This is a genomic window from Sphingomonas echinoides (assembly GCF_029623395.1).
GTDB classification, from domain to species: Bacteria; Pseudomonadota; Alphaproteobacteria; order Sphingomonadales; family Sphingomonadaceae; genus Sphingomonas; species Sphingomonas echinoides_A.
The window spans coordinates 1-42,004 of sequence record NZ_JAPYKK010000038.1 but is presented as its reverse complement, the minus strand read 5'-3'; the positions used below and the strand labels follow the sequence as shown (position 1 = coordinate 42,004).

Below are 42,004 nucleotides of genomic sequence, written 5' to 3'. Positions count from 1 at the left end.
GCGATCAAGCGGAATTCCGATGCGATTCTTGACGCAGTCGTGGCGCAGGACATCGGCAAATTGCCCGACAATACCGCAGCGGAGTCGATCGCGCGGATTACCGGCGTTCAGGTCAACCGGTACAGCGACGAAGTGAGTCAGGTGATCGTGCGTGGTCTTCCCGACGTTGCCACCACGTTCAACGGGCGCGATATCTTCACCGCCGAACTGCGACGGTCGCAGCTGCAGGATTTCCCGGCTGGCGCGCTCGCTGGCCTCGAAGTGTACAAGTCGGGGACGGCGGATCTGCTGGAACCGGGGCTTGCCGGCCTGATCAACGTCCGCTCGCGGCGTCCGTTCGATTTCACCGAGAAGTTCGTCGTCGCCGGCGGAATCCGCGGCACTTACAACGACCAGAGCAAGAAGTACGACCCGCTTGGCAATATCCTGGTCAGTGCGCGCACCGACACGGGGATCGGCGAGATCGGCCTGCTGGTGAATGCATCCTACGCGCAGTCGCAATACCGGAACGCCGTGCGCTTCGCGAGCGGGAATGTGCCGACCACGCTCCCCGATAACGTGACGGTGAGCCCGGGTTCGGTCGGACGCGCCTTCCGCATTCCCGAACGCGTCGGTGTGTTTAACGACAGCGGCAAGCGCTGGCGCCCGGCGTTCAACGCCAGCGCGCAGTGGAAGCCAGCGGCGAACCTCGAATTTTACTCCGACTTCCTGTACCAGGGGTACCGCGGTCGCGGTGCCAACGATTTGTATGAAGCCTCACTGCTCAACAACAGCGCGGCGCTGTCCAACGTTGTCCTGCGCGAGGGGCACCCGGACCAAGTCCAGACGCTGACCAAGACGGGGGGCGAACGCGGTCAGGCGTATCGCAGTACCAACGTCAACAATACCGATACGTATCAGGGCGCCGGTGGCTTCAAGTGGAACACGGGCCGCGCGCGTATTTCGAGCGATCTCGCGTACACGACCAGCCATTACGACTCGAACGAATACAGCTTCGACATGGCACAAACCACGGCGCCGACGATGGACGTGAACTTCTTCGTCAACGGCGGCTCTGCCTTCAGCCTTCCTGGTTACGCCGCCGACAACCCGGCCAATTACAAGTGGCGCGGCTATTACGAAAGCGTCTACCGGGTGAAGGGATCCGGCTGGCAGTGGCGCGGCGATATTGATCTGGACACCGGGGTGTCGCTGCTGCCGAAGCTGCAATTCGGCGTGCGCTTCACCGATCGTAACGCGTCGCTGCGGCGCGGTAATCGCTACGCGTACACGGAAAACCTGAACATTCCGCTGGCCGGCACGCCCGCTGGCGCGCTCGAGCTGACGGCGGATGCGTTTCGCGGAAACACCCAGGGCTGGACAAGTTGGTTGATGCCGAGCCGTTCCGGGATCGAAGGCAATGCGCCGGCGCTACGGCAGTTTTCGCTGCAACAGCTCCAGACCCTCGTCGCGGCCAATCCTAACGACGGCGGGTATCGGGACTCGCTTCGCCTGTTCTCCACGCCGAATGTCCAGCTCGATCCATTGCAGGCATTCCTTGCAAAGGAGCAGACGTACGCGTTCTATGGTCAGACTAAATATGAGTTCAACCTCGGTTCTGTCGCGGTCGACGGCTTGATCGGCGCTCGCGTCGTCAACACGGTTGGCCGGTACAGCGGCCAGGGAACGGTGCCGGTCGTGGTCAACGGGGTGGTTCAGCTCGACGCCAGTGGTAACCCCGTCACCGCGGCTCAAGCGATCACGACCAAAGCCAATTATGTCGATATCCTGCCGAATGTGAGCTTGCGGTTCCGACCGAACGACAAGTTGCAGATCCGTTTCGCCTTTACCGAAACCCGCACCAAGCCGGAATTCGGCGCACTCAATCCCGCCGTGACGCTGACCCCGAACGTTGCGCCGAGGGTGAACCCCGATGGGACACCCGTCACGATCCTGAACGATCCGCGCTTCCCCGCCAATTTGCAGGGACGCCCGAATTATTACGGCAGTGGCGGCAACCCCAACCTCGTTCCGCTGACGTCGAAGAACTATGACGCCACGATCGAATATTACTTCTCCAAGAACGCGTCGCTGACCGCCTCGTTCTTCTACCGCGACCTGTTCGGCTTCCTGTCGAGCTACACACAGCGATTCCAGGATCCGTTGTACGGCCTGATCGAGGTCAACGCCCAGGCGAATGCCGGTGCGGGCAAGATCAAGGGCATCGAGGTTGGGGGCCAGACGTTCCTCGATTTCCTGCCCGGCATCTTCGGTGGATTCGGCGTCCAGGGGAACGTTACGTATCTCGACGGAAAGCAGCGCTTCCCCGTGGATCTAAGCCCCGCCAACACGACGCCGCCGCTCGTTGGAATCCCGGGGCTTTCCAAGTGGAGCTACAATGCTGCGCTGTTCTACGAGAAGGACGATATCTCGACTCGCCTGTCATATAACGGGCGGTCGCGGTTCCTGAACGGAAACCAGATCGTCGATGGCGCCTATTTCGGGGAGGGAACGGAGAACGTCACCCGTATCGATTTCTCGTTCAACTATACGGTGGTGAAGGCGCTGACGCTCACGTTCGACGCTTCCAATCTTCTGGCGCGTCCGTTTCGGAATTATGCGCAATATGGCGCGAACCGCTCCTACCCGCGCGATGTACGCGACGAAGGGCGCTATTATGGCCTGGGCGCGCGGTTCCGCTTCTGAGTATGCTTGATGCGGCGGAGGGTCGACGATCCTCCGCCGCGATTGGCCGGTCGATCCGGATAGGGAGTCCAACAATGCGCTTCGTCATGACGTTTTTGGCTGCCGCCGGTACGCTGGCGATGCCGGCGACCGCGGAAGCGCGCGATCTCTGGACGAAACAAGCCGCGAACACGTGGTATGCGGGCCAGCCCTGGCCGGTCGGGGCGAATTACGTGCCGGCGACCGCGATCAACCAGCTCGAGATGTGGCAGGCCGAAACGTTCGATCCTGCGGTCATCGACAAGGAGCTCGGGTGGGCCGAAGGTCTCGGCATGAACACGATGCGTGTGTTCGTCCACAATCTCTTGTGGGAGGGGGACCCGGAAGGTCTGAAGCGCCGGATGGACGCGTTCCTGACGATCGCCGCGCGGCATCACATCCGCCCGATCTTCGTCCTGTTCGACAGCTGCTGGGATCCGAATCCCGTCGCCGGGCCGCAGCATCCGCCGATCCCGGGCGTCCATAATTCCGGCTGGGTGCAAGGGCCAGGCGCGGCGCGGCTCGCCGATCGGCGGGGTCATCCGAAACTCATCGCCTATGTGAAGGACGTGGTGGGCCGGTTCGCGAAGGACGACCGCGTGCTGGCGTGGGACGTGTGGAACGAGCCCAATAACGAGGGCGGCGGCAATTACGCGGCGACCCCCGACAAGAAGGCGCTGGTCGCCGAACTGATCGCGCAGGTTTTCGTCGCGGCGCGTTCGGCCGATCCGGTGCAGCCGCTGACCAGCGGACTCTGGACTGGCGAGCATTGGGACGAGGCCGGGACGCTCGACCCGGTCGAGCGCATCCAGGTCGCGAATTCGGATGTGATGAGCTTCCACGACTATAGCTGGCCGGAAAAGTTCGCGGCACGGGCACGGCAGATGGTAAGCTATGGTCGACCCGTGTTCTGCACCGAATATATGGCGCGCGGCGCAGGCTCGACGTTCGACGGTTCGCTACCGATCGGCAAGCAGGCCAAGATCGCGATGGTCAATTGGGGCTTCGTCGACGGGAAGACTCAGACCCGACTGCCGTGGGACAGCTGGAAGAAGCCTTACACCTTCGACGAGCCGACCGTGTGGTTCCACGAAGTGTTGCGTAGCGACGGGACGCCGTATCGCGCCGCCGAGGCTACGCAGCTTCGCGCGCTGACGGGGCGCGGGCAAAAATAAGCGTTACCGGGCCGCCCAGCGGATCGCGTTGCTGAGCAGCCGGCGATAGTTGGGGTCGTCGTAATTCTCGGGCGAATGGCCGAGCGCGGAATAGACGACGCGGCCTTTGGTCGTGGGATTGATCCAGACGACCGGGTGCGCGCCCATCATGAGCTTGGCGCCGGGCCGGTACGACGCTTCGTCGATCCGCGCGAGCACGGTCATGCCGGCGGCCGCGGGGTTGGCATTGAACGAATACCATTCGTCGACCGGCGCCCAGGGCAGCTTTACGCCCGCCATGATCGGATGGCGGGGTTGGTCCACGACGATCCGCGCGGGCTGGAACTGGTCTGGGCCGCCTGGATGGCCGATGAATTTGGTGCCGATGATCGTCTTTGTGTACCACGGTCCGGTATGGCTGTTGTCGCCTGCGGCGTGCAACGCGACGATCCCGCCACCACGCGCGACGAAGCGCTCCAGGGCGGCGCTCTGGTCGGGCGTCATGAAGTCGCCGCTCGCGCTGTTGAGCACGACGACCGAAAAATGGCTGAGCTGATCATCGTTGAAGACCGCTGCGTTCTCGGTGGCGTAGCTCTTGCGACCGAGGTCGCGCGCGATGTCGGCGAGCACGATGTTGGAATGCGGAATATGTTCGAGGTGTCGCCAGCCGTTCGTCTTGGAGACGATCAGAACCGCACGGTTCAGATCCTTGGGCAGCACCGGCGCTACCGTATCGTATGTCGCGGTCGGCAAATGCGGGTTGGGCGCGGCTTGGCCCATCGTCAGCAGCGCAACCATCGCCAGGATCTTGGACATCGTGCGCCCTCCCTCTCTCTAACCGTCCGCCGCAACCATGCGTGCCGACGCGCACGGGCTTGCCGCATATTTTGGGCAAACACCAGAACATGCTATCCGGCCCCCGTATCGCTTGCGACGCGGGGGCCGGATACTCCGGCTATTCCAGGTCGTTCTCGCTGATCACGATCGTTGCCTGATCACTGTTGCGGGCAAGCGCGACGAGGCCTGCTTCGGCGACGGTATCCTCGAAGCGATTGAACTGCTCGATCGCGTCGCCATCCGGTGCGTCGCCGCTCAGCGCCTCCAGAACGGCATATTGGACCGCAAACTGATATTCGTCGCCATCGACATCGCCGATGAACTCAACCAGTTTCTCGTCCTCATTGTCCAGGACGGACGATTGAGAGATTTCCATCTTGTCGGCAGCCATGCATTCACTCCAGTCTGTGTAAATCCACGGTGTGCGTTCGACCGCGACGGATCAAGCCGTCGGTCGAAAAACTTTGTGACCTTGGGCTTCGCGATCGATGATCTGGGCGTGCATGGCCGCTGGACTTTTTACAGCGTTCGTCCGTGGCGTCCGGCGAGATCGACGATGTAATGCCACGCTACTCGCCCCGACCGCGCGCCGCGCCGCGTCGCCCAGCCGACCGCTTCGGCGGGATCGAACGGCAGGTCGTGCGCGGTCGCATAAGCGTGCACGATCGCCAGATAGCCGTCCTGATCGACGACGTGAAACCCTAGGCTGAGCCCGAAGCGATCCGCCAGCGCGAGCCCGTCGTCGGCGGCATCGCGCGGATTGACCGCGTTGGGCTGGTCGATCAGGTCGCGCGGCACGAGATGACGGCGATTCGAGGTGACGACCAGTCGTGCATTGGCCGGCCGCGCTTCTGCGCCACCATCCAGCATCGAGCGCAGCGCGCGCCCGTCCGCTGCGGCATCGAACCCGAGATCGTCGAGGAACAGCAGGAATGCGCGCGGGACGTCCGCGATCAGGCGGAACAGCGCGGGCAGGGTATCGAGCTGCGGCGTGACGATTTCGATCAGCGCGAGGTTCCCGCCCGCGGCTTGCACCTCACGCGTTACGCTCTTGACCAGCGCGGACTTGCCCGACCCACGCGCACCCCATAGCAGCACGTCATGCGCCGCGGCGCCGTGTGCCAGACGCTCCGCCGTCGCGAGCAGCGCAGCCTTTTGCGCATCGATGCCGTGGAGCCGGTCGAGCGGCAGCGGCCGAAACGCGCGCACCGGTTCGAGCGCGACGCCGCGCCAGACATAGGCCGGGGAAGCCGAGGCGTCCGCGGAGTCCGGCTGCGGTGGGGAAAGCCGTTCGAGCGCGGCGGCGATACGGGCGAGCGGTTTGGTCATCGCTGGCGTGCTACACGCCGCGGCGGGGGATCGCCAGCCTGCGGGCACGCGTGGCTCTGCTGGATCGCCGTCAGCGCGCGCCCTCGGGCCACAACACCACCCGGATCGTCTGGAGCAGGATCAACAGGTCGAGGAAGGGCGAATAGTTCTTCGCGTAATACAGATCGTATTCGAGCTTCTGCCGCGCATCCTCGATCGACGCGCCGTACGGGTAATTGATCTGCGCCCAGCCGGTGATCCCGGGCTTCACCATGTGGCGTTCGGCGTAATAAGGTAGCTGCTGTTCGAGATCGTCGACGAATTGCGGCCGTTCCGGGCGGGGGCCGACGAAGCTCATTTCGCCTTTCAGCACCGACCAAGTCTGCGGCAGCTCGTCGATCCGCACCTTGCGGATGAGGCGACCGATTCGCGTGATGCGCGGATCGTTCTTTTCCGCCCAGACGGCGGTTCCCGCGATCTCGGCGTCCTGCCGCATCGAACGCAGTTTGATGCAGTCGAAGGCGACGTGATACAGCCCCACCCGGCGCTGCCGGTAGAAGGCGGGGCCCTTGCTCTCCAGCTTGATCGCAAGCGCGACGATCAGGATGAGCGGCAGCGTGAGCGTCAGCAGGACGAAGCTCGCGACGATGTCGAACAGGCGCTTGAACATCGACGAGAGCATGCGTCCCGAGGAGAATCCGTCGGAGAAGATCAGCCAGCTCGGGTTGACGCTCTGCAGATCGACGCGGCCGGTCTCGCGTTCGAGGAAGGTCGAGATTTCGTTGACATGCACCCCGGTCGTCTTGATTCGCAGCAGGTCCTTCAGCGGCAGCGCGTTGCGCCGTTCCTCCAGCGCGAGCACCACTTCGCTTGCGCTCAGGAGGACGACATGGTCGGCGAGGTTGTAGATCGCGTCGCGCGCGATCGCCTCGGGAATGACGCGCGCGGCTTCGCTCATCGAGACATAGCCGACGACGACGAAGCCCGACCCCGGCAATTGTGACAAGGCCTTGAGCCGTGCCGCGCGCGCGCCGGCGCCCAACACCACGATCCGGCGCTTGAACACCTGTCCGCCCAGCGTCTTGCCGAGGAGAATCCGCAGCGCGATCAGCATCACGGCGGCCAAGACCATCGAGTACAGCAGGTTGGATCGCCAGAAGGTAATGGTCGGCAGCGCGAAATAGATGACGCTCAGGAAGATCGTTCCGAGCGAAACGGCAACGAGCAGGCGCGCGGTGGCGTGGCGGAGCGACTGAAGGGCGCCGGCGCCGTACACTCCGACCGACATCATCGCGAGTACCACGCTTCCCACGAACGTGACGAGTTGCGGGATTCGCTGCGCAATCGGCACGATCGGCAACGCGAGTTGCCCCATCCGGAGGGTATACCCGACTTCGCCTGCGAATAGCAGCAGGCACACGTCGAGCAGCCCGAGCAGCAGCACGGCATTGGGGATATAATGCCTGAATAGCCTTATCATCGTCCGCGTACCCCGCCCCGCCCCATCGGCATGCCGACAGCACTATCGCCGGCGATGGAAGCTCATCTCGCAGAAAATGACAAAGAAAGGTTGAAGGCGGGATCGCGTGGGAACATCGCAGGTTATCAACCGCGCGCGCGCGCGCTACGGCAGACGCGAATTAGGAGCCCTTTGTATGTCACAGTCCACGCCGATCGTCCCCGTTATCCTGTCGGGTGGATCGGGAACGCGACTCTGGCCGATGTCGACTCCGGCAATGCCCAAGCAGATGCTCGCGCTGACGGCGGACGATACGATGCTGCAGTTGACCGCGAAGCGCGCGCAGGGGGAGGCCTTTGCGGCGCCGATCGTCGTTGCCAATGCGCGCCACGTTGAGATGGTGGAGGCACAGTTGCAGGCGGTCTCCGCAGCGCCGCAAGCCTTGATCCTGGAACCGACTGGTCGCAACACCGCGCCAGCGATCGCGCTTGCCGCGCTCGAGGTGGCGGGGGAAACGCCGTTGCTGGTGATGCCGTCGGATCACGTGATTCTCGACGTACCTGCGTTTCACGCGGCGATCCAGGCGGCATTGCCGCTGGTCGAGCAGGGGTGGCTGGTGACGTTCGGGATCGATCCGCATGCGCCCGAGACGGGTTACGGCTGGATCCGCATCGGTGAGGAGATCGCAGGCGGGGTCCACCGCGTTGCCAACTTCGTCGAAAAGCCGCCGCTTGATGCGGCCGAAGCGATGCTCGCGGCGGGTGACCACGCCTGGAACGGGGGGATCTTCCTGTTCCGCGCGGACGCATATCTCGCCGCCTTGGCGACGCACGCCCCTGAGATGCTGACGGCGTGCGAGCAGGCCATCGGAAATGCACGCAGGGAAGGAACGCGGGTATTCCCGGATGCGACGTCCTTCGCGGCGGCACCGTCCGACTCGATCGATTATGCGGTTATGGAAAAGGCCGAGCGCGTCGCGGTCGTTGCCGTGAGCATGGGATGGAGCGATCTCGGCAGCTGGGACGCGCTGCACGAGATCAGCGCGCGCGACGCCGAAGGCAATGCGCATGGCGCGCAGGGTGACGGCGAAGTCATTGCGATCGACACGAAGAATTGTTTGGTCCGCAGCGACGGTGCGCGGATCGCTTTGGTCGGGGTCGAGGATCTGATCGTGGTCGCCAGCGGCAACGACATCCTGATCCTGCCGCGCGGGCGGAGCCAGGAGGTCAAGGCACTGATCGAGGCGATGAAGCGCTGATCGGCTGACACGCCCCCGCCCCTGTGCGGCGGGGGCGTGTACTTCAGAACGCCAGCTGGACGCCGACGCGGAAGCTCTGGCGATAGCGTTCGTTTTCGATCACTTGCGTCTTGACCGCCTGATAGCGGCGCCACGGGGAATCGAGCAGATTGCTCGCCTCGACGAACAGCGTGTACGCCTTGACCGGCGAGAAGCCGATCCGCGCATCCAGCGAGTTGTTCTCCGCCGTATACTGGTCGGTCGCGGGCGAATCCCCCAGCGTGTCGAGGTACGCCGAGCGATAGGTGTAAGCGAGCCGCGCGGTCAGGCCGTATTTCTCGTAGAAGATCTGCGCGGTGCCGATGTATTTCGACTGGAGGAAGTTGGGCACCTTGTCCGCACGATTAGGGACGCCGCGCGCCGACCCGTCGGTATAGGTGACGTTGCCCGACACGCCGAGGCCATCCAGCGGCGAGGGCAGGAAGTGCAGCTGGGTCTGCAGGTTCGCCTCGACCCCGTAGAGCTCGGCGCTCTGCGCGTTGATCGGTTGGGTCACCAGCGCGTTGCTGAAGGTGACGCCGCCGAACGTCCCCGCGCGGTTGAGCCCCGCGGTGAAGATCGGATCGTCGAGATGCTTGTAGAAGGCCGCGACCGACAGGATGCCCTGGCCGGGCAGGTAATATTCCGCCGAGAGATCCCCCGCGACCGCCTTGTACGGCTTGAGCTCGGGGTTGCCGAGCGCGACCACGCCCTTGTTGATCGTCGTGTCCGATACGCTCGTATAGGGCGCTAGGTCGGCATAATTGGGCCGGCCGATCGCAGTGGTCGCCGCCGCGCGCAGCACCAGCTTGTCGGTCGCGTCGAAGCGGACGTTCAGATCCGGGAAGGCGTTGGTGTAGCGCCGCGTGTTGACGACGTTGAAGCCCTGGCTAGCCGTCGAGGCGGTGGTGAAGGACTTGCCCTTGTACGTGCCGTCGGTGTGCTCGACCCGGACGCCCGGGATGATGGTGAGCGCGTCGAGCTTGAACGTGCCCATGACGTAACCGGCGAAGACCTTTTCGCTGAGGTCGTAATCGTTGACCAGCGAGTTGGCGAGGCTGCCCGCCGCGTCGAGCGTCCGCGCGCCGGGGTTGGTGACGGTATAATAGGTCTGCGCGCGATCGTAATCGATCCGCGGACCGACCGCATAGCGACCGTCGTAGATCGTGCTGCCGTCGTTGCGCGACGCGCCGGTCGTCGAAAGATTGCCCGCGGTCAGATTATACTGCTGGAAATCGCGGTTGTTGGTCTTGTCGGTCTGCTGGAACTTGCCGCCGAGCTTGATCGTGCTGTCGCTGCCGAGCCCGATCGGGACGGTCAGGTCGGCGCGGCCCTGGTACAGATCCTCCGCAGCGCGACGCCGGTCGTAATTGACGCGGTAGCCGCTGAAGAGGGCGGGGTTGGTCGACGTTGCATTGGCGGTGTTGACGGTGAACAACGGATCGCTGCGATCGAGCGACAGGCCGGTGAGCGCGGTGCTGCCGGTGCGGAACGAATATTCCGAGCGCAACGGGTCCTTCTTGAGCGCCTTGCTGTAGGTGCCGCTGACTTCGAGCTGGGATCCGCCGAACCCGAACTTGCCGCCCAACTGGCCGGTAAAGGTCGAATCGTCCTCGTTGCGCAGCCGCAGGAAGCGCGTCCCGCGCGAACTGAACGTGCCCCCCGCCGCGACCGTCGCGGTCTGCGGGATCTCGATGCGGAACTGGTCGCGCGTTTCGTGATCCTTGAACGCCGAATAGAGCGTGCGGAGATAGACGCTGGTGGTCGCGTTCGGGCGCCAGTCGAAATTGCCGACCGCGCCGTAGCGGGTGCGCGTGAGGTTATAATCGCGGACGCGGAAATCGTCGGGGACCGCGACGCCGTTGACCGTCTTCCAGTTGGACGATCCCTGGAAATTCTCGGACTCGATCGGGCGGCGCGAATAGTTGGCCGAGAGCACGACCCCGAAGGTCTTGTCCGCACCGAAGCGCGAGCCAGCGGTGATGTCGCCCTCATAAGGGCTGCGGCTGTTGAGATTGTTGTAGCCGTTGACGAGCCGCGCGTTGGCGAACGCCTTGGTGCGGTCGAATGCGGTCAGCGTGTCGATGTCGACCTGTCCGGCGATCGCATTGGCGTCGCGATCGGGGGTGAGCGACTTGATGACGGTGACAGAGCCGATCAGCGACGACGGGATATCGTCGAGCTTGACCTGGCGTCCCTCGGGCTCGGGGGCAGGCGCAGTCTGGCCGTTGATCGTCACGTTGGCGAGGTTCGGGTTGGCGCCGCGGATGATGACGTAGCGGCCTTCGCCCTGATCGTTGGCGACCGAGATGCCGGGCAGGCGGCGGACCGCTTCGGCGACATTCTGGTCGGGCAGCTTGCCGACGTCGTTGGCGTTGAGCGTATCCTGGATGACGTTGGACGTGCGCTTCGCTTGCAGCGCGCGGCGGTCGGCGGCGCGCTGGCCGGTGACGACAATGTCGGTGCCGACGGGATCGGCATGGGGCGCGTCGAGCCGGAAGGCGACGACCGAAGGCGTATCGCTCGACACCGCGCTGCGCGTGACCGTGGGATAGCCGACGTAGCGGAAAGTCAGTTCGACCGGCCCGGCGGGGAGATCGCGAAGCACGAACATTCCGTCGTTGTCGGCGGTCGCGCTGCGGCCATTCGCCGTGACCGTAGCGCCCGGCAGCGCATCGCCGGTGGCAGGGTCGAGGACACGCCCCGCAACGTCAGCGGCGAAGGCGGGCATTGCGGTGGAGGCGAGCATGGCAGCGCACAGCGCCGCCCGAGGCGCGCAGATGCGCGCCCGGAAGTGTCCGAACATGATGAATTTTCCCCTGGACGAAGTCCGGGGGTTCCCGGTCCTTCGTGATCCCGGCGCGCTACGCGAGGTTCATGACGCGCGCGTGACGAAGCCGACGCAGGGGGTCGTTTTGCAACGGGTGTGGGATTGTGGTGCCACGCGTGGTGACGCTCCACGGTTTTCCACAAGAAAAGGGCCGGGGATTGCGCCCCGGCCCTTCCTGTTCGTCCAGCCACTGAGGGCAGGGTGCATGGTCCTGTCCGGACCCGAGGGTCTCGCGCCGAACAAAGCCGGCGCAAGGCCCCGCGGGATCAGAAGTCCATGCCGCCCATGCCGCCCATGCCGCCGCCGCCCATGGGCATCGCGGGCTTGTCTTCCGGCAGCTCGGACACGGCGGCTTCCGTCGTGATGAGCAGGCCTGCGACCGATGCTGCATTCTGCAGCGCGGTGCGGACGACCTTGGTCGGATCGATCACGCCGGCAGCGACGAGGTTCTCGTACGTGTCGGTCGCGGCGTTGAAGCCCATCGTGGTGTCGTTGCCGTCGAGCAGCTTGCCCGAGACGACGGCGCCGTCATGGCCCGCGTTGCTGGCGATCTGGCGAACCAGCGCGGTCAGCGACTTGCGGACGATGTCGATCCCGCGGGTCTGGTCTTCGTTCGCGCCGGTCAGGTTCTCGATCGCCTTGGTTGCGTACAGCAGAGCCGTACCGCCGCCGGGGACGATGCCTTCTTCGACAGCTGCGCGGGTTGCGTGCAGCGCGTCGTCGACGCGATCCTTGCGCTCCTTGACTTCGACTTCCGAAGACCCGCCGACCTTGATCACGGCAACGCCGCCAGCAAGCTTCGCGAGACGCTCCTGGAGCTTCTCCTTGTCATAGTCCGAGGTCGTGTTCTCGATCTGCTGACGGATCGCATCGGTGCGGCCCTTGATCGACTCATGGTCACCAGCGCCATCGACGATGACAGTGTTGTCCTTGTCGATCGTGACGCGCTTGGCGGTGCCGAGCATGCCGAGCGTGACCGACTCGAGCTTGATGCCGAGGTCTTCCGAGATCATCTCGCCCTTGGTCAGGATCGCGATGTCCTCGAGCATCGCCTTGCGACGATCGCCGAAGCCCGGTGCCTTGACCGCTGCGACCTTGAGGCCGCCGCGCAGCTTGTTGACGACGAGCGTGGCGAGCGCCTCACCCTCGATGTCTTCCGCGATGATCAGCAGCGGACGACCCGACTGAACGACGGCTTCCAGGATCGGGAGCATCGCCTGCAGGTTCGACAGCTTCTTCTCGTGGATCAGGATGTAGGGATCCTGAAGCTCGACCGACATCTTCTCGGGGTTGGTGATGAAGTAGGGCGAGAGGTAGCCACGGTCGAACTGCATGCCTTCGACGACGTCGAGCTCGAATTCGAGACCCTTGGCTTCCTCGACGGTGATCACGCCTTCCTTGCCGACCTTCTCCATCGCTTCCGCGATCTTCTCGCCGACTTCCTTGTCGCCGTTTGCGGAGATGATGCCGACCTGGGCGACTTCATGCGAACCCGAAACCGGCTTCGAACGCGCCTGGAGATCCTTGACGACTTCGACGACCGCGAGGTCGATACCGCGCTTGAGGTCCATCGGGTTCATGCCGGCCGCAACCGACTTCATGCCTTCACGGACGATCGCCTGGGCGAGAACCGTTGCGGTGGTCGTGCCGTCGCCAGCGATGTCGTTGGTCTTCGACGCGACTTCGCGCAGCATCTGCGCGCCCATGTTCTCGAACTTGTCCTTGAGCTCGATTTCCTTGGCGACGGTGACGCCGTCCTTGGTGATGCGCGGGGCACCGAAGCTCTTGTCGATGACGACGTTGCGGCCCTTTGGCCCCAGCGTGACCTTGACCGCGTCGGCGAGAATATCAACGCCGCGGAGAATGCGCTCGCGGGCGTCACGCCCGAATTTTACGTCCTTGGATGCCATGGTGGGCTACCCTTTCAGAAGTTGAAGATAGTGAAGGTCGTTTACGGAAAAGCTCAGGCAACGATGCCGAGAATGTCCGATTCCTTCATGATCAGAAGGTCTTCGCCGTCGATCTTGATTTCGGTGCCGGACCATTTGCCGAACAGCACCTTGTCGCCGGCCTTGACTTCGAGCGGGTGGATTTCACCGGCTTCGTTACGCGCGCCAGTGCCGGCGGCGACGACTTCGCCTTCCTGCGGCTTTTCCTTGGCGGTTTCCGGGATGATGATCCCGCCTGCGGTCTTCTCTTCTGCCTCTACGCGGCGGACGAGGACGCGGTCGTGCAACGGACGAAAGTTCATGCGCGGAGTCCCTTATCTTATGAACAGCTGTTGGCACTCGCCAGCGGTGAGTGCCAGCAAGGCGCATATGCGTACGCCACCTCCCATCGTCAATACGGGCGAACCGCGATTTACTGGCCAGCCGGTCCTATTCGCGGGTAGTCCGAGCCGAGACTGAAAAGCTGTGTTGCGAAGCTAACACGCATTTACTCCGCCCGGGGGCTGCTCTAGCTGTACCGGGTATTATTCCGCATTTGCAGGGAGCGGCGCAGGTGAAACTCGTTCGAGGCGCTTGGAAATTATTGGTCGGGATCAAGGACGCGCTGGTGCTGGTCGCCATGTTGCTGTTTTTCGGCCTGCTGTTTGGCTTGCTCGCTGCGAAACCCAATGCGGGCGCGATCAAGGATGGCGCGCTGGTGCTCAAGCTCGACGGCCCGATCGTCGAGCAGCCGACACCGGGCGACCCGTTCGCGGCACTCAGTGGCGGCGGGTCGACCCCTGAATATCGCCTGCGCGATATCGTGCGGTCGCTCGACAAGGCGGCGAAGGACGATCGCGTCAAGACGGTGGTGCTCGATCTCGACTCGTTCGCGGGCGGCTATCCCGCCGCGCTGACCGAAGTCGGCGATGCGCTCCGCCGCGTGCGCGATACCGGCAAGCCGGTGCTCGCTTATGCGACCGCCTATACCGATGGCGGCTACCGCCTTGCCGCGAACGCGAGCGAGATCTGGATGAGCCCGATGGGGGGCACGTTGTTCATGGGCCCGGGCGGCAGCCAGCTCTATTATAAGGGCCTGATCGACAAGCTCGGGGTCAACGCGCACGTCTACCGCGTCGGCAAGTACAAGTCGTTCGTCGAGCCCTACACGCGCACCGAAGCTTCGCCCGAGGCGAAGGAAGAAGTGGTCAAACTGTACCAGGTTCTGTTCCAGCAGTGGCAGGAAGTCGTCGCAAAAGCGCGACCAAAAGCCAAGTTTATGCCGTTTTTGACCACGCCTGGCGCGGTCATCACCGCGGCGCAGGGGAATATCGCCGAGGCTAATCTCAAGGCGGGAATCGTCGACAAGCTCGGCACCCGGCTCGATTTCGGCAAGCGCGTCGCGCAGCTCGCGGGCGCGCCGACCGGCAAGGCGCCGGGGACGTTCAACACGATCAAGCTCGCCAATTACGTCGCGGCGAACCCGCTGCCAACCGCCGGCGCCAAGATCGGCGTGCTGACGATCGCGGGCGACATCATCGACGGCAAGTCCAAGGCCGGCTCGGTGGGCGGCGACACGGTCGCCAAGCTGGTGCTCGACGGTCTCGCCAAGAAGGACCTGAAGGCGCTCGTCGTGCGCGTCGATTCGCCCGGTGGCTCGGCGCTCGCGTCCGAGGACATGCGCCGCGCGATCATCGAGGCGAAGGCGCAGAAGCTGCCGATCGTCGTGTCGATGGGCAATATGGCGGCGTCGGGTGGCTATTGGGTCGCAACCGCAGGCGATGTGATCTTCGCCGAGCCGACCACGATCACCGGCTCGATCGGCATCTTCGGGATCATCCCGACCTTTGAGAATACGCTCAAGAAGATCGGCCTGACGTCGGACGGCGTGCGCACCACGCCGCTGTCGGGGCAGCCCGATATCTACGGCGGTACGACGCCCGAGACCGACACGATCTTCCAGGCGGGGATCGAGAATGGGTATCGCCAGTTCATCACGCGCGTCGCCAACGCGCGCAAGATGAGCCTCGAGCGCGTCAACGAGATCGGGCAGGGGCGCGTCTGGGATGGCGGGACCGCGCGCCAGCTCGGGCTGGTCGATCGCTTCGGCGGGTTGCAGGATGCGATCGACGAAGCCGCCAAGCGCGCCGGGTTGAAGCCGGCGGATGTGCACGCCGAATATCTGGAGAAGAAGCCGGGCGCGTTCGCGATGATGATCCAGCAGGTCCTCTCGTCGGGTCGCGACGATGACGATGCTTCGGCGGGCGACGCGTTCACGCGGATGGCGGCGAATCGCCGTGCGGTGTTCGCGCGCGCCTTGGGCGACGTGAAGCGGATCGGGACGGGGGCTGCGATCCAGGCGCGCTGCCTCGAATGCGACGGGATCGGCGGAACCGCACCGCGGCCGGGCGATGCGAAGCTACTCGATCTGGTGCTCGCGCGGTTCGCGCTGTGATCGCGCCGCGGGAGTTTCCCTCGGGCGAACCGACTCGCGTTGCGGTCCGGCCCGCGACGCTCGACGATGCGGCGGCGATTGCGGAGATTTATCGCCCGTATGTCGAGCGCGGGACGGTCTCGTTCGAGACCGAAGCGCCCGACACCGCGACGATGTGCGCGCGGATGGCCAAGTCGAACGGGCTGTATCCGTGGCTGGTCGTGACCGAGGGCGAGGGCGGGCCGGTGCGGGGGTATGCCTATGCTTCGGCGTTCCGCGATCGGCCAGCGTATCGCTACACGATCGAGACGACGGTCTATCTGGAAATGGGCACGCAGGGGCGTGGCAACGGGCGGCAATTGTATGATGCGCTGATCGACACGGTGCGCGCGCAGGGGTTCACGCACGCGATCGGGGTGATCGCGCTGCCGAACGATCATTCGATCCGGTTGCATGAGTCGGTCGGGTTCAGGCGCGCGGGGTTCTTTCGCGAGGCGGGGTATAAGGACGGGCGCTGGATCGACGTTGGCTATTGGCAGTGCGAGCTCAATCCGGCGACGATTCCGCCGCTGGAACCTAAGCCGTTCAGCGAGACGGGGATGGTGTGGAGTTGGTGAGGGCGTAGGCGGCGAACTTGACTAAGCCCCTCCCCTTTAGGGGAGGGGTTGGGGTGGGGAAGTGATGGCCACGGAAGCGGAGTTGCTGGCTCGCGCGCATGAGATGCGGCGAAATCCTACCGAGCCTGAGGTGAGGCTTTGGCGGGCGCTCTCTAATTCCCAGCTCAATGGCCTCAAGTTTCGTCGTCAGCATGTTGTATTCGAAGCTCAGGCAATTCTGGACTTCTTCTGCCCGGGGATCGGGCTTGGGGTGGAGGTCGACGGCGACACGCATGATGGGCCTTCCGATGGCAAACGCGACGTCCGGTTGAGGGCGCTCGGCTTTACGATTGTCCGCTTTGGCAACCTTGACGTGATGACGAACCTCGCAGGCGTAGCTGAGATGATCGCTGCGACCGCTTCCACGCTTCCCGACCGCTGGCAGCGCACTTCCCCACCCCAACCCCTCCCCTGAAGGGGAGGGGCTATCCGCGGGCGGCGCTCTTCAAGGGGAGGGGCTTTCTACGGGGCGCGCTTCAGGCTAAGCGCTCAAGCAAATGACTGATACCCCCGCACCCGCGCGCGATTACCGCGATACCGTCTTCCTGCCGAAGACCGACTTCCCGATGAAGGCGGGCCTGCCCGCCAAGGAGCCGGGGATTCTCGCCAAGTGGCAGGCGATGGGGCTGTACGAGAAGGTCCGCGCCGCGCGCGCCGGGCGCGAGAAGTTCATCCTGCACGATGGCCCGCCTTACGCGAATGGCGACATGCATATCGGCCATGCGCTCAACCACATCCTCAAGGATACGGTGTGCCGGACGCAGACGTTGCTCGGCAAGGACGCACCCTACGTGCCCGGCTGGGACTGCCACGGCCTGCCGATCGAGTGGAAGGTTGAGGAGCAATATCGCGCCAAGAAGCGCAACAAGGACGAAGTCCCACCGCGCGAATTCCGCGCCGAGTGCCGCGCCTATGCGCAGCATTGGGTGAACGTGCAGCGCGAGCAGTTGAAGCGGCTCGGCATCAACGGCGATTGGGACCACCCCTATCTGACGATGGACTTCGCCGCCGAGGCGACGATCGTTACCGAGCTGATGAAGTTCGCAGAGAGTGGCCAGCTGTATCGCGGCGCCAAGCCGGTGATGTGGTCGCCGGTCGAGAAGACCGCGCTTGCCGAGGCCGAGGTCGAATATGAGGACGTCGTGTCGACGCAGATCGACGTCGCGTTCGAGATCGTCGATGCGCCGAATGCGCCCGAGCTGGTCGGCGCGCATGCGGTGATCTGGACGACGACGCCGTGGACGATCCCGGTCAACCAGGCACTGAGCTACGGGCCGGAGATCGAATATCTGCTGGTCCGCTTCGACGACATGGTCGAGGGGCCGCGCACGTTGCTGGTCGCGCATGAGTTGCTGGAAAGCTTCGGGGCGCGGATCGGGCATCCGGTGATCCTCAAGATCGGCGACAGCGCGGGCACCGTCACCGCGTTGCAGTCGATCAAGGGCTCGCAGCTCGAGGGTGCGACCGCGCGGCATCCAATGCACGAGCGCGGCGGGTTCTTCGCCAAGCCGCGGCCGTTCCTGCCGGGCGATTTTGTCACCACCGACGCGGGCACCGGGCTCGTCCACATGTCGCCCGACCATGGCGAGGATGATTTCCTGCTGTGCAAGCAATACGGGATCGAGCCGGTCTTCGCGGTCGATGGCGCAGGGATGTATCGCGACGATTGGGCGTGGCTTGGCGGGCAGGGCTCGGTGATCAACAAGAAGTTCGTCAGCGCGGAGGGGCCGATCTGTTCGGACCTGCGCAGCGTCGGCGCGTTGATCGCGGCGAGCGATGATTTCGCGCATAGCTATCCGCATTCGTGGCGATCGAAGGCGAAGGTGATTTTCCGCGCCACGCCGCAATGGTTTATCCCGATGGATCTTCCTAGCCCCTCCCCCTCGGGGGAGGGGTTGGGGTGGGGCAGTCCAGCAGAGCCCGGTCTCGGTGAGACACCCCCCACCCCCAACCCCTCCCCTGAAGGGGAGGGGCGAACGCTCAGGCAAACCGCGCTCGCGGCGATCGAGGCGACCACCTGGTATCCCCCCAAGGGCCAGAACCGCATCACCGCGATGGTCGCGGGTCGCCCCGACTGGGTGATCAGCCGCCAGCGCGCGTGGGGCGTGCCGATCACGCTGTTCGTCGATCGCAAGACCGGCCAGTATCTCGTCGACCCCGCGGTCAACGCGCGGATCGTCGCGGCGGTCAGCGCCGAGGGCGTCGATGCGTGGAGCGAGGAAGCGGCGCAGGACCTGCTCGGCCCCGATTATGCGGTCGCGGATTACGAGCGTGTCACCGACATTCTCGACGTGTGGTTCGACAGCGGCTGCACGCACGCGTTCGTGCTCGACAGCGGGCGTTGGCCCGACCTGCAATGGCCCGCCGACCTGTATCTCGAAGGCTCGGACCAGCATCGCGGCTGGTTCCAGTCGTCGCTGATGGAGAGCTGCGGGACGCGTGGGCGTGCGCCGTATAAGGCGGTGCTGACGCACGGGTTCACGATGGATTCCAAGGGCATGAAAATGTCCAAGAGCCTCGGCAACACGATCAACCCGCTCGACCTGATGAAGGAATCGGGCGCGGACATCCTGCGGCTGTGGGCGCTGTCGGTCGATTTCACCGAGGATCACCGGATCGGGAAGGAGATCCTGAACGGGGTTTCGGACCAGTATCGCAAGCTGCGCAACACCTTCCGCTATCTGCTCGGCGCGCTCGAAGGGTTCGACGCGGCGGAACGGCTGCCGGTCGCGGAGATGCCCGAGCTCGAACGTTATGTGCTCCAGCTGCTCGCCGAGCTCGACGCCAAGCTGCGCGCGGCGGTCGCGGTGTATGACTTCAACAGCTACGTCCGGCTGCTGACCGAGTTCGCGCAGGAGGACCTGTCGGCCTTCTACTTCGATATCCGCAAGGATTCGCTGTATTGCGACGGGGTCGACGATCCCAAGCGGCGCGGCTGCCGGACGGTGTTCGACATGCTGTTCCACGCGCTGGTGCGCTATGCCGCGCCGGTGCTGTGCTTCACCGCCGAGGAGACGTGGCAGGCGCGCTTCCCGAGCGACGACGAGTCGGTGCATCTGCTCGAATGGCCCGAGCTGCCCGCGGTCGACGGGGTCGATGCCGCGCATTGGGCGCAGGTCCGCGCACTCCGCACGCAAGTGACCGAAGCGATCGAACCGCTGCGGCGCGAGAAGATCGTGCGCTCGAGCCTCGAGGCGGAGGTCGTCGTGCCCGACGCACCGATGCCGGTGGAGGCGCTGGCCGAGCTGTTCATCGTCGCCAAGGTGACGACGGGCGAGGGCGTGGCGGTCAGCCGGACCGACTATGACAAATGCGGGCGCTGCTGGCGGCTGCTGCCCGACGTTAGCGAGGACGGCGCGCTGTGCGATCGCTGCGCGGAGGTGGTGGCGTGAAGCTCCCGCTCGCCGGGCTGACGACCGCGATCGTGCTGTTCGTGGTCGATCAGGCCGCGAAGCTTGGCGTGACCGAGGGGCTCAAGCTCAACGCGATGACCGACGCGCATTACGTCACGTCGTTCTTCAACCTGCGCTTCGTCGCCAATCAGGGTGTTTCGCTCGGGTTGCTGCATGCGGACACCGATACGATGCGCTGGCTGCTGGTCGCGATGACCGGGGTGATCGCGCTTGGCGTGCTCATCTGGATGTGGCGCGAGACCAACCGGTCGGAGCAGGCGGCGCTCGGGCTTGTGCTGGGCGGGGCGGCGGGGAATATCCTCGACCGGATCCGGCTTGGCTATGTCGTCGATTTCGCGGATCTGCATTTCGGTGGCTGGCAGCCGTTCCTCGTGTTCAACATCGCGGATGCGGCGATCTCGATCGGCGTGGTCATCTTGTTCGCGCGCGCGCTTCTGGTACGAGAGAAACCGGTGCGGGGGAGTTCGGCAACGGATGCACCAGCGAGCGGGTCCGGAACGCCACCGGGCACGAGCAATTCAGGGGCAGATCAGGGCCCAACGGAGACGTTTCATGCGTAAGTCGACGATTATTCCCGCCGCGCTGGCGCTGGTTCTGCTCGCCGGGTGCGCGCACAACAAGGTCGGTCGCAGCGGTCCCGACGAATTCACGGTCGCGCGTCAGGCGCCGCTGGTGATCCCGCCTGACTTTTCGCTGACCCCGCCCAAGCCCGGCGCGGCACGCGCAAACGACGTCAGCGCGAATGCGCAGGCGCTCGACGCGCTGTTCGGTGGCCCGGCGCAGCGCAGCGCGGGCGAAGCGGCGACGATCAGCCAGGCGGGAATCGACGATGACGATCCCGGCATCCGCTCGTCGGTCGGCGACCCGGGGACGACCGTGGTCGACAAGGGCACGACGACGCGCGACATCGTCTCCGCCCCCGAAGGCGACGGCCAGGCCGCGCGCGCGGCAACGCCGCAGTAACGTCCCGATCTAGACACGGACCATGAGGGGGGCGGTGACGCCCCCCTTTTTCGTGATTACCGACGCCGGTATCAGGAACGCGCTACCCAGGATTGTCCCGGGAAGCGCGCCGTAAACTCCTGATGACGGGTTAGAACGCCACGCCCAGCGAGGCGACCACGCCGCCCTTGCTGACGTTGCGACCGCCGCCCGACACGAAGCGGGCATCGGTGTCGACATAGGACACGCCGAGCGTCAGCACCTTATAGGTCGCCGTCGCGCCGAGCGCCCAGTCGGTATAACCCTTCTTGCCGGTCGAATCGGTCGCGAGCCAGCTCGGTCCAAAACTGTGCCCGACGTGCGCGATCAGGCCGAGCGGGGTCTTGGGAATCCCTGCCGAGAAATCCCCCGCGAGATACACGTTGTCGCGTTTGCGCAGCAGCCCCGATGCGCCTTGGTCGAGCGTCAACGCTTTCTGTTTGAACGCGTAATTGACCGTGACCTTGGATGTCAGCGGGCCGAAGGTGTGCGAGATGTCGGCATAGGGCTCGAGAAAATCCGAGCTGCTGGTGTCGCCTGCCGGATGCGTCTTGGGATAGACGTAATAGAGCGCACCGACATCGAACGTCGTCCCGCCGACGACCTTCTTGTAACCGCCGATCAGATCGATTTCCTGATGCCCGGTTCCGGCGACGGTGACGTAATTGTCGACCGACGACCCCCATACGGAGACGTAGAAACCCGATTCATGCGTGACGGTGATCGACCCCTGGACCGCCGCGTTGCGGTCGGTCTGCGAGACGCCGCGAAAGCGATAGTCGCTGACGAGCGCCGCGGTGCCGTTGATCGTGACCGCGGGCGGAGGGGCGGTTTCCTGCGCGAAGGCAGGGGTAGCGGAAGCGACGAGCACGAGCCCGCCGAGCGTTGTTCTGGAGAAGCGCATCATTTCCCTTTCGAAAATGCGACTGTCCCCGCCTGCCTTCCCCGACCCAGCATCTGTCGATGGCTGCAAGCCACCCCGCGCCGATAACCGGAGAGGGCATAGCAATGCCGTGTTCCGCCGCAGCGCACAAGCGGGATTGCCGTAGCATTGCGCGTTCGTAAGGAAATGTTGCTGCGCTGCCACAGCAACTTGGATCTTACCGCACCGCAGCGAACCGCTTCAGGCCCGCGGCGAGATCCGCGATCAGGTCTGCCGGGTCTTCCAAGCCGATCTGGAGCCGCACCATCGGCCCCGCATCGGCGCGCTGCGTGACGCTGCGATGGCGTTGTGGATCGACCGGGATCGCGAGGCTTTCGAACCCGCCCCAACTATACCCGATCCCAAAATGGTCGAGCCCGTCGATCAGTGCCGCGCGGGCGGCCTCGGTCCCGCCGTCGAGGACGAACGAGAACAGCCCGGACGATCCCGCGAAGTCGCGCAGGAACGTGGCGTGGCCGGGGCAATCGGGCAGCGCCGGGTGCAGCACCGTCGCGACTTCGGTCTGGTGTTGCAGCCAACGCGCGATCTCGAGCGCGCTTTGCTCGTGCTGGCGCAGGCGGATCGCCATGGTGCGCAAGCCCCGCGAACCGAGCCAGCAATCGTCAGGGCTGGCGACTTGCCCGAGCTGGAAACTGGTGTTGCGCAGCCGCGCGAAATGGCCGGGCGCGGCGGTGACCGAGCCGAGCATCACGTCGCTGTGGCCGACGATATATTTGGTGCACGCCAGGATCGTCAGGTCGATCCCGTGCGCGATCGCGGGGAAGAACAGCGGGGTGGCCCAGGTGTTGTCGAGCAGGGTGGTGACCCCGCGCGCCTTGGCCGCCGCTACGATCGCGGGAATGTCCTGCACCTCGAAGGTCAGGCTGCCCGGGCTTTCCAGCACGATCGCGCGGGTGGTGTCGCCGATGAACGCGGCCATGCCCGCGCCGATCAGCGGGTCATAGAAGCGCGTCGTGATCCCCATCCGCGCGAGCAGCCCGGTGGCGAGCGAACGAGTCGGATCATAGGCGGTGTCGGGGATCAGCACTTCGTCGCCGGGGGACAGGACCGACAGCAGCGCGGCGGCGATTGCTGCGACGCCCGAGGGATAGAGGAACGTGCCTTCCGCGCCGGGTTCGAGCTCGGTCAGCGCGTCGGCGAGGCTCCACTGCGTGGGCGTGCCGCGGCGACCGTAGAACAGGCGGTGATGCGTGTCGCGGGCACCCGCCGCGCGGAGGTCGGCGACCGAATCGTACAGGATCGTGGATGCGCGCCAGACGGGGGTGTTGACGACGCCTTGGGTCCATTCCTTGCGGCGGCCTGCGGTGACGACGCGGGTGGAATCGCCCTTGGGGGTGTCGGTTTTTTTCATGGCGCGAGATCCTGCTGTGCTGGGACTGCAAAGCGGGAGACGCGGAGGAAGGCAAGGGTAGAGCGTGGAATCTCTAAAGCCCCTCCCCTTCAGGGGAGGGGTTGGGGGTGGGGGAGTGCCTCGCAGAGAGTTGAGTACTGCTGGACTGCCCCACCCCAACCCCTCCCCTGAAGGGGAGGGGCTAAGACGGTTACGCCGCGCCTGTCGCCTTTGGCGTCGTGCGGTCCGCGCCCCATTCGGACCAGCTGCCGTCATAGACCGCCGCTTCCACCCCAAGAAGATGCGCGCCGAACGCCAGCGCCGACGCGGTGATGCCCGACCCGCACGTCGTCACCAGCGGTTTGGCGAGGTCGATCCCCGCGCCTTCGAACGCGCTGCGTAAGGGATCGCCGGTCTTCCACGTGCCGTCTTCGTTGAAGATCTGCCCGACCGGCAGGTTCCGCGACCCCGGGATATGCCCCGGATGCGTTGCGGGGCGCGGATCGGCTTCCTCGCCGGTGAAGCGCGCGGCCGAGCGCGCGTCGAGCACTTGTTCCGCGCCGCTGTCGACGTTCGCCTTCATCTGGTCGAGCGTGCGGACGCCCTTGTCGTCGGCCCAGACGGTGAAGTGGCGATGGCGGAGTTGTTCCTTGCCGCTCGCGGTCTCGCGGCCCTCGGCTTGCCATTTGGAAAGCCCGCCGTCGAGAATCGCGACATCGTGCGCGCCAAAGGTCCGCAGCATGAACCAGGCGCGCGCCGAGGTGTGGTAGGGGGAATTGTCGTAGAGCACGATCCGGCTGCCGTCGCCGAGCCCGAGCGACTGCATCCGGCTGGCGAACTTCTCGGGGGTGGGGAGCATCGAGGGCAGGTCGTTCGACGTGTCGGCGATCTCGGCAAGATCCAGGAACACCGCGCCGGGGATATGCGCCGCCTCATATTCGGCGGCGGCATTGCGGTCGCCGAAGCCCGCGAAATAGGTCGCGTCGACGATCCTGAGATCGTTCGCCCCGAGTTCGTTGGCGAGCCACTCCGTCGTTACCAGCGAGTCCATACCGCGTCTCCCTTGTGTGTTTTCGGGAGCCTAATACGCCTCTGCGGCGGCGTCGAGACGGTCGAGAAAGGCTTTTGCCGAGTCGCGGATCTCGCTTTGGGTCGCTTCGTCCATCTTGGCCCAGGTGCGATAGGGCATCGCCATCCGCGGGTTGCGCGCAAGCGTGTCCTCGTGGCGGATGACGAAGTCCCAGTAAAGCGCGTTGAACGGGCAGGCGTCGGGGCCGGTCCGTTGGCGGACGTCGTAGCGGCAACTCTTGCAGTAATCGGACATCTTGTTGATGTACGCGCCGCTTGCCGCATAGGGTTTGGATCCGAGCAGGCCGCCGTCGGCGAACTGGCTCATGCCAAGCGTGTTGGGCAATTCGACCCATTCGTACGCGTCGATATATATTTCGAGATACCACAAATGGACGGCATGCGGGTCCGCGCCGATCAGTAGGGCGAAGGTGCCCGTGACCATCAATCGCTGGATGTGGTGCGCGTGCGCGTTCTCCAGCGTCTGCCCGATCGATTCGGCGAGGCAGTGCATGTCGGTCTCGCCGGTCCAGTAGAAGGCGGGGAGCGCGCGCTTCGCATCCAGCGCGTTGCGGTGCGCGTAATCCGGGCCTTCGCGCCAATAGATGCCGCGGACATATTCGCGCCAACCGATGATCTGGCGGATGAATCCCTCCGCCGCGTTGATCGGCACCTTGCCCGCGCGATACCGTTCTTCGACCGCGCGGCACAGCGCCAGCGGGTCGAGCAGCCCGGCGTTGAGATACGGGGAGAGCAGTGAGTGCCACAGGCTGGGCTCGCCGGTCAGCATCGCGTCCTGATAGTCGCCGAACCCGGCGAGCGCATGGTCGAGGAACTGCTTCTGCTGGCGTTCGGCATCGTGCGCGGTCACCGCCCAGGCGAAGCTGTCGAGGCTGCCGGGATGATCCGCGAACCGCTCCGCGACGAGCGCGAGCACGTCCTGCGTGATCGCATCGGGCGGGAAGCGTAAGGGGCGCGGCATCAGCAGGTCGGCCTTGGCCGGCTTGCGATTGTCGTGGTCGAAATTCCATTGGCCGCCGACGGGGTCCTTGCCGTCCATCAGCAGCCCGGTCTTGCGGCGCATGTCTCTGTAAAAATACTCCATTCGGAGCTGCTTGCGCTCCTCCGCCCAAGTTGCGAACTCGGCGTGGGTGGCAATGAAGCGGTCGTCGCTGCGGATCTCGACCGGAATGCCGAACAGCGTTTCCCACGCGTCGAGCATCGCGCGGACGCGCCATTCGCCCGCTTCGGTGACGACGATCCGTGCAGGATCATGCCGTCCGACCGCGCGCGCGACCTCGCCGGTGAAGCTGCCGGTCGAATCGGGGTCGTCCAGCGCGACATAGTCGACCGTCCAGCCCTGTTCGCGCAGCAGTTCGGCATGGTGCCGCATCGCGGATAGGATGAACGCGATCTTCTGCTTGTGGTGGCGGACGTAGGTCGTTTCGTCGGCGACCTCCATCATCAACAGGCGCGCCGTCGCGGGATCGGCGCCCCGCAGCGACGACAGGCCGAGCGAAAGCTGGTCGCCCAGGATCGGGATCAACGTGAGGGGCGGCAGTTCCATTTCGGCGTCCGGTCTCCTATCTCTTGTGCATGACCCCATTGCATCTTGGCCAGACGAGTGCGCTGCCTGCTTCACCAGAAGCGGCGGTGCTCGATTACGTTCCCAATCCGCGCGTTGGATCCCTGTATCTCGTGCGGTTCGCGGTTCCTGAATTCACCTCGCTGTGTCCGGTCACCGGCCAGCCTGATTTCGCGCATCTGGTGATCGATTATGCGCCGGCCGAGACGATCGTCGAATCCAAATCGCTCAAATTGTTTCTCGGGGCTTTCCGCAACCATCAGGGTTTTCACGAGGATTGCACGGTCGGCATCGGCGAGCGATTGTTTGCGGAAATGCAGCCGCAATGGCTTCGGATCGGGGGATATTGGTATCCGCGCGGCGGGATCCCGATCGACGTCTTCTGGCAGTCCGGGCCACCGCCCGAGCGGCTGTGGCTGCCGCCGCAGGACGTGCCCGGATATCGCGGGCGCGGCTGACGCATGGACCGTCCTCCAGGGTGGTGCATTCGGACTGGCGCGGGATTAACATCGATTAACGCGAATCTTTTGCTGCGGCGCAACATTTCTGCAACCATATTGAAACTTGGCCGTTCGTTTCGTGACAGCTGAGGGGAATTCCCCTTTCACTCTTAGGATTACGAGCATGGTGCACTTGGCAGATGTCGTGACCCCGATCGATCACCTTGCACTGATCGGCAATTTCCTGCCTCGGAAATGCGGCCTTGCAACATATACGACGGACACGTTTACCGCATTGAAGGGTCGGTTTCCCGACCTCGACATCGATATTTACGCGATGGACGACCACCCCGGCCGGTACGAATATCCGCCCGAAGTGACGCGCAGCATCCCCGATCAGGACCGCAGCGCGTATCTCGATGCCGCGCGCGAAATCGAGGCGAGCGGGGCGCAGGCGATCTGGTTGCAACATGAATATGGCATCTTCGGCGGGGTCGCCGGGGAGCATATCCTGGCGCTGCTCGACCGCGTTTCGCTGCCGGTTATTGTCACTTTGCACACGATTCTGGAGAAGCCTGACGCCGATCAGCGTCGAGTCATGGAAGGTTTGCTGCAACGTGCGTCGCGTGTCGTCGTGATGGCGGAGCGCGGCCGGGAAATCCTCGAGCGCGTCTATGGTGCCAGCGGCCGGTCGATCGTGATGATCCCGCATGGCGTGCCGGATCGCGATTTCGTCCAGCCCGATTCGCTCAAGCCGCGCTTCGGCTGGGAAGGGCGCAAGGTCGTGCTGACCTTCGGTCTGCTCGCGCCGGGCAAGGGGATCGAAGTGATGATCGAGGCGCTGCCCAAGATCGTCGCCGCACATCCCGAGACGCTGTACACGGTGCTGGGCGCTACGCATCCGAACCTCGTCGCCTATGAGGGCGAGAAGTATCGCGACGGCCTCAAGGCGCTCGCCGAGAAGCTGGGCGTGTCGGACAACATCCAGTTCATCGATGCCTTCCTCGAGCATGACGAATTGATCGATTATCTCCAGGCCGCCGACATCTACGCGACGCCGTATCTGAACCCGGCGCAGATCACGTCGGGCACGCTCAGCTACGCCGTCGGCGTGGGTAAGGCGGTCGTTTCGACGCCGTACGTCCATGCCACCGAAATCCTTGCGGACGGGCATGGCGTGCTGGTCGACTTCAGCGATTCGGACGCGTTCGCGCGCGAAATCATCGCTTTGCTCGGCAATGACCGCAATCGCACGCGGTTGCAGGAGCGTGCCTATGCGCGCGGTCGCACGATGATCTGGCCGCGTCTCGCCGAAGTCGCGATGCGCGAGATCGCCGGGATGGTTGCTGCCAAGCCGCGTCGGTTACACGGCTCCAGCACCTCGTTCACGCCGCTGACCCCCGATTTTGCGGCGGTCGAGCGGATGAGCGACTCGACGGGGATGCTCCAGCATTCGATCTATTCGGTTCCGGATCGTCGCCACGGCTATTGCATCGACGACAATGCGCGCGCGCTGATGCTGGTCAGCCAGATGCCCGACATGGACGAGGTCCAGCGCGACAAGTGGATGACGATCTACGCATCGTTCGTCCAATATGCGTGGAACCCGGAGGCGCGACGTTTCCGTAACTTCATGAACTTCGACCGGACCTGGTGCGAAGACACTGGATCGGAAGATTCGAACGGTCGCACGCTGTGGGCGCTCGGCGTGACGGCGCGCGATGCGCAGTCATCGAAGCATCGGGACTGGGCGGTGCGGATGTTCGACATGACTGCGTCGATCACGATGGAGCTTGGCTCCCCGCGCGCGCATGGTTTTGCGATGCTCGGGGCGGCGGCGATGCTCGATGCGCATCCGGGGCATGCTTTGTCGAAGCAGATCCTTGCGCGCTACGGCGACGAGCTGTGTGCCTTGCTCGAAGTCGCGCGGCGTCCGGAGTGGGAATGGTTCGAAATCGTTCTTGCCTATGACAATGCGCGTCTGCCGGAAGCGCTGATCCGCGCCGGGATCGCGCTCGATCGCCCCGAGTTCGTCAAGTGCGGGCTGACCACGCTCGACTGGATCGTCGGCAAGCAGACCTCGCCCGAGGGCCGCTTCCGCGCGGTTGGCAGCGAAAGCTTCGGGCGGGTCTATGCCGAGCCGCTCCAGTTCGACCAGCAGCCGCTCGAAGCGCAAGCGGCGATCGATGCGTGTCATGCGGCGTATCTTGCGTCGGACGACCTCCGCTGGGTGGAAGAAGCGGGTAAGGCGTATCGCTGGTATCTCGGCGCCAATGATCTCGATTTGCCGCTGGCAACGTCCCAGGATGGCGGGTGTTTCGACGGATTGATGCCGACCGGACTCAACCGAAACCAGGGGGCAGAGTCGATCCTGGCGCTACAAATGGCGAATTGCACGATTTCGGGGCTGGCAAAGCGTACGGAAAGCGTGGCAGGACCCCATAGCGCCGTCGCGTAGCCTCGCTCGCGACGCCGCCGAAGGCGTTGAACGAGGCTATTACGTGTGATTGAGCTGTTCCAGCATGCCCTGCGGTTGCACGCAGACCCATCACGAGTGGTCGTCCGGCCATTCCACCTTGCGTGGTCGCGCAATGGCGGAAGCCGGACGGAACGCATCGTTGCGGCGGTGATGTCGCTCGACGCGGCGCAGACGCGGGCCGAACTCGAACTCGTGCTGAAGGATTTTGAGGCGCGCCACTGGCAGACACGGCGCGTCTTCATGACGCGCTACGACGAGATCGAGGACATGCTCGGGATCGACGGCAGCGAGATCGGCGACGAGAAGCGCCAGTTGATTGGCGCTTATTTCTGCCACGAGTACAGCTATGCCGCCGCCGCGCTGATGAACCCGAGCGCGGTGCCGCATTTCGACCAGTCGGGCATGCCCGCCGGATCGCAGCGCATCCTGATGTCGCTGCGTGCCGTGGGCGAGGGGCACATTTCCTCGGTTGCGTTCCGCGAGGGCATCATCACCGACGGCAACCAGCTGAAGCTTGCGCCCGAGCCGCCGTTCGCGACCGCGACCGATGCGGTCGGGATCGATGAGGAAACGCTCCCCGAGGGGCCGATCACGGTGTTCCGCCATCGCGACTCGACGCTGTCGGGCACGGTGATCTTCCCGATCACCGCCGCGCAATCGAAGGGGCTGGAGGATCTTCGCCTCGTCCACTTCACGCATGACGACGGGACGGTCGAGTGGCTCGGCACCTATACCGCGTATAACGGCTCGGTGATCCAGTCCGAACTGATGCGCACCCGCGACTTCCGCGCGTTCGATCTGGTGCCGATGACCGGCCCGGCCGCACGCAACAAGGGCATGGCGCTGTTCCCGCGCAAGGTCGGCGGGCAGTATATGATGATCGGCCGGCAGGATGGCGAGAATCTGTTCCTGCTCAAATCGGACACGCTGACGCATTGGGACGAGGGGCAGAAGCTGCTGACCCCGGCGTTCCCGTGGGAGCTGGTGCAAATCGGCAATTGCGGCCCGCCGATCGAGCTTGACGAGGGCTGGTTGCTACTGACGCATGGCGTGGGCGCGATGCGCAAATACGCGATCGGCGCGGTGCTTCTGGATAAGGCGGATCCGTCGAAAGTGATCGGCCGGACGCGCGAGCCGATCCTCGCGGCGGCGAACCAGGACCGCGAGGGGTATGTGCCCAACGTGGTCTATACGTGCGGCGCGATCCGGCATGGGGACACGCTGTTCGTGCCGTATGGCGTGGCGGACAGTTCGGTGGCGTTTGCGTTCATTCCGATCGGGTCGCTGCTGGAGGCGATGGAATAGCGGTTTTGGGTGGGGTGGCCGGTGTGGGCTGCTCCGCTCGGGGTCGACGGTGGGGAGGGGGCGGCGGCGCCAAGCCTTTTCTTCTTCATTCCCGCGGAGGCGAGCGTTCTACAAAACCGTCCGTCATCCTGAACTTGTTTCAGGATCCAGCCCTCCGCGAGTCCGGACTGTGCCTGTTGCACGGTGGATGCTGAAACAAGTTCAGCATGACGGCAACTTTTGGGGTGAGTGTGCCGATCAAATCTCCGATTGCCTTATTTGGAGGCCTCGCGACGGCGGGAATCCATTAGTACCGCCCGTCGTGTCCTGCGCCGTCAGCCAGTATGGATCCCCGCGTTCGCGAGGATGACGGGGGATGCCCCGGAACCCAGGATTACGCGTGTGGCGTTTGCTGCCCTGCACGCCTGCTTTTGCAGGAGAACGGTCGGTGGCTTTTCGTGCGCTACGCCCCACCGTTCGTTTCAAGCGTAGTCGGGAAACTTGGCACGGCGTAGGTTTCTCGACTTCGCTCGAAACGAACGGTGGTGGACGTGAGGTGTGAAATGTGCGCTCCCTGATGCATCAGGCTGAACGGCAATAGTTGGCGGAAAGCGGACCATCCGGGTACGAGAATGACAGGCTTCTGTATCCGACGTTACACGGGCCTGTTGCTGCGCGTCAGTGGACGTCACCTACGCATCGGCCCTCCGCGACCATTGTTGGCGTAGGGCCAGGCCAAATATGGGGCACCGTTGTCATGCGAACTCTAAGATCCGGGAGGGTGATCTCGTAACCGGTCATGTTGTAGTGGATAGGACCACGTCCAACGATCGAATTCGGGGTGATCGAGACTGGCATCGTCGTCGCCTCGAAATGGTTGCTACTTACTGTCATCAGGTGCGCTTTCCGGTCGATTAAAAGCGCAAATCGCTGCTGTTCGACGTCCTCGCCAACGAAGCACTGAAGGCTAACCGTGGTCGAGAGCGGGTCTGTGGGGGAAGCTAGCGCGGCAAGTATCAGAGCGAATAACATCTGCGTCTCCAATGTTTATAGCGCGGAACGATAGCTCTTCACTCAACGTAGTTCGCAGCGCCATTACTCAACATGGAATGGTAGACGCACGGACAAATAAGGCACCGCGTTTATTTTCAGCGAATGCGGCTCCTTCAGCCAGCATTGGGCGTCAGCGGAACAACCGCTTCAGGACGCTATGACCGACTTCCGGGGACCGTTACGCCGCCTGCGCAATCACCCGCCGCATCGTCGCCCGGTACAGGATTGCCACCATCGCCGCGAACAGCACCGTTCCCCCGATCAGCGCGGGCGTCGCGAACCCGGCGCCGACCACCGCGAGCGGTGAATCCGTCCCCGACCCCGCGACGACGAACGCGAACAGCACGCCGAACAGGCTTTCCCCCACGATCAGCCCGGTCGCGGTGAGCACGCCGAAGCGGCGCGCGCGTTCGGGGTTAACGGTGCGGTCGGCCCAGCGGTCGTAAAACCAGCCGACCACCGCGCCGATCACCGTCGGCAGGATCACGCTCATCGGCAGGTAGATGCCGATGCCGATCGCCAAGGGGGGCAACCGCAACAGCTTCGCGCGCCCGAGCAGCATGTCGACGACGATCGCGACCACCCCTGCGGCGATCCCCCAGTTGAGCATCGTCCAATTGAGGTTGCCCCCCAGCACGCCCTGCGCAAGCGTTGAGATCAGCCCCGCCTGCGGGGCGGCGAGCGCGTTCGGCCCCGCGCCGGGCGCGCCGACGAAGCCGAACGCGCTGTTGAGCACGTTGAGCACCGGCGGCACTACCAGCGACCCGAACACCACGCCGATGATCAGCGCGACCTGCTGCTTCCACGGCGTCGCGCCGACCAGCTGGCCGGTCTTGAGATCCTGCAGATTGTCGTTCGAGATCGTCGCGACGCCGAACACGATGCCCGTCACGATCAGTGCATAGGCGATCAGCGCCTGCGTCGTCTCAGGGCTGGTGCCGCGCCCGAACAGCCCGACCAGCATTAGCGACGAGGCGATGACGGCGAGGATGCCGATCCCCGAGACGGGCGAGTTGGACGCGCCGATCAGACCCGCCATGTAGCCGCATACCGCCGCAATCATCAGCCCGATGACGAGGATGAAGACGAGCGCGCCGCCGATCAGCGCGAGCGCCGCGGGGGCGAGCGGCCCGCCCGCGATCACGCTCCACAACAGCCAGGCGATCGGCAGCAGCACCGCGATCGACCCGCCGAACACGATCCCGATCGGCAAGTCGCGTTCCTCGAGGGCAAGCGTCTCGCCAGCGCCGCGTGCGCGCGATGCCGCGAGCGCCGAGCGGATCCCGCCGATGACGGGCCGCGCGATGCTGATCAGAGTCCACACTGCGGCCACGCCGATCACGCCCGCGCCGAAGAAGCGCACGTCCGAGCGGAAGACGGTGTTCGCCCAGGTCTCCGCGCCGCCGGCGACGGGGTGGATCGCGGTGAGATACGGCAGCAGGATCCACCAGCCGATCACCATGCCCAAGCCCTGCGCCATCCCGACCGAGATCCCGACGAGATGCCCGACCCCGAGCAGCGCGAACGACAGCCCGCCCGAAATGCCGGTCGCGCCAGCCCCCGCGCGGAACCACACCGAGGCCTCGGCGATCGCGAGCTTCATTTGCGTAAGGAGCGCGAACCCCGCTGCGGCGAAGGCGTTGACGATGATGATGCGAAGGCCCGTCGCACTTTCGGCGGCCCCGCTCGCGTCGCCGTCGCCGCGCACGCCGGAACCGACCTGCAGCACTTCGGCGGCGGCGCGGCCTTCGGGATAGGGCAGGTCGGTGTCGACGACGAGCGCGCGGCGGAGGGGGACCGAGAACATCACGCCGAGCACCCCGCCGGTCATCGTGATCGCGGCGGTGGTCACGAACGGGAAGCCCTGCCACCAGCCGATCATGATCAGCCCGGGCAGCACGAAGATGATCGCCGCCAGCGTCCCCGCCGCGCTCGCGATCGTCTGGACGATGTTGTTCTCGAGGATCGTCGCGTCCTTGAACGCGCTCAGCACCGCCATCGAAATCACCGCCGCCGGGATCGACGTCGCGAAGGTCAGACCGACCTTGAGCCCGAGATAGACGTTCGCGGCCGTAAACAGCAGTGTGATGATCCCGCCCAGCAGGATCCCGCGGAGCGTCAGTTCGGCGATCGGTTTTGCAGCGCGCGTGTCGGTCATGGCGTACCGTTGCACAAAGCGCGCGCGTCGGGACAGAATTTTGTGGCGCGGCGCGCTGTCGTGGCGTCTTGGGGGCGGGCGTGACTTTTCGGGGACTGGTGCGTTAGCGGGGCCATGAAGACTGTGTGGTTCATCACCAACCCGAAATCGGGAACGGCGACTCCCGCCAAGGCCAAGGCGCTCGAGACGATCTGCAACGAGCATGGGCTGACGCTCGCCGGGCGCACCGCTTTCCCGGACGAGCCGCTGCCCACCGCGCGATCGCTCGACGCGGCGGGGGTGGATACTGCGGTGCTCTTCGCGGGCGACGGGACGATCAACGCGGCGGTGACCGCGCTGCTCGACTGGCAGGGCGCGATCCTGATTTTGCCGGGGGGGACGATGAACCTGCTCGCGAAATTGCTCCATGGCGGGACCGATCCCGCGAAGATCATCGCCGCGGCGCACGACCGCGCGCGCAAGACCGCCTTGCCGTTCGCGCAAGTGGGGGAGAACCGGGCGTTCGTCGGGCTGATCCTCGGGCCTGCCGCGAGCTGGGTCCGGGCGCGCGAGATCGTGCGGAGCGGGAGCCTGCGCGGTTTGGGCCGAGCGCTGAAGCATGCGTGGAGCCGGACCTTCGGCAAGGGCATCCGGCTGGAGGGTGTGCCCGGACTGAAACCCGGCGCGCAGGCGGTGCTGGTGCGCGCCGAGGACGACCGGCTCGACATCGCGGCGATCGACGCGCGCGATTTCCGGAGCATCACGCGGCTGGGCTGGGAATGGCTGACCGGGGACTGGGTCGCCGCGTCTGAGGTGACGCAGTGCCACGCGACCAGCTTTCGCACTGCCGGCAAGAAACCCGCGCTCGCGCTGTTCGACGGCGAACCCGCGATGCTCGAGCCGGGCAGCGAGGTCCGTATGGGGCGGACGCGCGACCTTTTCCTGACCACGCGCGAACAATAAGGGGTGTCCGCGATGATCCGTCTGTTTCACGTCAGCGACGTCCACTTCGGGCGCGAGGATACCGCCGCGGTCGCGTGGTTCGATGCGCTGGTCCATGCCGAGCGCCCCGATGCGGTGGTGATGACCGGCGACCTGACGATGCGTGCGCGGCGACGGGAGTTCGACGCCGGGCTGCACTGGCTCCAGCGCTTGCCGGTGCCGGTCACGGTCGAGGTCGGCAACCATGACCTGCCGTATTGGAACTTGTTCGACCGCTTCTTCCGCCCCTATCGCCGGATGGGCAAGGTCGAGCGGATGGTCGAGCGACCGATCGACTTGCCGGGCGTCGCGATCGTGCCGCTGGTGACGACCGCGCGGGCGCAGTGGCGGCTCAACTGGTCAAAGGGCTACGTCAGTCGGGGCGCGCTCCGCCGCACGCTCGACCTGATCGCGGCGGTGCCGAACGATCGGCTGATCTTCATCGCGGCGCATCACCCGTTGATCGACGCCAACACGCACGCCTCGGCCAACACACGCGGGGGCGCAGGGGCGCTCGACGCGCTGGCGGCGGCGGGGGCGGATGCGGTGCTGACGGGCCACGTCCACGACCCGTTCGACATGGCGCGGGAGGTCGACGGACAGGTGGTGCGGATGATCGGCGCGGGGACGCTGTCCGAACGGACGCGCACCACCCCGCCGTCGTTCAACGAGATCCGCATCGCGGACGGGCGGTTCGACGTGGTGTGCCGGACGATGTCACCGCAGCCGGACGCAGTGCTCGCGCGCGAGCGGGTCTAGCGGGACGTACCGGGGAGCGGCCGAAACGGATGGGGCGTGAAGGACGTCGGTCGCAATGGCTGTCCTCAGTCCTTCCGCACCTCAGCCGGGAAGGTGACGATGAAATGTGCGCCGCCGTCCGATTTCGCATCCACGCTGCCATTCAGGCTGCGCGCCAGTGTGCGGATCAATTGCAGGCCGAGGCTGGTCGATGACCCCTTCCCCAGATCGAATGTCGGGGGGAGCCCTGCGCCGTAATCGCGCACCGTCAGGCACACCGAATCGCCCTTAACGGTCGCCGAGACCGAGACCTTGCCGCCATCCGCGCCATACGCATGCTTGGCTGCATTGGTGACGAGTTCGGTGATCAGCAGCCCGACCGCCACCGCCTGATCCGCGTCGATCGAAATTGCGTCGGACGTGCAATCGAGCGTCAGGCTCGGCAATTGTCCCGCCAGACTCGTGCAGAGATCGTCGAGCAATGCGAGCATCTCGACCCGACCAGTGCCCTGGCGCCACAATTGGTCGTGCGTCCGCGCGATCGCGATGACGTGGCCCGACGCTTCGTTGAGCGCGCTCGACACTTCCGGCAGCGGGTTGCTGCGCGATTGCAGGTGGAGGATGCTCGACAGCATCGTCAGGCTGTTCTTGACGCGATGGCTCGCCTCCTGGACGAGCACCTTCTGGAAATCGAGCGCCTCGGCCAGGCGGCGTTCGCCGTCCTGCCGCTCCATCGCGACGCCGAGCAAATTGGCGAATCCCTGGAGGAACGCGATGTCCGCCGCTTCGAACTGGCCCGCGCTCGGGCTGTCGACCTCGAGCACGCCCCATGCGCCGGTCGTGGTCGATATCAGCACGTTGATCGCCCGCCGCACGCCGTGCTCGACCATGATCTGCGGGGTGCGGAAGCGATCCTCGCCCTCCAGATGGTTGGAGATGACCGGAGTCCCGTTCTGGAAGGCGAAGCCCGCGGGCGATTTGTCGTCCGCCGCAAGGCTGGCATTGCCGATCACGCCGGCCTTCCAGCCGACGCCGGCGCGGAACAGCAGGTCGCGCGGTTCGGGGCGATATTCGAGAATTTTGCACAGCCCGGTCCGCATGCCGTCCGCAGCCATCTCGGCAGCCTTGGCGAGCAGGGCATCATTGTCGCGACACTGCAAGGCGAACAGTCCGAAGTCGGACAGGATCGCCTGTTGCTGCAGCCGATACCCGAGCAACGATCCGGCGCCGACCTGCTCGATCGCTTCGGCGAAGGAGGTCGGTTCGTTGGACGTGCCCTGCGCTGCCTCGACGACGTCGTCGGAGGCGCCGGCCATCAGGGCGGTCTGCGTCGTTGCGGGCGGGGTGGGGTCGTCAGTCACTGGTCGTGTCCTGTGGTGAGGGAATGGCACCAATCCTCACCGTTCGTTTCGAGCCTAGTCCAGAAACCAGCGTCGTGCTGGAATTCTTGACGAGGCTCGAAACGAACGGCTGGCATGGCGGCCGTTCACCTTGGGTATTTTCCGGCTTTCGACCGGACAGTGGAGCGCTTCAAGCACCCGCGCTCATCAATAGGAATGATCGTGTACGCGCGATTGCACCAAACGCCAAAAGGGCGGCCCGTTGCCGGACCGCCCCTTCGTAAGCACCGAGGTTCGGGAAGCTTAGCGCTTCGAGAACTGGAAGCTACGACGTGCCTTCGCACGGCCATACTTCTTACGCTCGACGGTACGGCTATCGCGCGTCAGGAAGCCTGCCGCCTTGACGGGCGCGCGCAGGATCGGCTCGAACTTGGTCAGTGCCTGGCTGATGCCATGCTTGACCGCGCCGGCCTGGCCCGAAAGGCCACCACCCTTGACGGTGCAGACGACGTCATACGCACCCTCGCGCTCGGTCACGCCGAACACCTGGTTGATGACGAGACGCAGCGTCGGACGTGCGAAATACACTTCCTGGTCACGACCGTTGATCGTGATCTTGCCCGAGCCGGGCTTGATCCAGACGCGTGCAACCGCGTCCTTACGACGACCGGTCGCATAGGCGCGGCCGTACTGGTCGAGGATCTGCTCCCGGAGCGGCATCGTCGGAGCGGCTGGCTCCTTGATCTTGCCGGCCATGTAATCCTCGGCCTTGGCGTCGGACTGGGTCGCTGCAGCCGGAGCGGCAGCAGGCGCGGGGGTGTTGGTCAGAGCGGCGAGATCAGCCAGCGACTGGCGGTTGTCGGACATTATGCGCCCACCTTGTTCTTGCGGTTCATGCTGGCGATGTCGAGAACCTCGGGGTTCTGCGCCTCATGCGGGTGTTCCGTTCCGGCGAAGACGCGCAGGTTGCGCATCTGCTGACGGCCGAGCGGGCCGCGCGGAATCATCCGCTCGATGGCCTTTTCAATCACGCGCTCGGGGAAACGACCTTCGAGCACCTTGCCCGCGGTGATTCCCTTGATGCCGCCGGCATAACCGGTGTGCTTGTAATAGACCTTGTCCTTGAGCTTGTTGCCCGTGAACCGCACCTTGTCCGCGTTGATGATGATGACATTGTCACCGCAATCGACGTGGGGCGTGAAGCTCGGCTTGTGCTTGCCGCGCAGGATGTTCGCGATGATCGAGGCCATGCGGCCAACGACCAGACCATCGGCATCGACGATGATCCATTTCTTCTCCACCTCATACGGCAATGCCGGCTTGGTGGTCTTCATCAGCGCCTTCATGGGGCTTGTGACCTTACATAGCTAAAATGACGGATGCCGCCCCGGGGGACGGCATCGTTGGTGCCGCTAATGCTGGGACTGCGCCAGAAAGTCAAGGTTTCGGCGGGTCTCCCGACAGGTATCGGGATACCGGCAGCGATGACGTCGGGGCGATGACGTCAGATCGTGCGCCGCCCGACGGCATGCGCCGCTGCGACCGTCGCGATCAGCAGCAGGGCAGCATTCGCCTGATGCGCCACTGCGACGACGATCTCGACGCCGCTGAGCAGCGTGGCGATGCCGAGCAGGATCTGCACCGCAACGAGCGCGATGGCGATTGTCCCGGTTTTCGGCGCGCCCGCGCGGATCGCGCGCCAACCGAGCACGACGATTCCGGCAGCGGCGGCAAAGGCGAGCCAGCGATGGATGAACTGCACGACGATCGGATTGTCGATCACGTTGCGCCACATCGGATCGGTCATCGGCGTCGCGGCGGGGAAGATTTCGTCCCCCATCAGCGGCCAGCTGGAGAAGGCATAGCCCGCGTCGAGCCCCGCGGTGAACGCCCCGAACAGGATCTGCGCGAACAACAGGATCAGCGCCGCCGCGGCAAAGGCGCGCATCCGGGCTGCACGGGCCAGTCGTGTCGCGGCGAGATCGCGCAGGTCTAGCGCGGTCCACACCGTGCCGCCGAGCAACGTCAGCGCCGTGACGAGGTGGATCGCGAGGCGGATATGGCTGACGTCGGTGCGCTTGGTCAGGCCCGATGACACCATCCACCAGCCGATCGCGCCTTGCAGCACGATCAGTGCGACGAGCGCGCCGAGCCGCGGCGCATAGCCGCGCGGCAGGCGTCCGCGCGCCCAGAAATAGAGGAACGGCAGGAGGTAGACGAGGCCGACCACGCGCCCGAGCAGCCGATGGACATATTCCCAGAAGAAGATCGCCTGAAACCCGGCCATCGTCATGCCGCGGTTGAGCTGCTGATATTCCGGGATCCGTTTGTAATTGGCGAACTCCGCATCCCATTGCGCGGCGGTGATCGGTGGGACGATCCCGCTGATCGGTTTCCACTGCGTGATCGACAGGCCCGATTCGGTCAGCCGGGTGATCCCGCCGATCACCACCATCGCCACGACCAGAGCGGCAGCGAAGAACAGCCAGAGCGACAGGGTGCGGGGGCGGACCCGCGATGGAAGCGAGGATGCTTGGAGCATGGCGGCACCCTACGCCGCAACGCGCCCTGCGTCGATTGTCGATTGCGCGTGTCCGGTTGCAAAAGACCCGTGATGATATGTTGTAACTTGGCGCCGGCTATGCCATATGGGCCGCCGTATGACGGCGCTCGCCTCCTCTCCCGCCCTTCGGTGGATCGAACAGCGATTCGACAATATGGCGATCGGGCTGTCCGGGCTGTGCGTGGTGCATTGTATTGCGAGTTCGGTCTTTCTTGCGATCGCCGCATCGGCGGGCGGACTGCTGCTGAACCCGCTGTTCCACGAGATCGGGCTGACGATCGCGATCGGCTTTGGCGTGCTCGCGCTCGGGCGTGGGATCTTCCTGCACGGCTATATGATGCCCGCGGTCGTCGGTGCGGCCGGGCTGGGGATGATGGCGGGGGCGATCTCGCTGCCGCATGACGGCAACGGGATGGAAACCGTGTGGACGCTGATCGGCGTGGCGACGCTGGCGCTCGGCCACGATCTCAACCGTCGCGCGGCCTATTGAGCGTACCGTGCCGGACGTTGCGGCGCGGGCGGGGAGGGACTATCTCTTGGCGATGGCCACGCACCGACATTACGAACCGCAGGACGCCGATCTGGCGCTCGCGGCCCAGGCGACCCTTGAGCGATCGGGCGAGCAGTGGACCGCGATGCGTGCCAACATCTTCCGCGCGCTCGCTGGGTTCGACAAGCCCGCATCGGCCTATGACATTGCCGAAGCTGTCTCGAAGACCGAGGGGCGCCGGGTCGCGGCGAACAGTGTGTACCGGATCCTCGACCTGTTCGTGACCGCGAATCTGGCGCGGCGGGTGGAAAGTTCGAACGCCTACATCGCCAATGCGCATCCCGATTGCCTGCACGACTGTATCTTCCTGGTGTGCGACGCCTGCGGGCAGATCGTCCATCTGGACGACGACCGGCTGACCAAGGGCGTGCGCTCCGCCGCGGTCGCCGCCGGTTTCGCGCCGGAGCGCCCGGTGATCGAAGTCCGCGGCAAATGCGCGGCGTGCGCGGCGAGTGCCAAGGCGGCGTGATCTCCAGCCGCGGTCGCCTGGCCCGGCTTCGTCAAGAAAATGTCGTATCGTAACAGAAGCAACTTGCAGCAATCGACAGCGTGACACAGCGGCGCTAAACAGGCCCGATGGTTGACGCTCTCAAGACGCCGTTACTCGATACGGTCAATGTTCCCGCGGATCTGCGGACCCTCCCTGCGACCGAGCTGCGCGCGCTTGCCGACGAGCTGCGGCAGGAGACGATTGCCGCTGTCGGTGTGACCGGGGGGCACCTCGGTTCGGGGCTCGGCGTGGTCGAGCTGACCGTCGCGATTCACTATGTGTTCGATACGCCGCGCGACCGGCTGGTGTGGGACGTGGGTCACCAATGCTATCCGCACAAGATCCTGACCGGACGGCGCGACCGGATCCGCACGCTGCGGATGGGCGGCGGGCTGTCGGGCTTCACCAAGCGGTCCGAGAGCGAATATGACCCGTTCGGCGCGGCGCACAGCTCGACCTCGATCTCGGCGTCGCTTGGCTTCGCGATCGCCAACAAGATCGCGGACAAGCCCGGCAAGGCGATCGCGGTGATCGGCGACGGCGCGATGTCCGCGGGCATGGCGTATGAAGCGATGAACAATGCGGCGCAGGCGGGCAACCGGCTGGTCGTGATCCTCAACGACAATGACATGTCGATCGCGCCGCCGGTTGGCGGGCTGTCGGCCTATCTCTCGCGAATCGTCTCGAGCCGGGAATTCCTTGGCTTCCGCGAACTCGCCAAGAAGCTTGCCAAGAAGCTGCCGCGCCCATTCGCCTCTGGGCTGAGCAAGGCCGACGAATTCGCACGCGGGCTCGCGATGGGCGGCACGCTGTTCGAGGAACTCGGCTTCTATTATGTCGGGCCGATCGACGGGCATAACCTCGAGCAGCTGATCCCGGTGCTCGAGAACGTCCGCGATGCCGAAGAGGGCCCGATTCTCGTCCATGTCGTGACCAAGAAAGGCAAGGGCTATGCCCCGGCCGAGGCCGCGGCGGACAAGTACCACGGCGTCCAGAAGTTCGACGTGATCTCGGGCGTCCAGACCAAGGCACCCCCGGGGCCGCCGCAGTACCAGAACGTGTTCGGTGCGCAGCTCCTCAAGGAAGCTGCCAGCGACCCGACGATCTGCGCGATCACCGCGGCGATGCCGTCGGGGACCGGGCTCGACGGGTTCTCCAAGACCTATCCCGACCGCTTCTTCGACGTCGGCATCGCCGAGCAGCATGCCGTCACCTTCGCCGCGGGCCTCGCCGCGCAGGGGATGCGGCCGTTCTGCGCGATCTATTCGACCTTCCTCCAGCGCGCCTACGATCAGGTCGTCCACGACGTCTGCATCCAGAACCTGCCGGTCCGTTTCGCGATCGACCGCGCCGGACTGGTCGGTGCCGACGGCGCAACGCATGCCGGGTCGTTCGACGTGACCTATCTCGCGACGCTCCCCAACATGGTGGTGATGGCGCCGTCGGACGAAGCCGAGCTGGTCCACATGACGCACACGGCGGCTTTGCACGACAGCGGGCCGATCGCGGTGCGCTATCCGCGTGGCAACGGCACCGGTGTCGCGATGCCCGAGGTTGCCGAGCGGCTCGAGATCGGCAAGGGGCGGATCGTTCGTCAGGGGCACAAGGTCGCGATCATGGCCCTGGGGACGCGTCTCGGCGAGGCCTTGAAGGCAGCGGATGCGCTGGAAGCCAAAGGGTTGTCGACCACGGTCGCCGATCTGCGCTTTGCCAAGCCGCTCGACGAGGAGTTGATCCGCAAGCTGCTGACCAGCCACGAAGTCGCGGTGACGATCGAGGAATCCGCAATTGGCGGGCTTGGCGCGCATGTGCTGACCTTCGCGAGCGACACCGGGTTGATCGACGCGGGGCTCAAGCTGCGCACGCTGCGGTTGCCCGATACGTTCCAGGACCAGGACAAGCCCGAGGCGCAATATGCCGAGGCGGGGCTGGATGCGGATGCGATCGTCGAGACGGTGCTCAAGGCGCTGCGGCACAATTCGGGTGGCGTGGTCGAAGGCGCGCGGGCCTGACATTTTCCTTAAGCCCCTCCCCCTCGGGGGAG

The 42,004-nt window shown here is 65.0% G+C and carries 33 protein-coding genes; 17 read left to right on the top strand and 16 right to left on the bottom strand.

The annotated features are described in order from the left end of the window. On the top strand, positions 1-2,685 hold a 2,685-nt coding region (locus QBJ92_RS17525), incomplete at its 5' end, for a TonB-dependent receptor (RefSeq protein WP_277970977.1). Positions 2,686-2,759: 74 nt separating this feature from the next. Beyond that, positions 2,760-3,878: a cellulase family glycosylhydrolase gene (locus QBJ92_RS17520; RefSeq protein WP_277970976.1), complete on the top strand. Its 1,119-nt coding sequence runs from the start codon at positions 2,760-2,762 to the stop codon at positions 3,876-3,878. A gap of 3 nt (positions 3,879-3,881) precedes the next feature. On the opposite strand, the gene QBJ92_RS17515 is transcribed toward QBJ92_RS17520, so the two are convergent. From QBJ92_RS17515 to QBJ92_RS17500, 4 genes are all read right to left on the bottom strand, one after another. After that, the gene (locus QBJ92_RS17515) at positions 3,882-4,673 is read right to left on the bottom strand and encodes a ThuA domain-containing protein (protein ID WP_277970975.1); all 792 of its coding nucleotides are present in this window, start codon (positions 4,671-4,673) and stop codon (positions 3,882-3,884) included. Positions 4,674-4,812: 139 nt separating this feature from the next. After that, positions 4,813-5,085: a hypothetical protein gene (locus QBJ92_RS17510; protein WP_277970974.1), complete on the bottom strand. Its 273-nt coding sequence runs from the start codon at positions 5,083-5,085 to the stop codon at positions 4,813-4,815. A gap of 128 nt (positions 5,086-5,213) precedes the next feature. Next, complete coding sequence (locus QBJ92_RS17505) at positions 5,214-6,023, bottom strand: ATP-binding protein (protein WP_277970973.1); 810 nt, start codon at positions 6,021-6,023, stop codon at positions 5,214-5,216. Between the two features lie 70 nt (positions 6,024-6,093). Next, positions 6,094-7,482 (bottom strand): TIGR03013 family XrtA/PEP-CTERM system glycosyltransferase, encoded by a 1,389-nt coding sequence (locus QBJ92_RS17500; RefSeq protein ID WP_277970972.1) that lies wholly within the window; start codon positions 7,480-7,482, stop codon positions 6,094-6,096. 241 nt (positions 7,483-7,723) lie between these two features. Between QBJ92_RS17500 and QBJ92_RS17495 the strand changes: the two genes are divergently transcribed. Further along, positions 7,724-8,719 carry a mannose-1-phosphate guanylyltransferase gene (locus tag QBJ92_RS17495; protein ID WP_431358430.1) on the top strand — a complete coding sequence of 332 codons (996 nt, stop codon included), beginning with the start codon at positions 7,724-7,726 and terminating at the stop codon, positions 8,717-8,719. 43 nt (positions 8,720-8,762) lie between these two features. Here the strand turns inward: QBJ92_RS17495 and QBJ92_RS17490 are convergent, their stop codons facing one another. The 3 genes from QBJ92_RS17490 to groES form a co-directional block, all read right to left on the bottom strand. After that, on the bottom strand, positions 8,763-11,543 hold the full coding sequence (locus QBJ92_RS17490; protein WP_277970970.1) for a TonB-dependent receptor: 2,781 nt from the start codon (positions 11,541-11,543) through the stop codon (positions 8,763-8,765). 290 nt (positions 11,544-11,833) lie between these two features. Further along, positions 11,834-13,477: a chaperonin GroEL gene (gene groL, locus QBJ92_RS17485; protein WP_277970969.1), complete on the bottom strand. Its 1,644-nt coding sequence runs from the start codon at positions 13,475-13,477 to the stop codon at positions 11,834-11,836. A 53-nt stretch (positions 13,478-13,530) separates the two neighbouring features. After that, positions 13,531-13,818 carry a co-chaperone GroES gene (gene groES / locus QBJ92_RS17480; RefSeq protein ID WP_010162031.1) on the bottom strand — a complete coding sequence of 96 codons (288 nt, stop codon included), beginning with the start codon at positions 13,816-13,818 and terminating at the stop codon, positions 13,531-13,533. Between the two features lie 251 nt (positions 13,819-14,069). Between groES and sppA the strand changes: the two genes are divergently transcribed. The 6 genes from sppA (at position 14,070) to QBJ92_RS17450 (ending at position 20,961) form a co-directional block, all read left to right on the top strand. Then, complete coding sequence (gene sppA, locus QBJ92_RS17475) at positions 14,070-15,950, top strand: signal peptide peptidase SppA (protein WP_277970968.1); 1,881 nt, start codon at positions 14,070-14,072, stop codon at positions 15,948-15,950. Further along, positions 15,947-16,546, top strand: coding sequence for a GNAT family N-acetyltransferase (locus tag QBJ92_RS17470; protein WP_277970967.1), 600 nt, complete (start codon positions 15,947-15,949; stop codon positions 16,544-16,546). Before sppA ends, QBJ92_RS17470 begins: the two co-directional genes overlap by 4 nt. Positions 16,547-16,610: 64 nt before the next feature. Continuing rightward, the gene (locus tag QBJ92_RS17465; RefSeq protein ID WP_277970966.1) at positions 16,611-17,000 is read left to right on the top strand and encodes an endonuclease domain-containing protein; all 390 of its coding nucleotides are present in this window, start codon (positions 16,611-16,613) and stop codon (positions 16,998-17,000) included. An 82-nt stretch (positions 17,001-17,082) separates the two neighbouring features. Then, complete coding sequence (gene ileS, locus QBJ92_RS17460) at positions 17,083-19,977, top strand: isoleucine--tRNA ligase (RefSeq protein WP_277970965.1); 2,895 nt, start codon at positions 17,083-17,085, stop codon at positions 19,975-19,977. Beyond that, on the top strand, positions 19,974-20,558 hold the full coding sequence (lspA, locus tag QBJ92_RS17455) for a signal peptidase II (RefSeq protein ID WP_277970964.1): 585 nt from the start codon (positions 19,974-19,976) through the stop codon (positions 20,556-20,558). The genes ileS and lspA overlap by 4 nt, the downstream gene beginning before the upstream one ends. Next, complete coding sequence (locus QBJ92_RS17450) at positions 20,551-20,961, top strand: DUF3035 domain-containing protein (RefSeq protein WP_277970963.1); 411 nt, start codon at positions 20,551-20,553, stop codon at positions 20,959-20,961. The genes lspA and QBJ92_RS17450 overlap by 8 nt, the downstream gene beginning before the upstream one ends. Positions 20,962-21,091: 130 nt before the next feature. Here the strand turns inward: QBJ92_RS17450 and QBJ92_RS17445 are convergent, their stop codons facing one another. The 4 genes from QBJ92_RS17445 to QBJ92_RS17430 all read right to left on the bottom strand — a co-directional run bounded on the left by QBJ92_RS17445 (position 21,092) and on the right by QBJ92_RS17430 (position 25,887). Then, complete coding sequence (locus tag QBJ92_RS17445; protein ID WP_277970980.1) at positions 21,092-21,883, bottom strand: TorF family putative porin; 792 nt, start codon at positions 21,881-21,883, stop codon at positions 21,092-21,094. 196 nt (positions 21,884-22,079) lie between these two features. Continuing rightward, a complete protein-coding gene (metC, locus tag QBJ92_RS17440) occupies positions 22,080-23,273 on the bottom strand; it encodes a cystathionine beta-lyase (RefSeq protein WP_277970962.1) in 1,194 nt (397 codons plus the stop codon). A 190-nt stretch (positions 23,274-23,463) separates the two neighbouring features. Then, positions 23,464-24,303: a sulfurtransferase gene (locus QBJ92_RS17435; protein ID WP_277970961.1), complete on the bottom strand. Its 840-nt coding sequence runs from the start codon at positions 24,301-24,303 to the stop codon at positions 23,464-23,466. Positions 24,304-24,333: 30 nt separating this feature from the next. Continuing rightward, positions 24,334-25,887, bottom strand: a complete 1,554-nt coding sequence (locus QBJ92_RS17430; protein ID WP_277970960.1) for a cryptochrome/photolyase family protein — start codon at positions 25,885-25,887, stop codon at positions 24,334-24,336. A gap of 29 nt (positions 25,888-25,916) precedes the next feature. Between QBJ92_RS17430 and queF the strand changes: the two genes are divergently transcribed. The 3 genes from queF to QBJ92_RS17415 all read left to right on the top strand — a co-directional run bounded on the left by queF (position 25,917) and on the right by QBJ92_RS17415 (position 30,129). After that, on the top strand, positions 25,917-26,363 hold the full coding sequence (gene queF / locus QBJ92_RS17425; RefSeq protein WP_277970959.1) for a preQ(1) synthase: 447 nt from the start codon (positions 25,917-25,919) through the stop codon (positions 26,361-26,363). Positions 26,364-26,529: 166 nt separating this feature from the next. Further along, the gene (locus QBJ92_RS17420; RefSeq protein WP_277970958.1) at positions 26,530-28,803 is read left to right on the top strand and encodes a glycosyltransferase family 4 protein; all 2,274 of its coding nucleotides are present in this window, start codon (positions 26,530-26,532) and stop codon (positions 28,801-28,803) included. Positions 28,804-28,848: 45 nt separating this feature from the next. Beyond that, complete coding sequence (locus tag QBJ92_RS17415) at positions 28,849-30,129, top strand: glycoside hydrolase family 130 protein (RefSeq protein WP_277970957.1); 1,281 nt, start codon at positions 28,849-28,851, stop codon at positions 30,127-30,129. 1,210 nt (positions 30,130-31,339) lie between these two features. Here the strand turns inward: QBJ92_RS17415 and QBJ92_RS17410 are convergent. Beyond that, the gene (locus tag QBJ92_RS17410) at positions 31,340-33,319 is read right to left on the bottom strand and encodes an OPT family oligopeptide transporter (protein WP_277970956.1); all 1,980 of its coding nucleotides are present in this window, start codon (positions 33,317-33,319) and stop codon (positions 31,340-31,342) included. A gap of 114 nt (positions 33,320-33,433) precedes the next feature. Between QBJ92_RS17410 and QBJ92_RS17405 the strand changes: the two genes are divergently transcribed. Both QBJ92_RS17405 and QBJ92_RS17400 read left to right on the top strand, forming a co-directional pair. After that, entirely contained in the window at positions 33,434-34,261 is an 828-nt protein-coding gene (locus QBJ92_RS17405; protein WP_277970955.1) for a diacylglycerol/lipid kinase family protein, read from the top strand. 12 nt (positions 34,262-34,273) lie between these two features. Beyond that, positions 34,274-35,038 (top strand): metallophosphoesterase family protein, encoded by a 765-nt coding sequence (locus QBJ92_RS17400; RefSeq protein WP_277970954.1) that lies wholly within the window; start codon positions 34,274-34,276, stop codon positions 35,036-35,038. A gap of 65 nt (positions 35,039-35,103) precedes the next feature. Here the strand turns inward: QBJ92_RS17400 and QBJ92_RS17395 are convergent, their stop codons facing one another. The 4 genes from QBJ92_RS17395 to QBJ92_RS17380 form a co-directional block, all read right to left on the bottom strand. After that, a complete protein-coding gene (locus QBJ92_RS17395) occupies positions 35,104-36,378 on the bottom strand; it encodes a sensor histidine kinase (protein ID WP_277970953.1) in 1,275 nt (424 codons plus the stop codon). Between the two features lie 282 nt (positions 36,379-36,660). Then, positions 36,661-37,224 (bottom strand): 30S ribosomal protein S9, encoded by a 564-nt coding sequence (gene rpsI / locus QBJ92_RS17390; protein WP_277970952.1) that lies wholly within the window; start codon positions 37,222-37,224, stop codon positions 36,661-36,663. Continuing rightward, on the bottom strand, positions 37,224-37,703 hold the full coding sequence (gene rplM / locus QBJ92_RS17385; protein WP_010162051.1) for a 50S ribosomal protein L13: 480 nt from the start codon (positions 37,701-37,703) through the stop codon (positions 37,224-37,226). Before rplM ends, rpsI begins: the two co-directional genes overlap by 1 nt. 158 nt (positions 37,704-37,861) lie before the next feature. After that, positions 37,862-38,899: a COX15/CtaA family protein gene (locus tag QBJ92_RS17380; RefSeq protein ID WP_277970951.1), complete on the bottom strand. Its 1,038-nt coding sequence runs from the start codon at positions 38,897-38,899 to the stop codon at positions 37,862-37,864. A gap of 118 nt (positions 38,900-39,017) precedes the next feature. On the opposite strand from QBJ92_RS17380, the gene QBJ92_RS17375 reads away from it, so the two are divergent. The 3 genes from QBJ92_RS17375 (at position 39,018) to dxs (ending at position 41,972) form a co-directional block, all read left to right on the top strand. Further along, positions 39,018-39,410, top strand: coding sequence for a MerC domain-containing protein (locus QBJ92_RS17375; RefSeq protein ID WP_277970979.1), 393 nt, complete (start codon positions 39,018-39,020; stop codon positions 39,408-39,410). 52 nt (positions 39,411-39,462) lie between these two features. Then, entirely contained in the window at positions 39,463-39,939 is a 477-nt protein-coding gene (locus QBJ92_RS17370) for a Fur family transcriptional regulator (RefSeq protein ID WP_277970978.1), read from the top strand. A gap of 107 nt (positions 39,940-40,046) precedes the next feature. After that, entirely contained in the window at positions 40,047-41,972 is a 1,926-nt protein-coding gene (gene dxs, locus QBJ92_RS17365) for a 1-deoxy-D-xylulose-5-phosphate synthase (protein WP_277970950.1), read from the top strand. The last annotated feature ends 32 nt before the right edge of the window (positions 41,973-42,004 follow it).

Coding starts and splice junctions, on each gene's coding strand:
- rpsI (WP_277970952.1), bottom strand. CDS start 37,224: ATGTCCGACAACCGCCAGTCGCTGGCTGATCTCGCCGCTCTGACCAAC.
- QBJ92_RS17495 (WP_431358430.1), top strand. CDS start 7,724: ATGTCGACTCCGGCAATGCCCAAGCAGATGCTCGCGCTGACGGCGGAC.
- rplM (WP_010162051.1), bottom strand. CDS start 37,703: ATGAAGGCGCTGATGAAGACCACCAAGCCGGCATTGCCGTATGAGGTG.
- QBJ92_RS17520 (WP_277970976.1), top strand. CDS start 2,760: ATGCGCTTCGTCATGACGTTTTTGGCTGCCGCCGGTACGCTGGCGATG.
- QBJ92_RS17515 (WP_277970975.1), bottom strand. CDS start 4,673: ATGTCCAAGATCCTGGCGATGGTTGCGCTGCTGACGATGGGCCAAGCC.
- metC (WP_277970962.1), bottom strand. CDS start 23,273: ATGAAAAAAACCGACACCCCCAAGGGCGATTCCACCCGCGTCGTCACC.
- queF (WP_277970959.1), top strand. CDS start 25,917: ATGACCCCATTGCATCTTGGCCAGACGAGTGCGCTGCCTGCTTCACCA.
- QBJ92_RS17435 (WP_277970961.1), bottom strand. CDS start 24,303: ATGGACTCGCTGGTAACGACGGAGTGGCTCGCCAACGAACTCGGGGCG.
- QBJ92_RS17510 (WP_277970974.1), bottom strand. CDS start 5,085: ATGGCTGCCGACAAGATGGAAATCTCTCAATCGTCCGTCCTGGACAAT.
- QBJ92_RS17375 (WP_277970979.1), top strand. CDS start 39,018: ATGACGGCGCTCGCCTCCTCTCCCGCCCTTCGGTGGATCGAACAGCGA.
- QBJ92_RS17430 (WP_277970960.1), bottom strand. CDS start 25,887: ATGGAACTGCCGCCCCTCACGTTGATCCCGATCCTGGGCGACCAGCTT.
- QBJ92_RS17500 (WP_277970972.1), bottom strand. CDS start 7,482: ATGATAAGGCTATTCAGGCATTATATCCCCAATGCCGTGCTGCTGCTC.
- groES (WP_010162031.1), bottom strand. CDS start 13,818: ATGAACTTTCGTCCGTTGCACGACCGCGTCCTCGTCCGCCGCGTAGAG.
- QBJ92_RS17400 (WP_277970954.1), top strand. CDS start 34,274: ATGATCCGTCTGTTTCACGTCAGCGACGTCCACTTCGGGCGCGAGGAT.
- QBJ92_RS17370 (WP_277970978.1), top strand. CDS start 39,463: ATGGCCACGCACCGACATTACGAACCGCAGGACGCCGATCTGGCGCTC.
- QBJ92_RS17490 (WP_277970970.1), bottom strand. CDS start 11,543: ATGTTCGGACACTTCCGGGCGCGCATCTGCGCGCCTCGGGCGGCGCTG.
- QBJ92_RS17505 (WP_277970973.1), bottom strand. CDS start 6,023: ATGACCAAACCGCTCGCCCGTATCGCCGCCGCGCTCGAACGGCTTTCC.
- QBJ92_RS17405 (WP_277970955.1), top strand. CDS start 33,434: ATGAAGACTGTGTGGTTCATCACCAACCCGAAATCGGGAACGGCGACT.
- QBJ92_RS17465 (WP_277970966.1), top strand. CDS start 16,611: ATGGCCACGGAAGCGGAGTTGCTGGCTCGCGCGCATGAGATGCGGCGA.
- QBJ92_RS17420 (WP_277970958.1), top strand. CDS start 26,530: ATGGTGCACTTGGCAGATGTCGTGACCCCGATCGATCACCTTGCACTG.
- QBJ92_RS17410 (WP_277970956.1), bottom strand. CDS start 33,319: ATGACCGACACGCGCGCTGCAAAACCGATCGCCGAACTGACGCTCCGC.
- QBJ92_RS17445 (WP_277970980.1), bottom strand. CDS start 21,883: ATGCGCTTCTCCAGAACAACGCTCGGCGGGCTCGTGCTCGTCGCTTCC.
- QBJ92_RS17450 (WP_277970963.1), top strand. CDS start 20,551: ATGCGTAAGTCGACGATTATTCCCGCCGCGCTGGCGCTGGTTCTGCTC.
- dxs (WP_277970950.1), top strand. CDS start 40,047: ATGGTTGACGCTCTCAAGACGCCGTTACTCGATACGGTCAATGTTCCC.
- groL (WP_277970969.1), bottom strand. CDS start 13,477: ATGGCATCCAAGGACGTAAAATTCGGGCGTGACGCCCGCGAGCGCATT.
- ileS (WP_277970965.1), top strand. CDS start 17,083: ATGACTGATACCCCCGCACCCGCGCGCGATTACCGCGATACCGTCTTC.
- QBJ92_RS17380 (WP_277970951.1), bottom strand. CDS start 38,899: ATGCTCCAAGCATCCTCGCTTCCATCGCGGGTCCGCCCCCGCACCCTG.